52 protein-coding genes, 1 tRNA gene and 5 pseudogenes (2 of these 58 only partly in view) are annotated in these 57,671 nt (G+C 66.3%); 39 read left to right on the top strand and 19 right to left on the bottom strand.

Going from position 1 to position 57,671, the window contains the following annotated elements:
* Together H4Q84_RS07440 and H4Q84_RS07435 are read right to left on the bottom strand one after the other, a co-directional pair.
* Positions 1-475, bottom strand: partial view of an NUDIX domain-containing protein gene (locus H4Q84_RS07440; protein ID WP_248582754.1) — the 5' portion only. The gene continues 80 nt to the left of window position 1, outside the view; only the first 475 of its 555 coding nucleotides appear in the window; it begins with the start codon at positions 473-475; the stop codon falls past the left edge of the window.
* Positions 472-1,794: a zinc-dependent metalloprotease gene (locus H4Q84_RS07435; protein ID WP_248582753.1), complete on the bottom strand. Its 1,323-nt coding sequence runs from the start codon at positions 1,792-1,794 to the stop codon at positions 472-474. Before H4Q84_RS07435 ends, H4Q84_RS07440 begins: the two co-directional genes overlap by 4 nt.
* Positions 1,795-1,831: 37 nt before the next feature.
* Between H4Q84_RS07435 and H4Q84_RS07430 the strand changes: the two genes are divergently transcribed.
* The 6 genes from H4Q84_RS07430 (at position 1,832) to H4Q84_RS07405 (ending at position 7,393) form a co-directional block, all read left to right on the top strand.
* Positions 1,832-2,257 carry a molybdenum cofactor biosynthesis protein MoaE gene (locus H4Q84_RS07430; protein WP_248582752.1) on the top strand — a complete coding sequence of 142 codons (426 nt, stop codon included), beginning with the start codon at positions 1,832-1,834 and terminating at the stop codon, positions 2,255-2,257.
* A gap of 45 nt (positions 2,258-2,302) precedes the next feature.
* Complete coding sequence (locus tag H4Q84_RS07425; RefSeq protein ID WP_248582751.1) at positions 2,303-2,527, top strand: hypothetical protein; 225 nt, start codon at positions 2,303-2,305, stop codon at positions 2,525-2,527.
* A gap of 26 nt (positions 2,528-2,553) precedes the next feature.
* On the top strand, positions 2,554-3,609 hold the full coding sequence (locus H4Q84_RS07420; protein WP_248582750.1) for a S16 family serine protease: 1,056 nt from the start codon (positions 2,554-2,556) through the stop codon (positions 3,607-3,609).
* A complete protein-coding gene (locus H4Q84_RS07415) occupies positions 3,606-4,187 on the top strand; it encodes a PPA1309 family protein (protein WP_248582749.1) in 582 nt (193 codons plus the stop codon). Before H4Q84_RS07420 ends, H4Q84_RS07415 begins: the two co-directional genes overlap by 4 nt.
* A gap of 5 nt (positions 4,188-4,192) precedes the next feature.
* Positions 4,193-7,171 (top strand): UPF0182 family protein, encoded by a 2,979-nt coding sequence (locus tag H4Q84_RS07410; RefSeq protein WP_248583625.1) that lies wholly within the window; start codon positions 4,193-4,195, stop codon positions 7,169-7,171.
* Between the two features lie 148 nt (positions 7,172-7,319).
* A tRNA-Met gene (locus H4Q84_RS07405) sits at positions 7,320-7,393 on the top strand.
* Between the two features lie 593 nt (positions 7,394-7,986).
* Here the strand turns inward: H4Q84_RS07405 and H4Q84_RS07400 are convergent.
* Entirely contained in the window at positions 7,987-9,216 is a 1,230-nt protein-coding gene (locus tag H4Q84_RS07400; RefSeq protein ID WP_248582748.1) for a GNAT family N-acetyltransferase, read from the bottom strand.
* A gap of 528 nt (positions 9,217-9,744) precedes the next feature.
* Between H4Q84_RS07400 and H4Q84_RS07395 the strand changes: the two genes are divergently transcribed.
* The gene (locus tag H4Q84_RS07395; RefSeq protein ID WP_248582747.1) at positions 9,745-10,095 is read left to right on the top strand and encodes a DUF1232 domain-containing protein; all 351 of its coding nucleotides are present in this window, start codon (positions 9,745-9,747) and stop codon (positions 10,093-10,095) included.
* 411 nt (positions 10,096-10,506) lie between these two features.
* On the opposite strand, the gene H4Q84_RS07390 is transcribed toward H4Q84_RS07395, so the two are convergent.
* Together H4Q84_RS07390 and H4Q84_RS07385 are read right to left on the bottom strand one after the other, a co-directional pair.
* Positions 10,507-10,983, bottom strand: coding sequence for a hypothetical protein (locus H4Q84_RS07390; protein ID WP_248582746.1), 477 nt, complete (start codon positions 10,981-10,983; stop codon positions 10,507-10,509).
* Positions 10,984-11,085: 102 nt separating this feature from the next.
* Positions 11,086-11,391, bottom strand: coding sequence for a hypothetical protein (locus H4Q84_RS07385; protein ID WP_248582745.1), 306 nt, complete (start codon positions 11,389-11,391; stop codon positions 11,086-11,088).
* A 388-nt stretch (positions 11,392-11,779) separates the two neighbouring features.
* On the opposite strand from H4Q84_RS07385, the gene H4Q84_RS07380 reads away from it, so the two are divergent.
* Complete coding sequence (locus H4Q84_RS07380) at positions 11,780-12,469, top strand: DUF4396 domain-containing protein (RefSeq protein WP_248582744.1); 690 nt, start codon at positions 11,780-11,782, stop codon at positions 12,467-12,469.
* A gap of 680 nt (positions 12,470-13,149) precedes the next feature.
* On the opposite strand, the gene H4Q84_RS07375 is transcribed toward H4Q84_RS07380, so the two are convergent.
* Positions 13,150-14,361, bottom strand: coding sequence for an FAD-dependent oxidoreductase (locus H4Q84_RS07375; RefSeq protein ID WP_282580323.1), 1,212 nt, complete (start codon positions 14,359-14,361; stop codon positions 13,150-13,152).
* Between the two features lie 152 nt (positions 14,362-14,513).
* Between H4Q84_RS07375 and H4Q84_RS07370 the strand changes: the two genes are divergently transcribed.
* The gene (locus tag H4Q84_RS07370) at positions 14,514-15,434 is read left to right on the top strand and encodes an RNA polymerase sigma-70 factor (RefSeq protein WP_248582742.1); all 921 of its coding nucleotides are present in this window, start codon (positions 14,514-14,516) and stop codon (positions 15,432-15,434) included.
* Positions 15,435-15,476: 42 nt separating this feature from the next.
* Positions 15,477-16,067, top strand: coding sequence for a cyclophilin-like fold protein (locus H4Q84_RS07365; RefSeq protein ID WP_248582741.1), 591 nt, complete (start codon positions 15,477-15,479; stop codon positions 16,065-16,067).
* Positions 16,068-17,209: 1,142 nt separating this feature from the next.
* Here H4Q84_RS07365 and H4Q84_RS07360 read toward each other — a convergent pair.
* Entirely contained in the window at positions 17,210-18,406 is a 1,197-nt protein-coding gene (locus H4Q84_RS07360) for a hypothetical protein (RefSeq protein WP_248582740.1), read from the bottom strand.
* A gap of 532 nt (positions 18,407-18,938) precedes the next feature.
* Here H4Q84_RS07360 and H4Q84_RS07355 point away from each other — a divergent pair.
* A complete protein-coding gene (locus H4Q84_RS07355; protein ID WP_248582739.1) occupies positions 18,939-19,316 on the top strand; it encodes a hypothetical protein in 378 nt (125 codons plus the stop codon).
* Here the strand turns inward: H4Q84_RS07355 and H4Q84_RS07350 are convergent.
* Both H4Q84_RS07350 and H4Q84_RS07345 read right to left on the bottom strand, forming a co-directional pair.
* The gene (locus tag H4Q84_RS07350; RefSeq protein WP_248582738.1) at positions 19,309-19,521 is read right to left on the bottom strand and encodes a hypothetical protein; all 213 of its coding nucleotides are present in this window, start codon (positions 19,519-19,521) and stop codon (positions 19,309-19,311) included. The genes H4Q84_RS07355 and H4Q84_RS07350 overlap by 8 nt on opposite strands.
* A 344-nt stretch (positions 19,522-19,865) precedes the next feature.
* The gene (locus H4Q84_RS07345; protein WP_248582737.1) at positions 19,866-20,189 is read right to left on the bottom strand and encodes an Lsr2 family protein; all 324 of its coding nucleotides are present in this window, start codon (positions 20,187-20,189) and stop codon (positions 19,866-19,868) included.
* Between the two features lie 646 nt (positions 20,190-20,835).
* Between H4Q84_RS07345 and H4Q84_RS07340 the strand changes: the two genes are divergently transcribed.
* Positions 20,836-21,216: a ClpX C4-type zinc finger protein gene (locus tag H4Q84_RS07340; RefSeq protein ID WP_248582736.1), complete on the top strand. Its 381-nt coding sequence runs from the start codon at positions 20,836-20,838 to the stop codon at positions 21,214-21,216.
* A gap of 138 nt (positions 21,217-21,354) precedes the next feature.
* Here the strand turns inward: H4Q84_RS07340 and H4Q84_RS07335 are convergent.
* A pseudogene (locus H4Q84_RS07335) lies at positions 21,355-22,056 on the bottom strand (transposase); the annotation flags it as partial.
* Between the two features lie 1,371 nt (positions 22,057-23,427).
* On the opposite strand from H4Q84_RS07335, the gene H4Q84_RS07330 reads away from it, so the two are divergent.
* A complete protein-coding gene (locus H4Q84_RS07330) occupies positions 23,428-24,525 on the top strand; it encodes an IS630 family transposase (RefSeq protein ID WP_248580407.1) in 1,098 nt (365 codons plus the stop codon).
* Between the two features lie 1,116 nt (positions 24,526-25,641).
* On the opposite strand, the pseudogene H4Q84_RS07320 reads toward H4Q84_RS07330, so the two are convergent.
* Positions 25,642-26,210: pseudogene (locus tag H4Q84_RS07320) on the bottom strand (ISL3 family transposase); the annotation flags it as partial.
* A gap of 461 nt (positions 26,211-26,671) precedes the next feature.
* Positions 26,672-26,821, bottom strand: coding sequence for a hypothetical protein (locus tag H4Q84_RS07315; RefSeq protein WP_248582735.1), 150 nt, complete (start codon positions 26,819-26,821; stop codon positions 26,672-26,674).
* Positions 26,822-28,510: 1,689 nt separating this feature from the next.
* Here H4Q84_RS07315 and H4Q84_RS07310 point away from each other — a divergent pair.
* Positions 28,511-29,197 (top strand): ATP-binding cassette domain-containing protein, encoded by a 687-nt coding sequence (locus H4Q84_RS07310; RefSeq protein WP_248582734.1) that lies wholly within the window; start codon positions 28,511-28,513, stop codon positions 29,195-29,197.
* Positions 29,194-30,342: an FtsX-like permease family protein gene (locus H4Q84_RS07305; RefSeq protein ID WP_248582733.1), complete on the top strand. Its 1,149-nt coding sequence runs from the start codon at positions 29,194-29,196 to the stop codon at positions 30,340-30,342. Before H4Q84_RS07310 ends, H4Q84_RS07305 begins: the two co-directional genes overlap by 4 nt.
* A gap of 134 nt (positions 30,343-30,476) precedes the next feature.
* On the opposite strand, the pseudogene H4Q84_RS07300 reads toward H4Q84_RS07305, so the two are convergent.
* The 5 genes and pseudogenes from H4Q84_RS07300 to H4Q84_RS07280 form a co-directional block, all read right to left on the bottom strand.
* A pseudogene (locus tag H4Q84_RS07300) lies at positions 30,477-30,635 on the bottom strand (ISL3 family transposase); the annotation flags it as partial.
* Between the two features lie 221 nt (positions 30,636-30,856).
* Positions 30,857-31,401 (bottom strand): annotated as a pseudogene (locus H4Q84_RS07295) (ISL3 family transposase); the annotation flags it as partial.
* 819 nt (positions 31,402-32,220) lie between these two features.
* A complete protein-coding gene (locus H4Q84_RS07290) occupies positions 32,221-33,360 on the bottom strand; it encodes a hypothetical protein (RefSeq protein ID WP_248582732.1) in 1,140 nt (379 codons plus the stop codon).
* Positions 33,361-33,446: 86 nt separating this feature from the next.
* On the bottom strand, positions 33,447-34,184 hold the full coding sequence (locus tag H4Q84_RS07285) for an ATP-binding cassette domain-containing protein (RefSeq protein WP_248582731.1): 738 nt from the start codon (positions 34,182-34,184) through the stop codon (positions 33,447-33,449).
* 26 nt (positions 34,185-34,210) lie between these two features.
* Positions 34,211-34,699 (bottom strand): hypothetical protein, encoded by a 489-nt coding sequence (locus H4Q84_RS07280; protein WP_248582730.1) that lies wholly within the window; start codon positions 34,697-34,699, stop codon positions 34,211-34,213.
* Positions 34,700-34,830: 131 nt separating this feature from the next.
* On the opposite strand from H4Q84_RS07280, the gene H4Q84_RS07275 reads away from it, so the two are divergent.
* From H4Q84_RS07275 to H4Q84_RS07230, 10 genes and pseudogenes are all read left to right on the top strand, one after another.
* Positions 34,831-35,259 (top strand): hypothetical protein, encoded by a 429-nt coding sequence (locus H4Q84_RS07275; protein WP_248582729.1) that lies wholly within the window; start codon positions 34,831-34,833, stop codon positions 35,257-35,259.
* A gap of 548 nt (positions 35,260-35,807) precedes the next feature.
* Positions 35,808-35,966, top strand: a complete 159-nt coding sequence (locus tag H4Q84_RS07270; protein WP_248582728.1) for a hypothetical protein — start codon at positions 35,808-35,810, stop codon at positions 35,964-35,966.
* A 459-nt stretch (positions 35,967-36,425) separates the two neighbouring features.
* Positions 36,426-37,130 (top strand): hypothetical protein, encoded by a 705-nt coding sequence (locus tag H4Q84_RS07265; protein WP_248582727.1) that lies wholly within the window; start codon positions 36,426-36,428, stop codon positions 37,128-37,130.
* A 283-nt stretch (positions 37,131-37,413) separates the two neighbouring features.
* Complete coding sequence (locus H4Q84_RS07260; protein ID WP_248582726.1) at positions 37,414-38,712, top strand: RHS repeat-associated core domain-containing protein; 1,299 nt, start codon at positions 37,414-37,416, stop codon at positions 38,710-38,712.
* 326 nt (positions 38,713-39,038) lie between these two features.
* Positions 39,039-39,617 carry an SMI1/KNR4 family protein gene (locus H4Q84_RS07255; protein ID WP_248582725.1) on the top strand — a complete coding sequence of 193 codons (579 nt, stop codon included), beginning with the start codon at positions 39,039-39,041 and terminating at the stop codon, positions 39,615-39,617.
* A 282-nt stretch (positions 39,618-39,899) separates the two neighbouring features.
* Positions 39,900-40,289, top strand: coding sequence for a hypothetical protein (locus H4Q84_RS07250; protein WP_248582724.1), 390 nt, complete (start codon positions 39,900-39,902; stop codon positions 40,287-40,289).
* A 31-nt stretch (positions 40,290-40,320) separates the two neighbouring features.
* Positions 40,321-40,641 carry a hypothetical protein gene (locus H4Q84_RS07245; protein WP_248582723.1) on the top strand — a complete coding sequence of 107 codons (321 nt, stop codon included), beginning with the start codon at positions 40,321-40,323 and terminating at the stop codon, positions 40,639-40,641.
* A gap of 72 nt (positions 40,642-40,713) precedes the next feature.
* Positions 40,714-42,132, top strand: a complete 1,419-nt coding sequence (locus H4Q84_RS07240) for an IS1380 family transposase (protein ID WP_248583584.1) — start codon at positions 40,714-40,716, stop codon at positions 42,130-42,132.
* A 163-nt stretch (positions 42,133-42,295) separates the two neighbouring features.
* A pseudogene (locus H4Q84_RS07235) lies at positions 42,296-42,946 on the top strand (DUF4393 domain-containing protein); the annotation flags it as partial.
* 346 nt (positions 42,947-43,292) lie between these two features.
* Positions 43,293-44,702 (top strand): IS1380 family transposase, encoded by a 1,410-nt coding sequence (locus tag H4Q84_RS07230; protein WP_248582721.1) that lies wholly within the window; start codon positions 43,293-43,295, stop codon positions 44,700-44,702.
* Between the two features lie 688 nt (positions 44,703-45,390).
* Here the strand turns inward: H4Q84_RS07230 and H4Q84_RS07225 are convergent.
* Positions 45,391-46,800: an IS1380 family transposase gene (locus tag H4Q84_RS07225; RefSeq protein ID WP_248579429.1), complete on the bottom strand. Its 1,410-nt coding sequence runs from the start codon at positions 46,798-46,800 to the stop codon at positions 45,391-45,393.
* Positions 46,801-47,380: 580 nt separating this feature from the next.
* Between H4Q84_RS07225 and H4Q84_RS07220 the strand changes: the two genes are divergently transcribed.
* The 13 genes from H4Q84_RS07220 (at position 47,381) to H4Q84_RS07160 (ending at position 55,525) form a co-directional block, all read left to right on the top strand.
* Complete coding sequence (locus tag H4Q84_RS07220; RefSeq protein WP_248582720.1) at positions 47,381-47,626, top strand: hypothetical protein; 246 nt, start codon at positions 47,381-47,383, stop codon at positions 47,624-47,626.
* A 5-nt stretch (positions 47,627-47,631) separates the two neighbouring features.
* On the top strand, positions 47,632-47,898 hold the full coding sequence (locus tag H4Q84_RS07215; RefSeq protein WP_248582719.1) for a hypothetical protein: 267 nt from the start codon (positions 47,632-47,634) through the stop codon (positions 47,896-47,898).
* Positions 47,899-48,060: 162 nt separating this feature from the next.
* Positions 48,061-48,327: a hypothetical protein gene (locus H4Q84_RS07210; protein ID WP_248582718.1), complete on the top strand. Its 267-nt coding sequence runs from the start codon at positions 48,061-48,063 to the stop codon at positions 48,325-48,327.
* Complete coding sequence (locus tag H4Q84_RS07205) at positions 48,324-48,485, top strand: hypothetical protein (protein WP_248582717.1); 162 nt, start codon at positions 48,324-48,326, stop codon at positions 48,483-48,485. The genes H4Q84_RS07210 and H4Q84_RS07205 overlap by 4 nt, the downstream gene beginning before the upstream one ends.
* Before the next feature lie 80 nt (positions 48,486-48,565).
* Positions 48,566-49,258, top strand: coding sequence for a hypothetical protein (locus H4Q84_RS07200; protein ID WP_248582716.1), 693 nt, complete (start codon positions 48,566-48,568; stop codon positions 49,256-49,258).
* 604 nt (positions 49,259-49,862) lie between these two features.
* Positions 49,863-50,276: a hypothetical protein gene (locus H4Q84_RS07195; RefSeq protein WP_248582715.1), complete on the top strand. Its 414-nt coding sequence runs from the start codon at positions 49,863-49,865 to the stop codon at positions 50,274-50,276.
* Positions 50,277-50,852: 576 nt separating this feature from the next.
* Positions 50,853-52,118, top strand: a complete 1,266-nt coding sequence (locus H4Q84_RS07190) for an ATPase, T2SS/T4P/T4SS family (protein WP_248582714.1) — start codon at positions 50,853-50,855, stop codon at positions 52,116-52,118.
* Entirely contained in the window at positions 52,118-52,975 is an 858-nt protein-coding gene (locus H4Q84_RS07185) for a type II secretion system F family protein (RefSeq protein WP_248582713.1), read from the top strand. Before H4Q84_RS07190 ends, H4Q84_RS07185 begins: the two co-directional genes overlap by 1 nt.
* Positions 52,972-53,913, top strand: a complete 942-nt coding sequence (locus H4Q84_RS07180) for a type II secretion system F family protein (protein WP_248582712.1) — start codon at positions 52,972-52,974, stop codon at positions 53,911-53,913. Before H4Q84_RS07185 ends, H4Q84_RS07180 begins: the two co-directional genes overlap by 4 nt.
* Positions 53,914-53,942: 29 nt before the next feature.
* Positions 53,943-54,155 carry a hypothetical protein gene (locus tag H4Q84_RS07175; RefSeq protein WP_248582711.1) on the top strand — a complete coding sequence of 71 codons (213 nt, stop codon included), beginning with the start codon at positions 53,943-53,945 and terminating at the stop codon, positions 54,153-54,155.
* A 2-nt stretch (positions 54,156-54,157) separates the two neighbouring features.
* Positions 54,158-54,559 (top strand): TadE/TadG family type IV pilus assembly protein, encoded by a 402-nt coding sequence (locus tag H4Q84_RS07170; protein WP_248582710.1) that lies wholly within the window; start codon positions 54,158-54,160, stop codon positions 54,557-54,559.
* Positions 54,556-55,101 carry a hypothetical protein gene (locus tag H4Q84_RS07165; RefSeq protein WP_248582709.1) on the top strand — a complete coding sequence of 182 codons (546 nt, stop codon included), beginning with the start codon at positions 54,556-54,558 and terminating at the stop codon, positions 55,099-55,101. The genes H4Q84_RS07170 and H4Q84_RS07165 overlap by 4 nt, the downstream gene beginning before the upstream one ends.
* A gap of 16 nt (positions 55,102-55,117) precedes the next feature.
* Positions 55,118-55,525, top strand: coding sequence for a Tad domain-containing protein (locus H4Q84_RS07160; RefSeq protein ID WP_282580344.1), 408 nt, complete (start codon positions 55,118-55,120; stop codon positions 55,523-55,525).
* On the opposite strand, the gene H4Q84_RS07155 is transcribed toward H4Q84_RS07160, so the two are convergent.
* Complete coding sequence (locus H4Q84_RS07155; RefSeq protein WP_248582707.1) at positions 55,509-56,912, bottom strand: mycothione reductase; 1,404 nt, start codon at positions 56,910-56,912, stop codon at positions 55,509-55,511. The genes H4Q84_RS07160 and H4Q84_RS07155 overlap by 17 nt on opposite strands.
* Before the next feature lie 137 nt (positions 56,913-57,049).
* On the opposite strand from H4Q84_RS07155, the gene H4Q84_RS07150 reads away from it, so the two are divergent.
* A protein-coding gene (locus H4Q84_RS07150) for an IS1380 family transposase (RefSeq protein ID WP_248579608.1) crosses the window boundary here: on the top strand, positions 57,050-57,671 show its 5' end (the start). 788 nt of this gene lie beyond the right edge of the window; only the first 622 of its 1,410 coding nucleotides appear in the window; the start codon lies at positions 57,050-57,052; its stop codon lies beyond the right edge, outside the window.

The raw sequence follows: 57,671 nt of genomic DNA, 5'->3' as shown, positions 1-57,671 counted from the left end.
TGACGGGCCACCAGCCCACGTCGAGCGACTCCTCACTCACCCCGTGTACGGCGTCCGCAGCAGCACGCGCGGTGTAGCGCACGTCGAGATGGGCGACCGGCCCGCGCGGGTCGCAGAACCCGACCGTGTGCTCGTCGAGATGCACCGGCACCGGGTCGACGTCGAGCCCGGCGATCCCGGACTCCTCGGCGGCCTCGCGCGTTGCCGCGGAGAGGAGCGTCAGGTCATCGGGTTCACAGTGGCCGCCGAACGCGAACCAGCGCCGCGCCTTGCGGTGCAGGTTGAGCAGCACGTGGTCGAGGTCCGCTGACAGCACCAGCGTGCCGGCGGTGATGTGGTCGGGGAACGACGCCCGGGTCATCCCGTCGGGCTGGGCGCGCAGGTGGGCGACGAAACGGTTGCGGTGGGCGATCTGATCGGTCGACGGCGGGGTCCAGCGCTCGAGCGCCCCGAGCGCGTCGGCGTGGAGCGTCACTCCTTGGGACGGTCGTCGCCGGTGCCGTCGAGGAGATCCCGCAGACCTGCCTCGAAGTCCTCGTCGGTGAGCGAGTCGGGCGCGGCGGCATCCTCACGGAAGCCGAGCGGGTCGTCGAGGTCGGCCGCCGTCGGCAGCAGGTCGGGGTGCATCCACACTCCGTCGCGTGCCTCGGTGCCCTGGCGCGTGCGCAGCGAGCTCCACAACGTGGAGGCGTCACGCAGCCGGCGTGGGCGCAGCTCGAGACCGACGAGCGAGGCGAAGGTCTGCTCGGCCGGACCGCCAGCCGCACGGCGTCGGCGTACTGCTTCCTGCAGCTTGCCGGCCGTCGGCATCCGCTCGGCGGTGGCCTGGCCCACCACCTCGTCGACCCAGCCCTCGACGAGAGCGAGGGTGATCTCGAGGCGTTGCAGCGCGGCCTGCTGGGCGGGCGACTGGGCGAGGTCGAACATGCCGCCCTCGAAGGCGTCCTGCAGGGCCGCGGGATTGCTGAGGTCGAGCCCGCGGACCTGTTCTTCCATCCCCGCGGTGTTGATCTGGATGCCACGGGCGTAGTCGGTGACGGCACCGATCAGGTGCTCGCGCAGCCACGGCACAGCGGCGAAGAGGCGCTGGTGCGCCGCCTCGCGCAGGGCGAGGTAGAGGAGCACGTCGTCATCGCCGACGTCGAGCCCGCCCGCGAACGCAGCGACGTTGGTCGGCACCAGGGCGGCCACACCGGGCGCGGAGAGCGGCAGCCCGATGTCGGTGGCGCCGAGCACCTCGCCGGCGAGGGCGCCGAGCCCGGAGCCGACCTGGCTGGCCACCATCGCGCCGGTGGCCTGCGACAGCATGCCGATCAGTGGACCGGCCATCGCGCGGGCCTCTTCGGGCAGCGCGTTGCCGAGCGACTCGACGGCCTGGCTGGCGATCGGCTCGACCAGCACCTTCCACGCGTCGGTTGTGTTGACGATCCACTCGGCGCGGCTCCAGGCCGCAGTGGTGGTGACGCCGGACGGGAAGTCGGTCGCGGAGTCCAGCCAGTGGTCGGCCAGCCGCATGGCATCGGCGATGGCGTCCTTGTCGCGGGACGTGGGGGAGGGGTCGGGCTGCTGGGCCGCGGCCTTCCGCGCCATGTCGATGGCGACGTTCCAGTTGATGGGGCCGTCGTGTGGCTGCATCATCGCCTGCATCTGGCCCATCAGGGCAGAGAGGTCCATGCCGCCGAACCCGGCGCCGCCGCCCGCACCGGAGAAGAGCTGCTCGAACGGGGTGCCCTTGAAGGGATTCTGCTCAGGCTCTTCGGGCGGGGGACTGGTCGGATCATTCGTGAAACCCATGTCCCTACGGTACTCACCGGCTCATAGAGTGGAGCCCGTGACTGACGCCGTACGACTGGTCGACCTCCGCGACACCCCGCTCGACGTGGCCGAGGTGATTGCCGCCCTCGACGACGCGGAGTCCGGCGGGCTCACCCTGTTCGTCGGCCGGGTCCGCGACCACGACCACGGCAAGGGCGTCGACGGACTCGACTACTCCGCCCACCCGACCGCGCTCGACAAGCTGCGCGAGGTCGCCGAGAAGATCGCCGTCGAGTACGACGTGCAGGGCGTGGCCGCCGTACACCGCATCGGCACTCTCGCCGTCGGTGACATCGCGGTCATCGTTGCCACCACCGCTGCCCACCGCGGCGACGCCTTCGAGGCGTCCCGGGCACTGATCGACACCCTCAAGGCCGAGGTGCCGGTGTGGAAGCACCAGCGCTTCGACGACGGCTCAGACGAATGGGTCGGCACGCCCTAGGAGCGCCTCACGCATGGGATGGCGACGAGTCCCTAGCCTGAGCCTGTGGACATCCTCCTGTGGCTCGTGCCGCCCCTCGTCGTCACGTTCGGCGCGATGCTGTGGGTGACGTGGCTGGGCCGCGCGCGTCGTGGTGAGGTCGACCGCGACGTCGCCGTACGCCGCCTCGGGCACGCCCTCGAGAAAGACCTCCCGCGCGCCGACCCGGTGGTGCGGCTCCGTGAGCGCAGCACCGGCATCGCCGTCCGGCCCACCCGCGACGCGTCGTAGTTGCCCTCGTTTGAGAGGGTTGGCGCATGACGCAGCGCACCCTGGCGGGGATCCTTGCGGTCCCGCTCCTCGTGGTGCTCTGGGTGGTGGCCCTCACCTCGGGTCTGCCGTACGTCACCTACCAGCCCGGAGTGACCGTCGACGTACTCGGTGCTGAGGACGGCAAGGAGATCGTGCAGGTCTCCGGCCACAAGACCTACCGGGACGAGGGCCAGCTGCGGATGACCACCGTCTACGTCACCCGGCCGCAGTCCACGGTCAACCTCTTCGAGGCGACCAGCGCCTGGGTCAGCCGTGACGACGCGGTCGTCCCGTACGACGCGGTCTATGCGCCGGACGAGACGCAGGAGGACTCGAAGACCGAGTCGGCCGTCGAGATGGTGTCGTCGCAGGACTCCGCGGTCGCCTCCGCGCTCACGGAGCTGGGCTACGACATCACGCCGGTCATCGAGGTGCTCAACGTCGGCGAAGGGCTGCCCGCCGCCGGCAAGCTCGAGGTCCGCGACGTGCTGCTGAAGATTGGTGAGACCACCATCAAGTCGGGCGAGGACGTCGTCACCGCCGTCCGTGCGGCACCGGTCAACCAGCCCCTGCCCTTCGTCGTACGCCGCGGCGACGAGGAACGCACGATCGACATCACCCCCAAGAAGATCGAGGGTGAGACACGGGTGGGCATCACACCCGGTCCGGGCTTCGACTTCCCGTTCCAGGTCAGCGTCAACATCGACCCGACCATCGGCGGCCCCAGCGCCGGCCTGCTGTTCTCGCTCGGCATCTACGACACCCTCACTCCCGGATCGCTGACCGACGACGAGATCGTGGCCGGCACCGGCACCATCGACGAGACCGGCAAGGTCGGCCCGATCGGCGGCATCCCGCAGAAGATCGCGGCCTCCCGCGAGGCCGGCGCCAAGCTCTTCCTGGTGCCGATCGACAACTGCAAGGAGGCCGACAAGGCTCCGCGCGGTGACATGCGGCTGGCCGTGGTGGCGACGATGCACGAGGCTGTGCAGGCCATCGACACCTGGACCGCCGGGCACGACGCCCCGCTCCCGACGTGCCCTAAGGAGGCTGCGCAGTGACTGATCTGCCCGAGGGGTTGAACATCGAACTGCCGAGCGACCCGGCCCTCGCGACCGCCGTACTCGAGATCGAGGTGCACGCCGCGACGTCCGGCTGGGACCAGAAGTCGCGTCTCTACGCCCTGGTCGACACCAGGCGTCTGGTCGACTCCGAGCCCGGCCTGGCCGCGTCGATGGGGCTCGACGACAGCGCCCAAGACGGCTCGTTCACCGCCATCGAGCAGGACGACCTACCGCCCGGCCAGCAGCTCGAGCGGGTGCTCGAGGAGATCGTCTGGCCGCCCACGGTGGTCGGCTGTGCCGCGGTCGTGGAGCGGCTGGTGCTGCCGCCCGACGTCGACGCCGAGATCCCCGACGACCCCGGTGAGGCCGCCAGGTTCGCGGCCGAGCACCCGCTGCGTCAAGAGGTGCGGATCGTCGCCGGTGCCACGCGCGCCGGGGCGACGTACTCCGCCCTGCGCCTGCGTGCCCATGACGACGACCAGTCCGTGGTCGACGGCACCGAGCTGGTGCCGGGACTTCTGCAACTTCTGTTGAGTACCTTCGATGACATCACCCTCGATGAGGAGCTTTCGTGAGCGACATGTTCGGCGACGACCCGAAACCCGGTCGGCCGCAGCCTGCCGCCACCGCGCCCCGGCGCTCGCGCAGCCTGGTGATCACCGCGGGAGTGCTGCTCGCCGCGTTCCTGATCTTCACCGGCTTCGCGTCGTTCTGGACCGAGCGCCTGTGGTTCAGCTCCGTCGGTTACGCCGGCGTGTTCAGCAAGCTCGTCTGGACGCGCATCGGCCTGTTCCTGGTCTCCGGCACGCTGATGGCGGGCGTGGTCGCGCTCAACATGTACCTCGCGTACCGCTTCCGGCCGTTCTACCGGCCGACCTCGATGGAGCAGGACAGTCTCGAGCGCTACCGCGGCGCCGTCGCGCCGATCAAGCGCTGGCTGCTGCTCGGCATCGCGGTGCTGATGGGCGTCTTCGCCGGTACGTCGGCCGCGGGGCAGTGGCGCCAGTTCTCGCTCTGGCGCAACGGGGTGCCGTTCGGCCAGAAGGACCCCTACTTCAACCGAGATGTCGGCTTCTACGTCTTCGAGCTGCCCTGGTGGCACTACGTCGTCGACTTCACGATGGCGCTCGCGATCATCGGCCTGATGGCCGCCGCGGTCGTGCACTACCTCTACGGCGGCATCCGGCTCCAGGTCCCGCGCGACCGGCTGAGCCCGGCCGCGCAGGCCCAGTTCTCCGCGCTGGTGGGAGTGTTCGTGCTCGCGAAGGCGGCCGACTACTGGCTTGACCGCTTCGACCTGCTCAACGGCTCCGGCAGCCTGATCACCGGCATGACCTACACCGACGACCGCGCCGTGCTACCCGCCAAGAACATCCTGATGGGCATCGCCGTCATCTGCGCCGTGCTGTTCTTCCTCAACGTCTGGCGCCGCACCTGGATGCTGCCGACGCTGGGCGTCGGGCTCCTTGCCCTGTCCGCGATCCTCCTCGGCCTGATCTGGCCGGGTGTGGTTCAGCGCTTCCAGGTCTCGCCGAGCGAGGCCGACAAGGAGGCGCCGTACATCGAGAAGAACATCGACGCCACCCGCACGGCGTACGACGTCGAACGCGTGGAGGAGAGCTCCTTCAGCAGCAGCACGGCAGCACTCAGCGAGGACCTCGACCAGCTGAGCGAGACGACCAAGTCCGTGCCGCTGGTCGACCCGCAGCAGGTGCGCGCGACCTTCGAGGCACTTCAGCAGGTGCGTGCCTACTACTCCGTGGCCCCAGTGCTCGACGTCGACCGCTACGGCACCGGCGCCGACCAGCGTGCCCTGGTGCTCGGCGTCCGCGAGCTCGACCAGGACGGCATTCCCGATGCCGGCAAGAACTGGTCCAACCTGCACACCGTCTACACCCACGGCAACGGTGTCATCGCCGCCTACGCCAACCAGCGCGGCGCCGACGACTCGAGCGAGCGCACGGAGGTGCAGTGGGCCGAGGGTGGCGAGGCCAAACAGACGGCGCTGACCGACCTGCCCCCGCAGCCCTACGAGACCCGGGTCTACTACGGCGAGCAGAGCCCGGCGTACTCCATCGTGGGCAAGAACCCCGGCGGCAACGCGGTCGAGCTCGATCTGCCGCGCGGTGACCGCAGCGACGAGAACCAGACCACGTCGTACGACGGCGACGGTGGTGTGCAGGTCGGCGGGCTGCTCAACAAGCTGCTCTACGCGACGAAGTTCGGCGAGCCCAACATCGTGCTCAGCTCGCGCGTGCACGAGGACAGCAAGATCCTCTACGACCGCAACCCGCGCCGGATGGTCGAGAAGGTGGCGCCGTGGCTGACGGTCGACGCCGACCCCTACCCGGCCGTGATCGACGGGCGCATCCAGTGGATCCTCGACGGCTACACCACGACCGACCAGTACCCGCTCTCGCAGCGCGAGTCGTTCGACACGATGACCGATGACTCCCTGCAGGGCGCACCCGGCTTCCAGACGCTGCCGACCGACGAGATCAACTACATGCGCAACGCCGTGAAGGCGACGGTCGACGCGTACGACGGCACCGTGACCCTCTACGCGTGGGACGAGGCAGATCCGATCCTGAAGGCCTGGCGCGCGATCTTCCCGGGCGTGGTCAAGGACAAGACCGAGATGTCCGAGGGCCTGATGGCGCACGTGCGCTACCCCGAGGACCTCTTCAAGGTGCAGCGCTACCAGTACGGCCGCTACCACGTGACCGACGCGAAGGACTGGTACGAGGAGAACAACCGGTGGGAGGTGCCGACCGACCCCAACGACAACACCAACAGCACCTTCCAGCCGCCCTACCGGCTCTTCGTGAACGCGCCTGACGCCGTGGACGCCTCCGACCAGACCTACTCGCTGACCTCGGTCTACGTGCCGCGCGGCAAGAACAACCTGGCGGCGTTCGTGTCGGTCAACAGCGATGCGACGAGTCCCGAGTACGGCGTGATGAAGGCTCTCGAGCTGCCCAACGAGGCCACCAGCGGGCCGCGTCAGATCGCCAACGAGTTCGCCGCCGACGACAAGGTGCGTGCCGAGCTCTTCAAGTTCGAGCAGGGCAACCAGAAGCCGATCTACGGCAACATGCTGACGCTGCCGGTAGGCAACGGGCTGATGTACGTCCAGCCGCTGTACGCCGCCCAGTCGGGCTCGAGCGCGTCGTACCCGATCCTGCAGTTCGTCCTCGTGTCGTACGGCGGCGAGGTCGGCATTGCTGCCAGCCTGGCCGATGCGATTGCTGACTCGCTGGAGCAGGGCGGCGGCACCACGCCGACCGAGCCGCCGACCGGCGAGCCCAGTGGCGAGCCGACCACGACGCCGTCCGGCGAGCCCACGACGACGCCGAGCGAGGAGCCCACCGAGGCCCCGACCGGCACCCTCAACAAGCGGGTGCGTGACCTGCTCGACCAGGCGGAGGCCAAGTTCACCGAGGCCGACCGGCTGCAGGCGCAGGGCGACACCGTTGGCTGGGCCGAAGCGCTCGACGAGGCCCGCGACCTGGTGGCCCAGGCCGTCAAGATCGCGGACCGCAACAACAACCCGCAGTAGCGAGTCGGTGGTTCCTCGTCGGTCGAGTGCCGGCGAGGAACGAGCCGGGCGTATCGAGACCAAGTGCGCAGACAATCAGGGGTGCCCGGCATCACCCCCACCCGATTTGGGATCCCGTCCCGGCATCACGTAAGGTTCTGTTTACCGACGCGGGGTGGAGCAGTTCGGTAGCTCGCTGGGCTCATAACCCAGAGGTCGCAGGTTCAAATCCTGCCCCCGCTACAAAGTTCAGGCTCGGAATCTACGGATTCCGAGCCTGAAAGCATTTAGAGATTTGATCCAGTGTCCAGAAACTGCTTAAGGACTCGGTCCAGGAACCCCTGGGGGGTCCGATCGGCAGGCAGGGTGCGGACCGGCTCCGTTTGCTTCGGAGTCGTGCGGGAGCACCTGCCTACCTATCGGGCCTGGAGACCAACACCAGCACGCTGAGCGGTCTGGAGCCGCTCCTGAGCATCGAGGAACTCTCCGAGTACCTCAACGTGCCGATCAGGACGCTGTACGACCGGCGCCTTGCCGGCAAGGGACCGTGCGCGGTTCATGTCGGACGACAGCTCCGGTACTTCGTCAGCGACGTTCACGACTGGCTGATGGATCAGCGCGAGCTAGGGCCGGGGCGTTCGCCCGACGCCAAACCGGACTTGCGCAGAAGGTGAGCACACGATTGCCTGACTATGGCTCGTGACCCGCGGAACGCGGAGTCAGCGCGTTGGGGTCGTGTTACTACAAGCCCGATAGAGGCCTCCGCTAAGGTCTCGTTCGAGAGTTGAACAGCGCTCAAGTCCGAGCGAACTGGGAGATGTCTTCCGTGAACTCGCTCACCATCTCTCCAGACAGTGTGGGCCGCAAGGCGGAAATGGCGTCGAGGTAGTCCTCGGCGGTGGCCATGTGCCACGCTCGCCTTCGTCGATGCTGCGCTCGAACATCTGCTGCGAGACGGTCCGCGCGGCGTGCGCGATGTCGGCGGGGGTGAGGTTCGCACTCGCATCGACGAGGACGGCCGCCGCAACCTCCTCTCCAGAGGCTTCCAGGTGGCGCTCCCACATCGCCGATCGGGCGGCCTCGTCCGGCGGCCCGATCGGCAGGACGTAGTCGAAGCGACCGTGGCGCAGGAACGCCGGGTCGAGTAGCCGTACCGAGTTGGTGGCGCAGACCAGGAGCCGACCGTCCTGCTCTCGGAAGGTCACTAGTGCCTTGAGAAGCTCGTTCACCACGGCGACCGAGGCGAGCCCACCGTCGCGGTGCGCGGCGATCTCCTCTACCTCGTCGATGAAGACCAGAACCCGACCCAGCTCGGAGATGCGCTGGAACGCCACGCTGATCCCAGCTGCGAGCCCACCCTCTGCGGCAGCCATGCGCGAGGGGAAGAGTTCCACGAAAGGCCACGCCAGACGGCTCGCCACCGCGCGGGCGAACGTCGTCTTTCCAGTGCCGGGAGGCCCGAACAGCACGACTGCACGGAGCGGCTCGACTCCATGCGCGTGCGCCTCCGCCGGATGCGACAGCGGCAGCACGATGCGGCGCTCAATCAGCCGCTTCTCTTCCACCATTCCGGCAACCTTCTGCCACAGTCCCGCGGCCGGGACCGAGCCGCCCAGCTCTCGCAGCAAGGTCGCCGCGTGCGGGTCCACGCTCTCGCTTTTCTCGAACAGCGTCATCGCAGGGCGGGCTGTGAACCCGCTGTTCGCGAACGCTTGGGTGCCGGTTTCGTCGGCCGGCAGCAGCGCCCGGATACGTCGTACGCCGGCCGCGACCAGCCGGTGCTCAAGTTCGGAGATCAGCGTGCTGCCGAGGCCACGGCCTCGCCAGGCCGGGTCCAAGGCCAGCCGCAGCAGCCATGCCTGGTCGCCCTCCACGCGGCCGACGGCCGCTCCGACGATCCGGCCGGAGGCGACCGCCACGACAGCCGGGTTGCGAGCGGAGACGGCGGAAACGACGTCGGAGAGGGCAAACACCGGAGACTGGTGCGCGGTCGACGACGCGTCGTCCAGCCGAACGAGATCCTCGAGGTCGGAGGGCACGAAGTCCCTGAGCTGCCATTCGGTCACGGGGAGTCGCCCTTCGCATCGTCGGTGGCGAGCGGAATGCCGAGCACCCGGGTCAGCAGCCTTGCCGCATGCGCCCGGGCGCCGCAGGTCTGGAACTCCCATCCGCCCGCCACAGGTAGACGGCAAGCGCGGGGGCCACGCCTAACAGGACGCCCCGGTCCACCCGGGTCAAGCGACATGGTGGAGAAAACCGTGACGCTGCCGACGAAGAACTGCGGTCGCGACCACCCCGAGTAAAGCAGTGGAGACCGAACGTCCACAAGCGGGGACGACCGCACCGATCGCCAGGCCCGCGAGCACCGACAACGGCAGCGATGCGAGCCTGGCGGACCCTAGGGATCGGGACCGCCACTGAATCGAGCGATCCCCATGAGGATCGTCGATCCCCCGGGCTCTGCCCTCGGCGCTCCTGAGATTTCCTTGCCGTGTGACAGGCTCGGGTCCCCGAACCCAACGACAGGAATCCACATGGGATGGCAGATCGCAGGAGCGGCTGTGGGGAGCCTCCTACTGATCTGGGTTGCGCTCGTGGCCACCCTCTACATGATCGGCCGCAGGGAACAAGATCCGATGCGGCTAAAGGACCTGCTTCGCCTGGTCCCCGACGTCATCCGGTTGTTTCGACGCTTGGCCGCCGACCCCACCCTGCCGAGGGGCCTACGCATCAAGCTGGCCCTGCTCGTGGGCTACCTGATCAGTCCCATTGATCTCGTTCCCGACTTCATCCCAATCGTCGGTTACGCCGACGACGCGATCATCGTCGCGCTCGCATTGAGGTCTGTCGCAAGGTCCGCCGGCGCTGACGCCCTCGATCGGCATTGGCCGGGTACTCCGGAGGGGCTGCGTGCACTGAAACGGCTTTCTGGTGTCCGCGAATGACGACCCTGGCGCAGACCCTGCCGTGAACGACATCACCCAACCCCGACCGGATCCTGCAGCCGCGTCAAGCGACCATGGAACCGACGCTGAGGATCAGGATGAGGCCTCCAGGGAGGCACCCTGGTTGACCCCAGGCCTGGCCGGTGGGGGCCGCCTCACTGGGCAGCGATGCGGGACACGAGATGACCACCAGCCTCCTCCCGACGTTCCTCACCTCCACACTCCGTGCAGGACCGGGACCTCGGCGACGCGGCGATGGCTAGCACCCGTGCGCACACCAGCGACGTCAGGCTCTCACCAGCGATACCTACGCCGCAGTCGCCGTGCAGGCGAGTGCCGCCGGCGCCGGCGCCGGCGCAACGGGGTGACCGGGACGAACGAGCGCTGCTTCGGTGAGGGTCCCCGGTAGGCCTACCCCGTGGCGGTCTGGATCACCTGGGAACGGTAGTTTTCGATGATGTCGTTGAACTCGGTGCGCTCACGTTCGGGCACGCCCAGGAACATCAGTGTGGCCGCGATCTCCATCGCCACGGCGTCGAAGCCGGCCGTGTCGATGGACAGGCCGTCGTGGGCCGCGACCATGTCGCGGCCGAGGTAGCACTTCGGCCCGCCGGCGGCCTCGATGGACCAGGCAGTGACGAGGAACTTGTAGCCGGGTCCGTTGGCGGCGTTACTGTGGTGTGCGTGCACCTCGGTCGAGGGTTGACCAAGCGCGTCAGGATCCGCCGACCAGCCCTCCTGACGGCCCTGCACGATCGCGGGGGAGCTGCCTGCTCTAAGCCCGATGAGGCAACGGGACATGCCGACACCGGCCGTGCGGGCCGCCAACGCCACGTCACTGCGGGCGCCCGGCATCGGATTGCTGGGGGACGCGCCCGAGGCGTTCATCGCCCTGGTCTTGCTCCTGAATGTTGAGGAGCCGCCGTCGGGACCCAGGGACTGCCCGGGCTCGGGGCTGACCTCGGCGCTGGAGCAGCGTGGTCCCTCCGGCTATCGTTCCCGCGTGTCCACGCCCATCGCCGTCCAGGTCGCCCGCTCGTCGCGGCGCGCTCTGTGCGCGGCGGTCGCTCTGGCGTTGAGCTTGGCGTGCGTTGTGTTCGCGGTTGCCGCATCGACGACGCCCATGGCGGGCATGGTTGACATGGCCGATGCCTCGAAGACGGCGGCAACGACTGCCGCACCCGCGGCCGCCGTCGGGTCTTTCACCAGGGGCCTGACCGATGGTGGTGTCGACGACGTGTTCCGTGAGGCGGTTTCACCGGGTGCCTCGGTGATGTCGCTACCCATGAGCTCCATGTGCGACAGCGTGTGCGTCACCGACGTGAGCGAGATGTGCACGGTTGCCGGTGGTCTGACAGTGACCACGCTGCTGGCGCTGCTGGTGGCCTCTCGCCGTGACACCTTCGTGGGACTGCTCCCGCGCACACGCCCCCGCGCTCTTCCACGTCGACGGCGATTCCAGACACCATGGACAGTCCTCTCACCGATCTCTTTGTGTGTCTTGAGGGTGTGACAGGCCGCTCAGAGATCTCTCTGAGCCGAGCCTTCCGGCGTGCGCCCGCCAGCGTGTGCCGCTGCTGAGCGTGCGTCAATCGAGCGCCGGTCCGCAGCCTCCGACCGGTCCGCCCGTTCGACTGGTCGACCACACCACTCCCATCACGAAGGATCCGACACCCTCATGGACATGACCATGCAATCCGCCGTCCCCGACTGGCTCACTCCGGTCGCTTGGACGTACATCACGTTGTCATTGCTCAGCGCCGCCGTCATCGCCTTCGACATCTACCTGCTCCGTCGCCGTCATCTCAGTGTCGCCACAGAGCTGGTGTGGATCACCTCTGCGCTCTACCTCGGCCCGTTCGCCGTCGCGGCCTACCTGCGAAAGGGGCGTGCAAACCCCACCTCCACGACCGTGGCGGCCGGCGGGGTCGCAGAGCCCGCAGGCACGGCGGTCGCCGTGCTCCCTGGTGGAGGCGCCTCCGCAGTGGCACACCTAGTCGCGGTGCCGCTCGTCGTCGCGGTCGGCTGGACCATCGCGGGTCTGGCGATGTGGCCCATGATCCTCGTCATAGCCGTCCTTGCCGTCGTCATGTTGGCCGTCTACGAGCGGGTGGCCAGCCGCGAGCCGCGGACCGGGCGGACTCGTGGCATCTCGATGGGGTCTGCCCTCGCTGCCGCCTTCATCACCGTCGCCGCGTTCGACATCGGGATGGTCGGCTGGATGCTCCTGCTGCACTTCAACGACCTGATGCCGCCGGTCACCGACAGCACCTTCTGGTTCCTCATGCAGATGGGAGTCATCCTCGGCCTCCTGACCGGCTACCCGGCAGTCAGCTGGCTCCTTCGCCGCAACCAATCCGTCGTCGTGGCCTGAATCCTGCAGGATCAGCAGCATCCTGATCCCCGTCCGCCGTCGTCTCCTCGCGACGGCAGCACGGCGGGCACTGAACGGTCGTAGGTGCGCACGAGGTAGCCCCTTCTCGACAGCTCGACGGATCTCGGTCGGCGCGCCGCTCGGACTCAACGGATTCCGAGCCTGAAAGCCTTAAGCGATTGATCAAGTGTCCACTTACTTCGCCTTTACCGCCCACGGATCTGAGATCCCGACGGATCTCGGTCGGCGCGCCGCTCGGACTCAACGGATTCCGAGCCTGAAAGCCTTAAGCGATTGATCAAGTGTCCACTTACTTCGCCTTTACCGCCCACGGATCTGAGATCCCGACGGAGCCGCGGGCGCGCTGACGGACTCGTCGACCGGTGGCGCTACAACCGGCGGATGACCACCAGCCTCAGTTCCATCGCGTCCTCGCCCGTCGACCCATTCGCTGGCCTCACCGCCACTGATGCAGCCCGGATCGCCACCGCGATGGGCGCCTCGCTCGCGAAGTCCATCAGGACCGTCTACGCCCACGCCTGGCGCGGATGGGAGCGGTGGTGCACCGCCCGCGCCGTCAACCCGCTGCCCGGTTCGCCAGCTGCGGTCTGCGCCTACCTGGTCGAACGCGCCGAACAGGGTGCCTCGGTCGGCACTGACGTCGGCTGCGTGCCCGAGTGCTATTGCGGCCCCGAGATCGCGGGCCGGCGGGGGACTCGTCGGGGCCCCTTCCGGGCGAGGAGCGCCATAGGGATGACGAACCGGCGCGAGAGGCCGTAGGTGGTCGACGGGCTACCGGTGACGGTCTCCTTGTAACGCACGGCGGACCTGCCGGTGAGGTACCACCGGCTGGGTGAGTCATCGACCTTGGTGAACTGCACGACGGCGTCGTTTCGGCCGAGGCTCACGGGTTGGTGGAGGTAGCCGAACCCGAAGGGCTTCGGTGTTTTGCCGCGCAGGAGCCGTCCGATGTTGTCGGCCGCGTGAGCGCCCGACGGCATGCCGCTCTGGCACGTCCCGTGAATCACTCCCCAGGGCTGTTGGATCGCGGCGGCGTCACCGATCGCGAAGATGGAGGGGTGCGACACCGACCGAAGCTCCGAGTCCACGACGATGCGCCGATGGGGGTCGACGGTGATGCCCGAGTCCGCGGCCAGGGGAGACGCCCAGAACCCCGTGGTCCACAAGGTGGCGTCCGAAGCGATCAGCTCGCCGCCGGCCAGCTCGACCGCGTCAGGGAGCACCTTGGTGATCTCGACCCCGGTTCGGCTCTCGATCCCCAGCCGTTCGAGGACGTCGAGCAGGTAGCTCCTTGCCTTGGTGTTCATCTGGGGTGCCGGCACATCGCGTCCCACTAGGACGACCCGCACAGACGGGAAGGACTCGGCGATCTCGGTGGCTGCCTCGACACCGGTCAAACCGTTTCCGCACACCACGACCGTGCCGGTGTCGACCTCCGCGAGTCGGCCTGCGAATCTCTTGGCCGAGGCTGGGGAGTTCAGGGTGTAGGCGTGCACGTCGACGCCCGGCATCTGGGTTGTGGGCGTGGCGCTACCGATGGCATAGATGAGGGTTTCGTAATGAACGGTTGTGCTTCCCTGCTCCGTGGCCACTGAGACTCCCTGTCGGACGGGGTCCAGGTCGGTCGCGAATCCCTCCACGAACTCGATGTCCATCCCCTTCAGGAGATCCGGGATCTCGAGGTGTTCCATCTCTTGAGCAGTTGCCTGCTGGTGCATCCGCAGGCGCTCGTTGAATCGGCTCGAAGGGTTGACGAGGGTCACCCGTCCACCGTGTCGTCGGGTCCGTTTTGCTGCTCGGATGGCGGCCATGATCCCTGTGTAGCCGCCGCCAAGGACCACGATTCTGTGACTCGTTGCCTCGATTGTCATCTGCTTCTCCTAGTCTCGATGGGTTGCACCAATGACGAGACGGCGGCGGCAGGTGTGACACTTCGGTTGTTAGCGTACGAGCCCGACGTCGGTGCCGTGGCCGGTGTCACAGGCAGCGGCGTTGCCTCGTCAACAGGGGTATGGAGCATGAGATGAACGATGAGTCCGAGCCGGACGCCGAACAGATCTCGCGTCAGTTGTTCTCGATCGCCTATCGGATGCTCGGGAGCGCCAGCGATGCGGAGGACCTTGTCCAGGAGGCCCATGAGCGCTTGCTCCGAGCGTCGGCGGCCGGGACCGTCATCGAGTCGAAGCCGGCGTTCCTGACCACGATCACGACCAGGCTCGCGATCGATTACCTCCGGTCCGCACGGGTGCGGCGCGAGTCTTACGTGGGCACCTGGCTCCCAGAACCGGTACTGACCGATCCCGATCCATCGGAGCGTGCCGCCATGTCAGACTCACTGTCCCTGTCGTTCCTGGTGCTTCTCGAGACGCTGAGTCCGGTCGAACGCGCTGTGTTCCTGCTTCGTGAGGTCTTCGCCTACCCCTACGACGAGATCGCGGAGATCGTCGACAAGAGCGAGGAGAACTGTCGGCAGGTCCTCTCTCGTGCACGCAACCGAATCAGCGACGGTCGCCCTCGCTTCGAGGTGTCCTCCCAGGAGCGGGACCTGCTCACGGCGCGGTTCCAGGCCGCAGCCGAGGACGGCGAGGTCGACGCCTTGGTGGAGCTCCTCGCAGCTGACGCCGTGTTCCAGGGCGACGGCGGCGGCAAGGCCCGAGCGGTCGCGGCACCAGTTTTCGGCGGCCAGCAAGTCGCCCGTCTGCTCGTGGGGTTCTTCAGACGTTACGCCTCGTTGGGAGCGCGGATGGAGCCCACCCAAGTGAACGGTCAGCCAGGGCTCCTTGCCTTCGACGCCGATGGCCACCTCATCAACGTGCTTGCCTTCGACATCAGCGAGGGCGTCATTCAAACGGTCCGATCGATCATCAACCCCGACAAGCTCGCGCATCTCGGCTACCCGCTCTCCGACATCGCCCGCATCGATCGGCCCGATAGCCAAGCCTGAGCACGGGGGTCGACCCACCGCCGCCCCGGGGGTGGCGAAACTATGGGCGGCTCGCAACGAGAGCCGGACCCCGACCACCTCAACCGCACGGCGCTTGGCTGGACGCCACTCGACGCGAGAACGGGCTCGCGATGCCCGCGCTGGCTGCGTCACTGTTACACGTCACTGCTGATCCACCACGCGAGCTGGCGTCAAGACCGTCCTAGCCATGGCTCCACCAGCGCATGTCCTGCGTCGCTCCCAGAGGACGCCGGGTCGGCGAACGGGGCTGGGCCTGTCAAGCTGGAGATCATCGCGGGCGACCTCGAGCTCGTCGCGACACTGCGCGACACGGCGGCGGCGCGTGATCTGCTCGACCAGTTTCCACTGACCCTGTCCATGAGAGACCACGGCGGGGTGGCGAAGACCGGCTCGCTTCCCGATGCTTTCTCCCTCGCCGACGATCCTGACGGTGCGGCCCCCGACGTGGCAGACCTCGGCTACTACGCCCCGTCGAACGACCTGGTCCTCTACTACGGCGACCAGTCCTACTACGACGGGATCGTGATCCTGGGTCGCCTTCAGGGGGACGCCGGCGCACTCGCTGAGATGGACGGCGAGCTGAATGTTCAGGTACGCCGCCTGGTGCCGTAGCGGACGGTCTTTCGTCCCGAACTGCGCGCCTGGCTCCTCTGATCAATGGATTCGACCTGTGGCCAAGAACTGGCCACAAACGATCGCCAGCGACCCCAGAATGTTCCGATAGAGTTGGCCCTGTCCGTGAAGTTCCCCCCTCAACAAACCGAGGAAGCCCACGTTCGCCCAAGCTGAACGGCAGTGGCGGACAAGACGCCGATCTTGTCCAGAGGTCGCACGTTCAAATCCTGCCCCCGCTACAAAATTCAGGCTCGGATTCCCTTGAGGATCCGAGCCTGAAAGCATTTGAACTTGACTCGGTCATCACAAAGTGACCGCTTCCGCCGGGCCGCGTACTGCCTGCCCACCGCCGCCGACCTGATGCGGCCCGGCGGTGACTACGTGCTCGGCCCCCCGGCGCTGCCGGTGCCGGTATGGGGCGAGGGTGAGCACGTCGTGATGGCAGAGGGCGAGTCGCTGATGCTGCTCGGGCGTGCGGGCTCGGGCAAGACGACCCTTGCCCAACACTGGGCGATGGGCCGGTGCAGACTCCCCGGATTCTCGACGTTGCTCGGGCTCCCGGTCGCCCCCGGTGAGAGGCGCACGCTCTATCTGGCGATGGACCGGCTCCGGCAGGCGGTCCGTTCGATCCGCCGCATGGTCACTCCTGAGATGAGGGAGGGCGCTAACGAGCGCCTGACGTTCTGGCCCAGTCCGTCGCCGGTCGATCTGACCCGCAACCCCGACGCGCTGGGGGAGATGTGCGCCACCGCCGACGCTGATTCCGTCGTGGTGGACTCGCTCAAGGATGCCGGGAGCGTCGTGGACGACGAGGGCGGCACCGGGTGGAACGCTGCCGGGCAGCGGGCTCTGGTGGCCGGGATCGCGGTCCTTGAGTTGCACCACCCGCGCAAGAGCGACGGAGATACCCCGACCCTTGAGACCGCCTACGGCTCGACGTGGCTCACGGCGGGTGCGGGGTCGGTGCTGGCGATCACCGGCAAGCCGGGCGACGCGCTGGTGCGGGTGGACCACCTCAAGCAGCCCGCCGAGCCGGGCCGAGGTCAGCGTCTCCTAGGCAGAAGACCGAGCGCCCAAGGATCGCTGGTCGAGAGATCCCGGCTGGACCGCATGCCGTACGTCCCCGCTGATGGCACTCCTCAACCAGCGGGGCTTGCAGGCGGGGAGGCGGTGACCGCGTCGGCAACGAGCTGCTGGGCAGCCGCGTCCGAGGCGACTCCGGTCAGCTTGCGGATCGTGCTCCACGGCGTCGCGAGCCAGGTCAGATCGAGATCCTGGTCGCTTGGCCACGGGCGCCCAGGGTCGACCCCGCGAGACTCGCTTCGAGTCTGCGCAATCGCTTCCTTCACGTTCTCGTCCATCTGCGCGAAGGCCGCCAATCGGGCCGCGCCGAGGTCCGCCACGACCCGGTCGATCTCCTCGGCGCTGCGGCGTCGCCGGCGCGGGGCGAGGCGCTGGGCGGCCTCGAGGTCCACCGAGGACCAGGGGCTGTGGGCCAGCAGGTCTTCGGCGGGCCAGGTGCCGGGCGGAAGAGCCGCATGCTCACGGCGCCACCGGCGCGCCCCCCGCTGCCACCAGGGGAGAGTCGAGACGCTGCGGTGGAGCCCGTGCATCCGCCGCCCGACTTCCTCCAGGCCGATCCGGATCCGGTGCCGAGCCTCCGCGGGCCCGATCCTCCACGGGCTCGCCACAGACGGCTGGAACTCGTCGTCGCCCAGTGCGGCGAGAGTCTCGGCCACTGCCGTCAGCGCGCTCACCAGGCTCTCCTCGATGTGACCGCGGAAGGCCGCGAGGAGGGGGGCGAGGATCGGTTGCCACAGGCCGGCGCCCTTGACCTCGAGCTCCCCTGTCAGCAGGTCCCCTCCTCCGGCAGCCCGGACTATGCGGCAGCGGACCTCCAGCCACGGCAGGCGCCCGTCGACATGGAACAGCGCTTCGGGGCGCGGCGTCACGACCACTTCGCCGGTCAACTCGGCCAGCGAGCTACGCATCCGCACCTCGACCAGGTCGGCGAGTCCCCGCAGCCACAGGTCCGCGCGCCCGGCTCCGTCGTACCGCATCCAGCTCAGGCGTACGTCGCGCTGCCAGCCCTCCACGGCGGCACTCAGCTCACCACTGCAGAGCCGGTCGGCCGCGATCCGGTAGCCGGCGCCGGGGGCGAGGTGACTGCCGGACGTCAGCACAACGGGCGGCGTGCCGGTGCCCGAGTGGGGAAGCTGGACCGTGCCGTCGGCAGCCACGGTGAGCTGCTCGATCTCGCTGGTCAACAGGTCCCAGGCTCGCTGCCAGGCGTGGTCGGGTGGCCAGTTGAGCGCTGTCTCGCCTCGCCAGTGCACGTGCCCACCGTAGGCGCTGACTGAAGGTCCGACGCCGGACAGGGGGTGCCGAGATTCGACACGTCATCGAAATGTCATCGGAAATGACGGGCAACCGTTCCGAGACGTTCCGATAAAGTTGGAGCCGTCCACGGGGAACCTCCTCGATATAATCCGAGGTCGTCCAAGGGGATCCAAGTCCTCACGTAGTCCGGGACTAAGTATGTCAACCTGAGCTGGCCCCATCGTGACGGTCTGAAGTGGACCCAGGGCACGCGTGTGTGCCCGGTGCCGATAGAGCCGGATCCCCTGCTCCGGTAAACGTCCCTTCCCCGGACGAGGTGTGTGGCACTTGGGGTTTGGCGTTCGTGATGGGGGTACGTGGTTCGCGGTTGGTTGGCAGCGAGGGGGTCGGGCCGGCAGTCGTCTGGTGCGCTGCGGTCGGTCACGAAGGAAGGGTCGGTGCGGAACTCGCGGCTTGTGATCGCAGGGGCCGGGAGAACTGTCCTAGGTGATGTCAGAGTGCCCAGGGGACACGAGTGAGGGATGACCGATGAGTCAGCAGACGATCAAGCAACGGGCGCGCCGGGCGGCGCGGGGGATGGCCGAGCGGCGGCGCCGGGAGAGGGCTGAGCGTGAGCGAGGGATCGAAGACCTGGCGGTACAGGTCATGACCGCGATCGGTGAACGGGATGCGGCAGTGGCCGAGGCCGAGCGACGTGCTGGAGGCGCGCTGTGGGAAATGACTGAGGTCGCGGGGCTGTCGTTGAGCGAGGCGGTCGCGTGGTGTGGTGAGCAGATCAGTGTGCGAGAGGCGACCCGGCTGCGGCGCCTGGTAGACCGCGCAGCCAAGGACGTGGAGCCGGCTGCCGGGAAGGGTGTACCGGCTACCGGGAGTGGGGGAGCGGGTGCCGTCGCGGCGGCTAGATGAGGCGGTGCTGGCTGCGGTCGCGGGCGCGCTTGCCGACCTCGCCGTGCTGGGCCGGTACCGGGCCCCGCAGGTCCGCCACGTCGCTCGGCTCGTCGACCAGCTCGCCGTCGCGCCAGACGGGGTGCCGCGGCAGGTCCGTGCGCACGTCGGCGCCGGGGTCGAGCACCGTGCGGTACGACGAGTTCGAACGCAACCGCATCATCACCGTCGCATGAGAATCCAACGAATCTCGACTCCAAGGAACCCGGGACACACCAGAGTCTCCGGACTCGCCGGGGCGGTTCATGAAGACCTCCTGTCGTGGAGCGGTTCCTAGATAGCTCCACTCCACATCGGGAGGTCTTCACCCGTCTACGGCCTCAGATCGTGTCGTCACACAATCTCGACCAACGTGCCTGGGTATCACAGCTAGCACTCACCGTCAGATCCTGTGGCCTTGCAATGGCACGCCTCACTGAGGACACATGCATCGACATCAGGTGCCAATTGACACTACGTGCCGCACAGTTCCACCGTTTGGGTCAGTTGGGCCGGCCGTCGGCCGTTGGCTCAGTGAGCTGCCTCGTACTTGTCGATAGTCGACTGCGCCACCCGGCCCCGGTCTGAGACGTTCAGTCCCTGGTTCTTCGCCCACTCACGGATAACTGACAGGTCTCGGCGGGCGTCGTTGGCGGTCGATACCTTCTTGGGGTTGCGCCGCGGGGCCTTCGCTGCAGCTTCCAAATAGGTCGCCATTGCCTTCTCGAAAGCGGCCTTGTTCTTCTTGCCGAGATCTATCGTGTAGTCGATTCCGTCGAACGAGAAAAAGACCTCCTGCGCATCCTTCGAGCCATCGACGTCATCTGTGATTTGGGTGATCGTTTTGCGTGCCATGAGCCATATGGTGACCGCGTAAAGGGTGGCGTGTCAATTGTGGGGCAGTTTGTCAGGGAAGACTTTACGAATCCGCCAGAAGTCAGTCGACAATGTAGATACGTTCACACCCAGCATGCAGGGGTGTGTTCAGGATTGTTCATCGCAGTAGTAGCTCGGGGATCCCTGCTCACCGCTCCCATCCGCAAGGTTCAGGCATCCGACACTTGACTCAACGAATCACAGGCCGAGCGCGTGGCAGGGAGCTCGCTGAGCCCATGCAACGGCCCACCGCACCATGGTGACGGCGAGGCTGTGAGGTCGTCGCGTATGCCCGGTGCCCGGTGCCCGGTGCCCGGTGCCCGGTGCCCGGTGCCCGGTGCCCGGTGCCCGGTGCCCAGTGCGCATCGCCGAAGCGCTGCAGTCGGAGGGCGCTAGCTGGGTATGAGTAGGTCGTGGCGTATTTCGAGCGCCGTCGACAGCGTGAGCCGCAAGGTGTCGCGTCGGCCGTCACTGTGGCCCTGAGTCTGCCGAGGAACCGGATTGAGCAGTTCGCGTGTTGCTCTGAGTTTCATCATGGAACTTCCTTGTCGACACAGCAGACCATGTATGTAGGTAGCATGCGAGGTCACGGCTCTCGAAGGTTTCAATCGCAACAGGAGGCGGCGTGGACTTCACGCGTGCAAGCAAGATGTGTTCGTTCTGCGCCAAACCTGGAGGCCCCGAAACCAAGCTCGCTGGCGGTCTGGGGGCGATGATCTGTGACGAGTGCGTTAAGGACCTCCACGAGAACAACCGCTCGCCTGAGACGATTGAGGCCAGGTCCACGCCACCATGGGACGCCATGTCTGACCCGGACCTCTTGGCCATGCTTCCTCTCATCTTGAGGTCCGCAGATCAGAACATGGCGTTTGCGCAAGAGTGGGTCGACCTTTTGCGCCAGCGAAAAATCTCCTGGGCGGAGATCGGCAAGGTACTGGGCGTTTCCCGTCAATCAGTGTGGGAGCGTTTTGCCCACAGGGGCGCCCGGAAGAGCGCCTCGGCTTAGCCTCGATCCACCGATGAGCTGGGGTTGAGCGTCCGCGGTCGCTGACGTGTGGTCTTTGGGTGCGTGGGCGTGGCTGTTCGTCTGGCCTCGCTGCCAGGTCGTTCCAGGTTTGGTCGTCGTGCCGGTGTCGGCGGGGGGTCAGGTCGTCGGTGCCGGTGGTGGTCCGCAGGCCCGGGTGAACAGGTCGCTCCAGGCGGTCTCCCAGGGCCATCCGGTCGGGAGGTGCAGAGTCACTCTTCGTGCCGAGGAGGCGACCCGGGCGGGCACGGCGATCAGCTTGCGGCGGATGGTCGCGGTGGTGGCTTTGGCGAGTCCCGGGCCGGTGATGGTTGCGGCGGCGCGGGTGAGGTTGAACGCCATCACGGCCAGCACGAGCCAGGCCGCGTTGGCGGCGAACTTGCCGGAGGGCAGGTGCGCGAGTGCGGAGTTCTTGAGGTCGGCGTGGACCTGTTCGATGATCGCGTGGCCGCGGTGGGTCCTATCCGCGGACACCGTGTCGGCCTGGCCGATGGGGGTGGTGGTGAAGAACGCGTGGAAGCGCCAGGTGTCGAACAGCGTGTCCTGACCATTCTTGGCGCCCGGGTTGAGGTCCGGGATCCGGCGGACCACGAGCCGCCCGGGGACCTGCTCGGCCGTCTTCTTCGAGGTGAACGCGGTGAACGGAATCTCGGAGACCTCGGCGCGCGAGACCCACGTGCTGGTGGTTTCGTCGAAGACGGCGTCGGTGTACTCGATGGGGGTCCAGGCATCGTCACCGATCGAAGAGATGGCGGCTTTGACACGCTTGTCCAGTCGCACAGCGACCGAGACGTCGGCGCCTCCACGCAGCACGGCGTTGACCATCTCAGCGGGCGCAGACCGGAGGGTCGTAGCGTGACTCGCGGATCCGGGCGAACGCAGCCCACGCGTCGAATCTCGTGCCGGTGAACGACAGTCAACAGGAGCGCTACCAAATAGTTGTTCGCCAGGTCTGCCCCGGGACACCGGTGTCGTCCGCGGCCGAAAGCAAGATACGCGCTCGGTGGCACGGCGGAACTCAGCCATCGCTCTGGCTCGAATGCCTCAGCGCGATCAAAGACCTTGTTGTCGCGATGCAGGACGTAGGGGCTCACCAAGAAGGTGTGACCGGGCGAGAACCGGTAGCTGCCCAACTCGACCTCTTGGGTCGCAGTGCGGGCAAGTAGCCATGTCGGTGGATAGAGGCGAAGCGCTTCCATCACCGTCGCTAAAGCAAGTGGATAGCCTGTGATCGGTTTCCCAGCGTCACAGAGCTGGTCCTGATCGAACGATGCCGCCTCGGTCCGAAGCCGCAAGTGGAGACTCGGATGGTCGGCCACGAGCATGAGTACCCAGCCGGCCGCCGCGACTGGAACCCGCTGTGCCGCGAGCAGCGAGCCGATTAGTAGGTCCGCAAGCCTGCTCACACTGTGCGCGCGAGCCGCCCTGCTCATAACCAGGGAGGCCAAGTCAGTTCCACCATCGTCTCGTCGTCGCTGCAGCAGAGCGCACACCTCACGATGGAGCGGGAGATACAGGGCTTCGATGCGTCGTTGTGCCGGCGAGCGCCAAGCAGCGGGCAGCGCGAACACGTTGCCGATAACGACCTCCAATGCGTCGAGAAGCGCGGCGATCCGAGGAACGAGCGCCTGCCCTTCATCTCCGAAGTAGTGGGATGTCACAACACTTGAGACGACTTCCTCGGCTGGCCCCAAAGGGTCGATGGGCTGTCTGTGGCACGAGCGGCTAAAACGCTCGATTGTCAGCGCCCTGGTCGCACTCTGCAATGGGGTCACTGCCGCCGGCCGCAAACCAGGATTCAGTAGTGGACGAATGTCCAGAACCCGGGCGACCTCAGCCGAAGACAGACGTTGCCCAAGGAAGTTCTGATTGATCTCGAAATTCTTGGAAGCATCTCGCAGGACTACGTCCGCCAAGTCGAAGTCGTTCACCACTGTGGTGCGTGAGTCAAACGAGACCAAAGGTCCGTACGCGCGGCGCAGTTCCGTTAGGAACCCAAGACGATCGTCCTCATAGTCCTGCAGGTTGCCGACCAACCACCTACCTGCAGGACCGGGAGGTCGACGAGTTGGCCGAGCTGTCTTGGAAGACCGGCGTTGACGCATAGGCGCAGGTGGTCGGAGCAGTCGTCTGCCTGTCTAGTGGTCCGCGTGGGAAATAGTCATCGGGTTGATGAAGTGAAATCATGGGCGCATGGCGAATCGACCTGCTCCGGCCCTGGTGCTGCGTGATGGTGACCGGGACAAGCTCGAGCGACTGACTCGCTCCTCGACGGTCTCGGCTGGTGCGGCTCAACGGGCTCGGATCGTGTTGCTGGCAGCCGACGGGGTGCCGAACGACCAGATCTGCGAGCTCGTCGGGTGCGGCCGTCAGAAGGTGCTGCAGTGGCGGGGCCGCTACCAGGGCAAGGGCATGGCCGGGCTCCTCGACCGGCAGCGTCCGGGCCGTCCGCGCACGATCGACCATCGCAAAATCGTGGCCGAGACACTGAAGCCCCCGCCGAAGAAGCTCGGCGTGACGCACTGGTCCACGCGGCTGTTGGCGGCTCGGTTGAAGGTCAGCGCCTACACCGTCGCGGAGGCTTGGCGTTCCTACGGGGTCAAGCCGTGGCGCTCGGAGTCGTTCCGGTTCTCCACCGATCCCGAACTCGAGGCCAAGGTCATCGACATCGTCGGGCTGTACCTGAACCCGCCAGAGAACGCGATCGTGCTGTGCGTGGACGAGAAGTCCCAGATCCAGGCACTGGACCGCACCATGCCGGTCCTTCCGATGCAACCCGGGCTCGTCGAACGCCGCTCTCACGACTACGTCCGCCACGGCACCACCACCTTGTTCGCCGCGCTGGAGATCGCCACCGGGAAGGTCACCGCCGCTCTCAAGCCGCGGCACCGCAACCAAGAGTTCCTCGCGTTCCTCAAGCAGGTCGAACGCGCCTACCGCGACGTCGTCGACGAGACCGGCCAGCCCGTCGATCTGCACCTGGTGATGGACAACTACGCCGCCCACAAACACACCAACGTGAAGAACTGGCTCATCGAGAACCCGCGCTTCAAGATCCACTTCACCCCGACCCACGCCTCCTGGATGAACCTCGTCGAGGTCTGGTTCTCCCTCATCGAACGCCAAGCCATCCGCCGCGGCGTGTTCACCTCGGTCAAGGACCTCAACACCAAGATCCGCACCTACATCGACTGCTGGAACGAACGCTCCCACCCCTTCGTCTGGACCAGGACCGCCGACGAGATCCTCACCAAAGCCAACCGGATGAAGACTTCAAATCCGGACCACTAGATCCAGTAGTAGCTAGCCGGGGTACCCCGACCATTGAGGCGTTGGATGGTTCGAGCGATGACGTACTTGAATCGCGGCACCGGGGCTCCTTCGATAGATTGTCAGGGAATAGTTGACAAGTGACAAGGAGAACCTGACGGACGCCAGGGCTGCTAGCAAGGCGCCACGCCGCACACACGATGCTGGCCGGGCCGTCGTGGTCGTGGTCTACATGCACTGGGGCATCCAGGGCCAACGGTGCCCCTCCGACGGCCAACGCTCGCTTGCGGCACGCCTCGTCGGGGCAGGCGCGGACATCATTTGTCGGCAGCCACGCTCACCTCTTGCAGGGTGACGGGCGTCTTGGTTCGGGTAACGTTGCCTACGGCCTCGGGAACTACGTCTGATATCGGAATCAGCCCCGGAAAGAGCGGCCACCGGGGTGCTGACAATCGACGTGGAGGTGCCTGACAGCCGAGCTGACCGCGCGACTGTCAGACCGCGCGACGTGGAAGCCCAACCGCCTCCGGGCGGACGGCCTTCCCGAGCGAGTGACGGGTTCCGACGCGGCCCGATTCCGCTCCGACGTGGCGAGCCTGCGCGAATGCGCGAGTCTACCGTCTCGATCGAAACCTTCGGGTGACGTGCCGAAGTGGGGGCTCTGCCAGACGTGACCTGATCCCCATGTAGTGGTCCGGCGGTTGTGAGAGTCCGATCCCCGATGATGGGGGCAGGAGGATTCACGACCATGACGAAGCGACGTAGGCACACCAACCGGGACCCAGTCACCCTCCGCTCTCCAGTAGTGATCTGGCGATGTAGTTGGTGAGGTTGCGGAACCCGAGGGCGGAGCCGCGGAGGTGTTCGAGTCGGCCGCGTTGATGGCCCTCGGTCGGTCCGTTGGATGTGCCGGGGCGCAGGTCCGTGATGAGTCACGATCCCGAATTCGACGGGGGCGGACAGCCTTCTGATCAAGTCACCGAGGTGGGCCGAGAACGGCGCCGGTCACCCCATCAGGCGCACAGATCACAGTGAAGGCACCCGGTTCAGGGGCCACACGTACTTCGAGTCACGTCCGATGGAGGGCCGGAGCCATTCTCACCAGCCGGTCCCGGACCAGCCACTCAGAGACTCACAGACGTACTTGTCCCCGCGGCGCGTGTGGCGCCACACGTGCTCATCGACGCCCAGCACCCTGACGCCGTCGAACCGAGCCTCGTCGTCGATGAGAACACGGCGCCCTTCGGCCAGGACCGCGTCGTTGGCGGTGTTCCATGCGACACCGAGACCTTGGCGACACGGTGTCGACGGTGAGGTGCTGCACGACGACACCCTTCCAGCGCCCAGCGCAGACCGCGTCGCGACAGCTTCGCCCGCGGCTCGGCAGCCTGGGTGGTGTCTTGGCGCCACACATGCGCACACTCGCGGCACCGGTAGCGACGGATGGTGACCACCAGCGTCGTGGGTCGCCACCCGAGCGGCTCGTGGGCAAGGCGTCTGATCACGGTGTCACGCACAGCGCCCTCGCAGCCGCACCGACGGCACCACTGGTCCGGCTCGAGGACCCGGCAGGCGAGCACGGCCCGCTCGGGCTCGAGGCGTTGGCCGGTCACCTCGAGTCCAAACTCATCGAGACGGCAGAAGGTGGTCAGATCTGCGCGTGCGAACCCAGCATCAGGGCTCGCCGCGACGGTAGCGTCGGGCATGTCGAGGTCTTCCAGATGAGCGTGTAGGAGCCTTCATCCTCGGGAGGCCTCGACACCTACCCGGTCAACGACGCGCCGACACCGCCACCGCGGGCCCACACCCTCATCTGTGAAGAGCCGGTATGGCTACTCCCCAAACCTGCCGATACCCGGTCACATGACCGTCCGGCTCCCTCCGTTGCTCACGACGGCGTCACCTTGTACTTGGGTGATGCTCTCGCTGTCCTTGCTGCTCTGCCAGCCTCGTGGGTCGATGCGATCTTCACTGATCCTCCGTATGCGATTAAAGGATCGCTTCCGATCGTCGAGGCGTCAGGCTCGTCTTGACACGCCGCTGCGGGGTCTGGTTTGCTCGCCTCTGGCAAGTAAAGAGACGCCAGCCTTCTGCCAACTGCAAACCCGTACTCGGGTGCGCGCACTCGGCGGATTTGTCATGCCCAAGTCGGGAACCAATGAGTTGATCACAGATTGTGAGAGTTGATGACAAGAAACATCAGGCGCAGTGCGGTCGCAATTGCGATGGCGGCCGCTGCCACAGTGGGGCTGGCATCAAGCGCGAATGCCGCCATCACGAAGGTCGGGGTCTCCGGTACCGTGAACTGCACTGGCACGATCACCACATACAGCGCGGTCCGTTACATGGATGGGTACAACAACATCCAGATTTATGTCACGGGTGCCGCATATTCGGATCGAGGCGGGACGGGTATGACGCTAGGGGCTTACATCCCGGCCGTGGACCAGGCCTACCGGGATTACGTGGTCTCAGCCAACAGGTACGCGACTTTCGCTACAAGTGCCTACAAGCCGAACACGGGCTTTAGAGTGCAGGCCGCCATGGATTCGTCGAGCGGGAATTGTCACAACAACTGGTCGGGCAACCTTTACTACTGACGGCTAGATTGACCACGTGGGGCGCAGTCGTGCCCCACGTGGTCTTTCTCGATTTTATGAGGAGCAACGTGAGAGTCATACCCAGTGTCGCCGTCATGGCGATTCTACTGATTACATCAGGATGCGGAGAAGGTCCGCCCCCAGGTGCAGGAGACCACTCCACACCCGTCTCCGACACTCAAGTCGTGTCGTGGGATGGCTACGCCACGGAGTACCGCACGACCGGCGCAGGCCTTGTCATGCCGCCGTCAGCCTCCTTCCCATCCGACCCGCCCATGAGCCGCGGTTCGAGTACCAACTGGCAGACGGGTGCTGGCGCCTCTGACGCCTACATTGTCTGGAATTGCGCGTGGGGCAAGACTTTCTTGGAGGCCGAGACTGGTTCGAGGGCCAAGAGTCGCGCTCTGGACATGTACGCCGAGATCAAGACGAGCCCGGCGTGGCAATCGACGTGGGACGATGACGGTAGGACCACGATCTCGGACGGAATAGAGGCCGCTCGACTCGGCGACGACACTACGGTTGCGAGCCTTGTCAGCGGCTTGTGCAGGGCATGACGAATCGGCTGTCGTCTTGAGTGGGAGGAGCCCGCGCAGCGCTGCTCTGGCAGTTGCCATGGCTTTGATGGCGGGGTGTTCATCAACTGGTCCCGATGTCGAGCAAGGGCCCGGTGAGACTGCGAGCCAGACCGTGGCTGTGCAACGGCGAGACATTCACTCGGTCGTCGTGATTCAAGCTGGTGCTGTTGCCTCCCCGACGTACTCCATCGAGGCCTCGGTTATCGGAGAATTCGTAGCTCGGACCCGGGTCGGTGAGAGCGTCAAGCAAGGCGCGGTTATCGGACGCTTAGGCGGGCAACTCGTTCGCGCTCGCTCCAAAGGTTCGGTCGTCCGGGTGTCCCGTGATGGCAAAGTCCCTAAGGGGCTGCCCCTCATCGATGTCCAGTACTCGGGTTTCGGGATATCGGCCGAGGTGCCTGATCCGGTGACAGTGCGCTTGCATGGACGTCAGACGAGTGCGCGGGCGTCGCTAACGGGTGGAGCCAGCGGGTTTCTGTGCGATCTCGTAGACGCGGCCGCGACTACACCCGGTGCAGTCCCCGATGCAGAGGGAACTACGGGGGCGGGCAGCACGCAGACCGAACTCTGCCTCGTGCCCTACAAGTTTCGTGCCTACGCGGGTATGCCGGCTCACCTCGGGATTAACACAGGCACAAGTTCAAATGTCTTGGCCCTTCCTCTCTCGGCAGTTTCAGGGAGTGCGCAGGAAGGCAGCGTGTCGGTGGTACGGAACGGCACGACTACCGATGTCCCAGTTTCGCTCGGCATCAACGACGGGAACTACGTTGAGATCACTCAGGGGCTGAGCGAGGGCGACAGTGTTCTTCTGAAAGCTCCGCTGTTCTGATGACTGTCATCGACGTTGCGGACCTCACCCTCACCGTCGGGACCAGTCCTGATGGACTGACGATTCTTGATGGCGTGAACATGCGCGTCAAGACGCGTGAGTCGGTCGCCGTCCTCGGCAGATCGGGTTCCGGCAAAAGCTCCTTGCTCAGCGTCCTTGGTCTGATGCAACATCAGACCTCTGGTACATATCGACTGGCAGGGAATGAGGTGACCTCCCTGACCGAGGCAGAGCGGTCAACTGCTCGAAGCGAACTGATCGGCTTCGTTTTCCAAGGGTATTCGCTCATTCCACAATTGACCGCCTGGCAGAACGTTGCACTGCCCTTCGCCTACGGATCTTACGTATCACGACGAGACGTCCGGCGACGGGTGGATGAGATGCTCAGCCAAGTGGGGCTTACCGCGCGTCGAGACCACCGTCCGCGCCAACTCTCAGGTGGCGAGCAACAGCGTGTCGCGATTGCACGATCGCTAGTCAGACGACCCCGCCTCCTTTTAGCCGACGAGCCAACCGGTGCACTAGACGTGACAACTGGAGCACAAGTTATGGACCTCCTGTGTAAGGTCGTTCAAGAACAAAGCGTCAGTCTCGTTCTCGTGACCCACGATGGACAAAACGCAAGACGCATGGATCGGACACTTGATTTGGACGCGGGCCGCCTACATATCGTGTCACCGGCATGAGGATGCTCTCGTCGGTCCTACAAGACCTCAACGCAAACCGTCTCCGATCAGCAATAACGGTCGCGAGCGTCATCATCGGTGTAGTCGCACTCGTCAGCACCGCACTGATCGGTTTGATATCTCAAGACGTCTTCGTGGCACGAGAAGAACAGCAAACGGCCCGAGCTGCGACGGTGCGCGCCGACTTCGACTCCTCGGACAACCCGACGCGTGATGCCGTCACCCTGTGGCAGGCGCTCGGGGATCGCCTGTCGCCCGGCGATGGAAATGCAGTCGTCACATGGGAAGGATCAGGTGACATCGTTGACGGGCCCCAGCAGGTAAGCGTCGTGTCCGTCCTAGGTCGTTACTCCGCAAGCCGACGTCTGCCGATGACCTCCACCTCCGACAACGAACCGGACGGACGCAGGATCGCCTTCGTCAACACCCGGGCCGGCGTGCGTCTTGGCTCAACATCCCTGCTCACTCCTGGGTCTCGCCCCGCCTGGGATCTGGACGTCAGGGGCATCGTCGCTGACGCTGAGTCCGGGTCACGCATCTACCTGCCAGTCACGGCAAGCGAAGCCGAGGATGCGGCATTCCAGTTGCAAGCAGGCGCCCCAGCCCTGCTGCTGACGGTCGGCGAAGGACAAGATGGCGCCGCTGAGGCACTGATCAACGATCTATCTGACCGGCTCGGTCTCTCTGCGGCACCGACGGTCGCCCGTTTCGACAGCGTCCCCGCCGTGCGGGCCCAGATCGACACACTACGCACGCTATTTACCGTGGTCGCTGTGGTCGCCCTGTCGCTGTCGTCGCTCGGCATCCTCAACATCGGACTCGCATCGGTCACATTCCGAACTCGCGAGCTCGCGATACGGCGTTCCCTGGGTGCCAATCGTCGGGACTTGTTCTCTCTAGTCCTTGGGAGCGCCGTGGCAGGAGGTCTGCTTGCTGCTTTGCTAGGAATCGCCGCCACCGCCCTCATACTTCGCTTCGTACTGCCCGTTTTGCTTCCCGGAGGCTCCGCCGTCACCATCCCCGGCATGCCTGCAACCGCTGTGCTGCAAGCCATCGTCGCAGCGGTAGGTACGGCCGCCGCGGGCGCCGCGATACCCGCCTGGCGTGCGTCGCGAGTGGAGATCGCGAGCGTGCTTCGCGACTGATCGTGCATCTCGTCGGCCGGGCAGGAAATTCTCAACCACACAGCAATGGTCGGAATGGGCGCGACGGTGACCCGGGCGTAGGTAACACAACCCCCCGCCCTGTTGTCGCCGTCCTCAGCTCCTTACGCGGCTCTTCACAATCCACGGTGTAGTCGGGGTCTGAAGCCGCCAGACTCGAGTAGTGATCTGGCGATGTAGTTGGTGAGGTTGCGGAACCCGAGGGCGGAGCCGCGGAGGTGTTCGAGTCGGCCGCGTTGATGGCCCTCGGTCGGTCCGTTGGATGTGCCGGGGCGCAGGTCCGTGATGAGTCACGATCCCGAATTCGACGGGGGACGGACAGCCTTCTGATCAAGTCACCGAGGTGGGCCGAGAACGGCGCCGGTCACCCCATCAGGCGCACAGATCACAGTGAAGGCACCCGGTTCAGGGGCCACACGTACTTCGAGTCACGTCCGATGGAGGGCCGGAGCCATTCTCACCAGCCGGTCCCGGACCAGCCACTCAGAGACTCACAGACGTACTTGTCCCCGCGGCGCGTGTGGCGCCACACGTGCTCATCGACGCCCAGCACCCTGACGCCGTCGAACCGAGCCTCGTCGTCGATGAGAACACGGCGCCCTTCGGCCAGGACCGCGTCGTTGGCGGTGTTCCATGCGACACCGAGACCTTGGCGACACGGTGTCGACGGTGAGGTGCTGCACGACGACACCCTTCCAGCGCCCAGCGCAGACCGCGTCGCGACAGCTTCGCCCGCGGCTCGGCAGCCTGGGTGGTGTCTTGGCGCCACACATGCGCACACTCGCGGCACCGGTAGCGACGGATGGTGACCACCAGCGTCGTGGGTCGCCACCCGAGCGGCTCGTGGGCAAGGCGTCTGATCACGGTGTCACGCACAGCGCCCTCGCAGCCGCACCGACGGCACCACTGGTCCGGCTCGAGGACCCGGCAGGCCAGTACAGCCCGGTCTGGATCGAGGCGTTGCCCTACGACTTCGAGGCCGAGGTCGTTGATCCGGGCGAACGTGGTCAGGTCAGGGCGGGCGAAGGTAGCGTCAGACAAGTCGAGGTCTTCCAGGTGGCTGGCGTAGGAACCGCCATTCTCGGAAGACCTCGACGTCTACCCGGCCACTGGGTCCTGGCTCACCGCTACACCATCAACTATGAAGAGCCAGTAAAGGCCGGCGCGGGGCGTATGTCGCCGTGCCGTGGAGCCGCAGGACCCGCCTTCCTCGTCTGCTGCGGGGCTCCCCGGACTCGCCCGCCGCGAGGTCGTGCAGGGCATGTCACTCCGCGCCGCGGCGCAAATTGCTTACCGCGATTTGAGGCGCCACCAGCAGGCCGAGCGCGCCCAAGAGTGTAGCCATCCCGAGCGCCCACGCGCTGGCTCCGTCTGCGAGGACCCAGGCCCACCACGACGGGGAAGGATGGCCCGGCACGCGACCGAACAGGAAGGAGGCAAGGAGGAACGAAACAGGGAGCAAGACCGCACCGCGTTCGCCTAGAATCCTGGCTCCGATCAACACAAGTCCAAGGAGCCCAAGCGAGTTCCGGCCGTTCTCGAGGAAAGAACCAAACCCTCCAAAGACCGCGGCGCCGAGCGAGTACGCGCCGAGGCTGCCGACGAGTACCGGCGTAGCCAAGAGTCGTGGAGCTCGGGTCGCGTTCGCGATCGCATGCCATCCAATATTCGACCAACCTCCGAAAGCCCCGATTACTGGGACCATGGCTATGACCGAGACCACCGGGACGGGCGCCAATGTCCCGAGGCTGAGGCTAGGCATCGCTGCGGATTCGCCTCGCATCGCACCGGCCACGAGACCGGCGAGGGCACTAGTAAGCGACGCCGTTGCGACAAATGTCACTCGCATGAGCAGGGCCATCACACTGGATCGCACGATCGCATCGCCGACAAGGCGCTCTCGTACCATTGCGCCTGAGATTCAAGATCCTCTTCGAGCAAACGACGCAAATCAGGGAGAGAGGCTCCGCTTACCTCTGCTGCCTCGGTCACGGGAGTCCCTGTAACTGCGAGCAACCACGCCCCCGCGAGTTCAAAATTGACCCCCGCTGGCCAAACACCCTGAGTTTGATCTGTACAGGGAGGGGGAAGTTCGTCCAACTGAGAAAGGATAAGAGTTTTAGCGCGGAAGTCTACATTCCCGCTATTCAGGCTGAACGACCACCGGTCCTTGCTCTTGGCATTTTCGCGTAGGGTTGAAGGCACGTCCAGTCCGGCCGACGACAGCGCGTCAGCGGCGTTCCCCAAGTTCTTGGCCGTCTGTCGCAGCTCGGCGGCGTGCTCGGGCCACGCACAGAACTTTCGGCCAGCGTTCTCCACGCATTGCTGACTGCCCGTTCGCCCCTGTACCGGATCTGCACCGATATCCGACATCATCGTGGCAGAAAGGGCGACGGCTGCGCCGACAATTCCGACTGAAAATGCCCAAACCAATGGCCGCATCGGCCACGCCAGCACGGCCATTACGGCAACTAACAGCGATGCGGCCACCACCGCTGGGGCAAGTAGGGCGAGCGGGACGAGTTGAAAATCGACCGAGCAACAAGAACTCCCGATGTTGCCAGTTATGTTGCGCAGCCAGAAGGGCTGAACTGCGGGAGTGTAGGCCACCCAGCCCCATATGACGACGAACGCGAGTGGTGCCGCGACCAACCCTGGAAGAAACCGTCCAAGGAGGAATCCGAAAGCGGTATAGGCGCAGGTCACCGCAACGCCGAGGGCAAGAACATCGAGGCGAGGGAACCCGACGCTCGGCGTCACTTGGGCCATTAGCGCAAGGAGAGTTAGCAGAAACGTGGCCATCGTCGCTGCCGCGACATAAAGAATAATGAGACTGAAAACAGAGATCCATGACCTGGCGGCGTTGATCATAAGGTTGCGCCACTTGGCAGCATCCCAGGCGGCTAGCGCGGAGAAACCCGGCGCCAAGAACAATACTGAGACCGTCGACTTAGAGGACAGATCCAGCCAGTAAGGGTCGACGAAATCGGCGTTGCTCATCGAGACAAGCACGCCTACGATGCAGAGCGGTGGACTTAACAGGACAGTGGTAGACGAAAATGCCAGCCACAGACGATCGCGCATTTCTACTTAGTCACCAACGCCCGGCGATAGGCCTCGACTGCCGTCAAATCGGATCCGTCGGCGTCGAGGAACTCCGCCGTTGTACCGTCGAAGCGCACCCGACCGTCCGCGAGGACGACGACCCGGTCGTAGCTAGTCGCCAGATCGCTGACGTCGTGGCTCGAGACCACCACGACCTTCTCCTTGGCGATTGCGTTGAGAAGTAGCGCAAATTGGTCCTTCTGATCCGGGTCTAGAGCGGCCGTCGGCTCGTCCAGTAGGAAAACGTCTGCGGAGTGCACGAGCGCTTGCGCCAGACCCATCCTGGCTCGCTGCCCGCCGGAAAGCTTAGTCGCCGGGCGGTCTGCCATGTCCTGCAGATCGACGCCAGCCAGCGCCGTCAAGGACTCGTCCCAGGCTTGGGACTTCGTGAGTCCAGCCAGCCAACCGTGCAATGCAACGTGCTTGCGCACCGACAGCCCCGACGACGCCCGCACGGATTGCGGCATCCAAGCAACCCGTCGCCGATACGCCGACCGCTCTCGGCGCGATCGCGGAGTCAGTTCCCCCGCAGCGACGCCGCCTCGGTCCCGCTTCAGAGGGAGGACCGAGGCAGCGATCGCCAACAATGTGGACTTTCCGGCACCGTTTGGCCCGAGAAGGATCGTCCGTCCAGCAGGAATGCGCAGGGTGAGTTCGGTCAACACTTCGGCATCGCGAGAGCGGTAGCCGAAGCTGACATTGTTGAATCGCAAATCCACCGGAGTCTCCTGCTGCTGTCGATCGTTCAGTACTTGATGCGAGTCTGGGTGACGTCCAGCTTGCCGTTGTAGGACGTGACCTGACCGTCGATCTTCTTCAGCGTCATGTCGAAGTTTCCCTTGCCCGGGTTGCCCCATGCCACCGTCGTGAGCGTCGAGTTGTTGCACGACAGCGTCTTCTCCCCGTAGTGCTCGTCAGGAGTGTAAGTGTCGTTCCGGTTGAGCTCCATCGCGATGCTGGCGACGTCCCGCCCGGTCTGGTACGAGCAGGCTCTTGCGGCGAAACTGGTGCTCGCGGCATCGGTGTTGTTGTCGTTCCAGTTTCGGGTCTTGATACCGGTCAGCCAGCCGCTCATGTAGCTGTCGAAACCGCCCTCGGCGAAAGCGGGTGCAGCGACGGAAGAGACGACGACAGTAAGAGCCATGCTTGCGATGGCCCGTTTGCGAGAGAACATGTTCGACCGATCTTTCTGGTGGTGGGTGCCCGAACCGAGTGCCCGAACGGGACGCACCATAGCAGCCCGCCATCCATTTCGCGCGAGCTGTGGTGGCTTCGCAATCCAGGGTGTAGTCGCGGCCTGAAGCCGCCGGTCTCGATCGATGACATCCTGCAATCCACCTACTCCGTCGGAAGTGACCGGCTGCGATGACGCCCCGCGAGATCGTCGACACCTTCGCGCAACTAACGGCGCTGTGCTTGGACGCCCTCATCATTAACTATGAGGGGACCGAACGGCCAACGGTCTGGACTGGTCTATTCCTACGGCCTCGTGACGGAGGCGATCCGGTTCGGTTCGGGGTACTTGAAGGATTGGGGACCTTCAAACTTCACGGCCGTGGTTGCCAGTTCGAGCTGGAGTCGGGGGCGGACCTCGACGTCGACTGGGACAGCGAGGGACAGGCCGTCTTCGATTCTTGGCACATCTTGATGTACGCGCGGTCGGTCGGCGATGAGGGCGTCGACCAAGAGGCGCTGCGCGTTGCGGCCAGCGGAGATCCCGCCATCACACAACTCGCCGAGGATTTATTCACTTGGCCTGGCGGCCGCTACAACATCACCCGCGATGAGACATGAGGAGCCCTGCTTGCGTGACGATTCTCCGGCCGTGCTTTGCTCGGCTTGCGGGTTCACTGCTATGGCTGCCGGGTCGATGATCGCGCCGACAGAGGCGAATCGACTCATCGCTGAATCGCCGCATCCATCGCGCTCGCCCCCATCCTTCGCAGCGCGGATAGGTTCTCCAACCTGTCGGGTGCCGGGTCTGATGGAGGCTCTCATTCCACGGAAGGATGAGAGTCATGGCAGCACCGAGAAAGATCTCGACGACCTTCGGGAGCGGGCGATCCGGATGGCGGTCGATCTGCGGCGTGACCCTGCGACGAGGAGTGGCGCGTTGCGTCAGTCGGTGAGCAGTTGGGGATCAACCCCGAGACGTTGCGCAACTGGGTCGGTCAGGTCGAGATCGATGAGGGCCATCGGCCCAGGGGTCACGACCGTCGCAGCGCAGCGCAGCGCGTCGCTGAGCTCGAGCGAGAGGTCCGCGAGCTTCGGCGGGCGAACGAGATCTTGCGGACGGCGTCGGCGCTTTTCGCCGCCGCGGAGCTCAACTCCATGATGCGCCGATGAGAGCCGTCTGCGTCTCCAATGACCCGAAGGTGCTGGCCGACCACCAGCGGGGTCGCGCCGCGAAGTTCGAGAGCGAGCCGCTGACGGTCGGCAAGACCTACGTCGTGCTGGGCATGAGCATCTGGGGAACGTCTTCGAATTTTTCTCGTTCGTGACGACTGGGGTGGCCCGTGCTTCGCTCCGGCAGGATTCTTCGAGCCGCTCACTACTCCAATCCCAGCCGGCTGGATGTTCGGTCTCAGAGCGGGTTCCGTGCGTCGGGGCGGGACCTATGGTTGTCGTCTGGGGTCGCAGTGTGGGGCTATCCAGAGCTTGTAGCTGAGTAGGTTGTCCCGGGAAGGCGAGGTCATGTATCGCGTCTGGGGTGGAGGGGCTGAGAAGGCTGGCTCATGGCTGACGCCGATCAATCCGATCTCGTCTGCCGCAGCACGCCAGGGGCTGGCTTTCCCTGCCGAGAATGGCGCCCTGTAGGCGTCGAGGGTGACGCTGCCAGCCGGAGTCCGAATGCAGGTGGGCACAGCCGACGGGGCCTTTGGTCAACCGGGCGGATGGGCACAGGCTCAACTGCTTGAGCGCATTCCGCTCTCGCGTTTCGGCAAGGGGGTGCCGCTCCAGTGACGGGCGCTGTCTTCTACTCGCTCGACGGCGGGGATCTGCGCATCGCGCGCGATGATCCGCCCTTCGAATGGCGGGGGCGCATCGATGAGTTGCCTGTCATCGAGGTGCAACCTGTTCTGGATGGAGCATTTGCCATCGTCCTGTTGGAGCCGCCCGCGGGAGCGGTGCAGGTTTGCAACCTCGTGAAGGTGAGCAGCGAGGCGGAGGTCCTGTGGAGGGGCGAACTGCCAGGAGACGAGGCAGCCGACTGCTTCGTGGGCTTCTCAGTGCACGCAGACGGGAACGTGTCGGCGTCAACATGGAGCGGCTATCGAGTGTTGCTTGCCAGAGGCTCGGGGGCGGGTTCTAAAGCGGGAGTTCACGAAGTGATCGTGATCCTGCGGATCGTTGTCCACGTCGCCGTGGCCATCGGCATGCTCCTGGCTCAACCCCATACTGCGGCGACCGCATCGGAGCAGATCCCAGCCTGGACCTATGACTACCCCGTGGACCGTGTCGCGACCAGCTACACCGTGTCCGATCGCGGACGGCCGGCGTCCATCGCGAAGGTGTTGCAGGTCATCGAGCCGTCGGCGTTGAGCCGGACGGGACTGTGGGGCGCCGGGGCTCGGCGGAGTGCGGTCGCGGCGACGCCTACGACGACCACACGCGGGACCGTTTCGTCAGTTCAGCGTTTGAACGTTGAACCGCCCCAGGTTTGATGCCCTTCCTGTTTGAGTCCCGGAGGATGTGCACCATGGCGAAGAAGATCGATGATGAGCTCAAAGCCGGCGCTGTGCGACGGGTCAATGATCACCAGGGCGAGTACTCCTCGCTCACGGCCGCTGCGGCACGGTACCGGCATTGAGGTGATCGTCCGTGACGGGATGATCCAGACCGCCTATCCTGTGAGTCCCTTGATGACGACGCCACCTCTCCGAGTTCCTCGCCTACCAGGTCGATGGCTGCGTTCGCGCGCAGTGCCTGGTAGCCATCACCGAACTGATGGCTGGTCAGCGTTACTTCACCGACAGCGCGTGCAACGTGTTCTTCGATCGCGACACCGCGACGGCCAGGGTCGAAGATGAGCTTGACGTGACGCGTGAGAGCACGGTCGCCTTGGTGGAGGTGGCCTTGGCCCGTGATGCGTCGGCTCCTGACGATTCTGGCCAGCCTCGTCCTCGCGATGGCGGGGTGCTTGCTCTGAGCTCCGACGACGAACGCAGCGGAGACTGTTGGGACTGTCACCCGTTCGTGCAGCAGTCCCGACGAAGCCGTCAGATTCTGGTCGGTGATGTCCCGGACACCGCGACCACCCGCACCTACGACGCGTTCGACCGCACCACCCGCCGCACCGCCACGGTCCGGGCCAACCCGGCCGTTTCGACCCGGTACGTCTACCTCGGCACCAGCGACCAGGTCGCGTTCGAGGAACAGCAGGACACCACCCAGGCATGGCAGCTGGCCAAGACCTACACCTACGGCCCCGGTGGCGAACAGCTCGCGATGCGAGACACCGGTGTCGACGTCCCCGGCCCGGACGCCACCGAGTCCACCATCCCCGACAAGCAGCTCGACCCAGGCGAGACCCGGGAGCTGTTCTTCGGCGCGAACCCGCACGGTGACATCGAGACCCTGACCAACAACGCGGGTGAGGTCGTCTCCTCCTACCGCTACACCGCGTACGGGTCCGCAGACCAGTCCGGCACCCTGGGCCTGGACGCACCCGACACCGAGACCCCCGACGATGGCGAACCGGGCGACGAACCGGCCGACGCCCCGCAGGCGAACGTCGTGAATCCGTACCGGTTCAACGCCAAGCGGTACGACGGCGCCACGGGCTCTTACGACATGGGGTTCCGCGACTACGACCCGGGCCTGAACAGGTACACCAGCCGCGACATGTACAACGCGCCCTCACCGACGTCGCGTTGGGCATGGACCCCTGGAACACCAACCGGTACGCCTTCGCCGGCGGCAACCCCGTCACAGGCGTCGAGCTCGACGGCCACTACGCGCAGCCAGCCTCCGATGGCGGTTCGTCATGTGACGAGGAATGCCAAGAGAGCCTGCCGGACGCCTCCTACGGAGACACCACCTGGCACCACGGCCATGAGGTCGAGCCGGAGGAAAGCAACGATGAGGCCGCTGACTGCGGGTTGGGCTGCAAGGTGTCCAACTACTTGGGTGGCAGCGTGGCAGGGGCCGCCGATATGCACCCGCTCAACTTCTCACTGGCGGGCAAGGGACTGTGTGGCTACCGGTGCCAAGCCGTGCCCGTTGTCAGCAACTCCGAGCTCATAGAACAGAGCGATGGGTTCAGCGACAGGTTCGACACGAATGCCCGGTCATACAAAGTAGGGTACTGGGTAGGAGTTCCCCTGCCCGCGGGGATAGCGGCCTCGGGAAGCAGAGTCGCCACTCGTGGGATTACGAGGTCACTCACACGTGTTGCCACAAAGTCGGTACCGACGGTCACATTCAGTCGGAGTCGGGCGCCGGGGATCGCGGCGAACTTCGACAACGCGGTGGCGAACGGCGCACCGACCAGTCTGACGCGGGTGAGCCGCGCGGCGCGTGATGCGATCTGGCGTGCAGCCCGGCGACCCATTCGACGTTATGTTTGGCCCGTGATGGGTGACGACGTTTCCGTGCCCCTCGCCAGGATCGAGAAGAGTCTAGAGCGCCTGGACCGAAACAGTCTGCGGACGTTGTTGCGGACTGGCGTGCCGGCTTCGACGGTGAAGGCAGCGCTCCGTGGGGTTCGTCTGACCGCCCTACCTGAGCTGGAAGCGCTCTACGGCTGGCGAGACGGGACCGCCACGGAGGGTGCCGTCCTCGATGACATACACCTGTTCCCGGGTTTCTACCTGCTGTCCGTCGAGGACGCGGTCACGAACTACCGAGCCTTCGTCGCCGACTCCCGATGGACAACGGGATGGTTGCCGATTTTCGCCAACGGGGGCGGAGACTTTTACGTCCTCGACCTCAGTTCGTCAGTCGCGAGCCCGGTGCGTCACTTCCGACTCGAGGAGTCTGAGCATCCGATTGAGTTCGACTCCCTCGGCGCCCTGCTGACGACGCTTGCAGAAGCCTTCGAGCGAAGAATCTTCTTCGTTGACCCGAGCGGCTACCTGGAGATGGATGACCGGGTGTTCGGCGAGCTCGCGGCCGAACTGAACCCCGACGCGGCCTGGTGGCGCGAGTAGGACCAGCCTCAGCTGTCGGTGTGGAGGGCTGCTCAGATGCGGGTGTTGGCGAGTAGGCCGTCGCGGATGTAAGGAGGGCGACGCGGGCGGCGCCTCTGAGCCTCCTCCCGGGACCTCGATCGACGAGGTCTCTGGTCGTTAGCACGCTTGCGGAGGGCTGCTTCAAGCGCGGGAGGTGGGCAACATCTCGATGCCGTCGACCGTGGATCGGTCGGCTTGTCGGTGCGGCCTTAGCACATACTCACTGCCGACCCCGCACTGTGCGACCCCACCGCGCAAATCGTGTCGAGCGCGAACACGGCCACCAGCGACGGGGCCTTTGATGCCGTAGGGAATGTGCGGCGTCACGGCGAAGACGCAGCAGCTGCCGCGAACGAGACGGCGATCGGTCCGACGACCGGGGCGAGCGGTGTGGCTGTAAGGACCGTCGCGACTTCAGCGACGATATGGGCGACGGCGTTGACGTCTGGCATGGGTGGTTCCCCCGTGGTGGTTATCTTGCATGCCGTCAACATCCGTAAGTTCCGGATCCAGGCCGCGCAGCTCAGCCAGCTCGTCGAGCTCGGCAGCCTCTCCCCGTCGGCCGCTGCGTTCCTCGACGCGTGCGTGCGCGCGGGCCTCAACATCCTGGTCGCGGGCGGGACGCAGGCAGGCAATCCGAACAATCCGTAAGACACCCTCTATACCCCGTTACGATCATGCGGTGACTGGCGGGGAGATCATCGGCGGTGCCGCTGCGGCTGGGAAGGCTGCAGGCAAGGCGCTCAGTTCTAGCGCCGCGGAGAAGGAGCGCCTGGCTGAGATTGCGCGCGACACTCCCGCGATGGCGGCGGCAGCCGACGCGTACTCCAAGCGACTCGCGATAAAGCAGACCGTACTCCTGAAGATCTTCTCTCCGCTCGCGCGGCTTGTAGGCATCCAGCGCGAGTACTTCGAAACCAGTTTCGGCGAGGATCTTGCGCGAAAGACGGATCACATCCCGGATGAGGCGCTAGCCCGGATCATTCACGGGTCGGCGGCTTGATCGGCGCGTAGAAACACAGAAGTGCCTGCCCAGCAGGGGAAACTTGGTCTTGCGACGGAACAAGTTCTCCAACTGGAAGGCACTCTGCAGGTGAAGCGTAGTTCGTGGTCGAGGGGTCTGTCAGTAACTGGGGGCGGTGTCGGCGTGGTGGCCCACGCGGGAAGCGTCGGGCTGCGTCTCGTAGGTGATCGGACCGGGCTGACTGGACAGCTCTCGAAGGCCCTGGCACGACGTTCGTTCACCCCTGCCCATGACCGCGGCCGGGTCCTGGTCGATGTCGCGGTGATGATCGCCGACGGCGGTGAAGCGATCGCTGACATCGAGGTCCTGCGCCACCAGGAACCCGTGCTCGGTGCGGTGGCCTCGCAGGCCACGGTCTGGCGGGCTTTGGATGAGATCAGCCCCGGGCAGGTCAAGAAAATCGCCGTGGCCAGAGCCAGGACACGGCGCCACGTCTGGGCACTCATGAACGCCTCACCCGAAGGGTTCCCTGCCTCGAAGGTCGCCGGCACCGACCTCGGTGAGGTGGTCGTGCTCGATGTCGATGCCACGGTCGTGATCACCCACTCCGAGAAAGAGTTGGCATCGGCGACGTTCAAGCGGACGTTCGGGTACCACCCGATCGGGGTGTGGTGCGACAACACAGGCGAGTTCCTCGCCGCCACGTTGCGGACCGGGAAGGCGGGGTCGAACACCGCGACCGATCACATCGAAGTCCTCACCGCGGCAATCGCCCAGGTCCCCGCCGCACAACGCAAGAACCTGCTGATCCGCAGCGATGGCGCGGGTGCCTCCCACAAGCTCCTGGCCTGGCTCACCGAACAAGGCCGCGTGCGGGGACGTCGCTTGGAGTACAGCGTCGGCTACGCAGTCACCGAGAAGATCCGCGAAGCCATCAAGGTCGTCCCCAAGCACGTGTGGACACCCGCGTCCGATGCTGATGGTGGGGTCCGCGAAGGTGGTGACGTCGCCGAGCTCACCGACCTCCTTGACCTGACGGCATGGCCGCCCGGGATGCGGCTCATCGTGCGCCGCGAACGACCCCACCCCGGTGCGCAGCTGTCGCTGTTCGAAGAAGCCGACGGGTGGCGCTACCAAGTGATCGCGACCAACACCACCACCGGACAGCTGGCGTTCCTCGAAGCCCGTCACCGTGCTCACGCCCGCGTCGAGGACCGGATCCGGATCGCCAAGGACACCGGCCTGGGCAGATTCCCCTCACGTGAGTTCGCGATCAACCAGGCCTGGCTGACAGCGACCATGATCGCTGCCGACCTCACCGCCTGGACCAGACTTCTGGCCTTCACCGGCGAGGCTGCTGTGCTCGCCGGCTGTGAGCCGAAAGCGTTGCGCTACCGACTCCTGCACGCACCAGCACGCCTGGTCCACACCGGGCGCCGGCGACAACTCCGGATCCCCGACACCTGGCCCTGGGCGGCAGCGATCGTCGCGACATTCGCCAACATCGCAGCGATCCCACCACCAGCCTGAACATCCCCGCCCACCCACAACCCGAGGACCCGGAGAACCGCACCCGACAGCGACAGTCGGCCTACAGGTCAACCCCGGAACCAGCCCAGGCAACGCACACGTCGTCAACCTCGACGCGCAGCCGTCCGACTACCTCCATGAAAGACCGGGGCTAGCGCCCCCTCGTGCCTCGGTCGCCGTTCCGGCCATGCAGGGGTTGGGGTACAGCCTGGACGAACCCGACCTCAAGGACATGTACCTAAGTCTCCTGGCGACCGCCGCTGACGGCAGGCGGGATGGCGAGGCTCATCCCTCGTTTGCCGAGATCATCAAACAGTTGTCGGCCCAAGAAGCCGCCGTGCTGATGGACATCCTGACGCTGCGGAACGTTCCGGCCATGCAAGTCCGGACGAGCGAGGACGGTGAGTCGTCGTACTCAATTGCTGCGCCGCCGTACGTGCTGGGTCTCCTCCAGAACGGCGACGACGAGCCGTACTTGGAGCCGGATCTCGCGGTGTGGATCGACAACTGGGTGCGGCTCGGCCTAGTCGGGATCGATTTCGATGTGTGGATTTCTGAAGACAACGTCTACGACTGGTGTGAGGAGCATCCGGCGTATACGGGATGGCGTGAAAGTGCGCCGGTTGGCACGACGGTGACCATCACGCGAGGGGTCCTCCGAACTTCAGACTTCGGCGTCCGATTCAGGTCGGCAGTGTCGTCCCGGAGCGTTGGAACGACGGTCGTTCACTCCGCCTACCGACCCGTCGCAGTCATGCGGCCACCCACGCCCGAAGCACCTGATCCAGCAGCGCCGGAGAAAGGCGGCGCGTAGCGCCGCCCTTGACTTGAAATAGCAACACAACTCGTTCGTCGCATCCGTGGCTGGGGCGGCGGCTCTCTCGGGTCCGCAGGGGCCCCACGCGGCGCGCTTCTTGCCGCGTTGGGGAGCGGCAAGCCGCAGCACCGTTGGGCAGGGCCTTATGGGGCCAGCCAAGAACCTGCGTGTCGTGCTTGGTGTCGGTTGGCACGGTGGTGCATGATGTCGGCGGTTCTAAGCCTCGATCCACCGATGAGCTTGAGGTTGTGAGCGCGTCGTGAAGTGAGAATGCCCTTACGTGCTGGGAAAATCGGACTTCTTCAGGGTCCCAATTCTCACCAAGACGAAGGGCATCTCGTAGATGCAACTTTGCCACACGCCCCGTGCCACGTCGGCAGTGTTCGATGATCCCAATCTCGTGTCGTCGGCCGGGCTGGTCCCGGTCCTCGCGCTGGCCCGATCCGCGGGACTCCAGGAACTGGCCCAAGCCCACCTCACTGTGCCGACCGACAAGGGCGCGAACGCGGGGTTGAAGGTGTCCTCGCTGGTCGCCGGGATGGTCGCCGGCGCGGACAGCATCGATGACATGGCGCTGCTCCGTCACGGCGGGATGGGCCGGGTGTTCACGAACGCCTACGCGCCCTCGACGCTGGGTTCGTTCCTGCGCACGTTCAGCTTCGGCCACGTCCGCCAGCTCGACGCTGTCGCCTCGAGGTTCTTGGCCGGGCTGGCCGAGCAGGCACCGCTGATCGTGACCTCACCTGACACCAGCGAGCGGGTGATGATCGACATCGACGACACCATCGTCGAGGTCCACGGGCACGCCAAGCAGGGCTCTGGCTACGGCTACTCCGGCGTGCGTGGGCTCAACGCGCTGCTCGCTGTCGTGTCCACGAGCCAGTCCGCGCCGGTGATCGTGGCCCACCGGCTCCGGAAGGGATCATGTGGTTCACCGCGGGGCGCGAAACGCCTGGTCGCCGACGCGTTGAAGACCACCAGCAAACTGCCCGCCAAGTCCGATCTGCGCCCGATGCTGCGAGCCGACTCCGCGTTCTACGGCGCCGAGGTGGTCAACGCGGCGTTGCGCGGTGGCGCCGACATCTCGGTCACCGTGCGAATGGATCCCAAGGTCAAGGCGGCGATCGCCACCATCGGTGACGATGCCTGGACCACCATCGAGTACACCGACGCCGTCTTCGATGAACCCACCAACACGTGGGTCTCCCGCGCCGAGGTCGCCGAGATTCCGTTCACCGCGTTCACTTCCAAGAAGAAAGCCGACCAAGTCACCGGACGGCTCGTGGTCCGCCGGATCCCCGACCTCAACACGTCCGCCAAGAATGGTCAGGAGACGTTGTTCGACACCTGGCGCTTCCACGCCTTCTTCACCACCACAGACCCGGCCGTGGCCGGCACGGTGGCCGCGGACAAGACCCACCGCGGCCACGCGATCATCGAACAGGTCCACTCCGACCTCAAGGGCTCCGCCCTCGCGCATCTGCCATCGGGAAAGTTCGCAGCGAACGCCGCCTGGCTCGTGCTGGCCGTCATAGCGTTCAACCTGACCAGAGCAGCCGCGACCATCACCGGCCCGGGACTCGCCAAGGCCACCACCGCGACCATCCGCCGCAAGCTGATCGCCGTGCCCGCCCGGGTCGCGTCCTCGGCACGAAGAGTGACGCTGCACCTCCCGACCGGATGGCCCTGGGAGACAGCCTGGAGCGAACTGTTCAACCGGGCCTGCGGACCAACACCGGCACCGACGACCTGACCACCCCCAGCCGACACCGGCACAACGACCAACCCGGAACAACCTGGCAGCGAGGCCAGACGGTCGGCCACGCCCACACACTCGAAGACCCCGCCTCAGCGACCGCGGACGCTCAGCCCCTGCCCATCGGTGGATCGAGGCTAAGAGTTCGGGGAAAGCCCGTTCCATGACAGAGATATAGCCAGACCGGGCTAGAGCCCCGGGCCAGGTGACCGGCAGACGGCTGCGCGGTCGCGACGTGGTGGCAACAAAACACGCAGGCAGCCGTGCGGGACCAGCCTTCTGTCGCTGCGTCCCGAAAGCCTCTGTCATGGTTGATCCGTCTCGCCATTTCCGTCCCCTGCTCGCCCCGCAGGCTGGATGGAGTCTCAACCTCTACCTCAGTGCCTTCGAGGCCGGAGGATCCTTCCAGCCGTCCAATCGCGCACCCTCGACGTACGTCCCAGGCACACCCGCTGCCGATCCGGTCCGCTCCGCCCGGGAAGCGGGGCGTCGCGCCCGTACGCGGCTGCGGCGCTACTGCGTGCACAACCGCCTCGACCGTTTAGCCTCGATCCACCGATGGGCAGGGGCTGAGCGTCCGCGGTCGCTGAGGCGGGGTCTTCGAGTGTGTGGGCGTGGCCGACCGTCTGGCCTCGCTGCCAGGTTGTTCCGGGTTGGTCGTTGTGCCGGTGTCGGCTGGGGGTGGTCAGGTCGTCGGTGCCGGTGTTGGTCCGCAGGCCCGGTTGAACAGTTCGCTCCAGGCTGTCTCACAGGGCCATCCGGTCGGGAGGTGCAGCGTCACTCTTCGTGCCGAGGACGCGACCCGGGCGGGCACGGCGATCAGCTTGCGGCGGATGGTCGCGGTGGTGGCCTTGGCGAGTCCCGGGCCGGTGATGGTCGCGGCTGCTCTGGTCAGGTTGAACGCTATGACGGCCAGCACGAGCCAGGCGGCGTTCGCTGCGAACTTTCCCGATGGCAGATGCGCGAGGGCGGAGCCCTTGAGGTCGGAGTGGACCTGTTCGATGATCGCGTGGCCGCGGTGGGTCTTGTCCGCGGCCACCGTGCCGGCCACGGCCGGGTCTGTGGTGGTGAAGAAGGCGTGGAAGCGCCAGGTGTCGAACAACGTCTCCTGACCATTCTTGGCGGACGTGTTGAGGTCGGGGATCCGGCGGACCACGAGCCGTCCGGTGACTTGGTCGGCTTTCTTCTTGGAAGTGAACGCGGTGAACGGAATCTCGGCGACCTCGGCGCGGGAGACCCACGTGTTGGTGGGTTCATCGAAGACGGCGTCGGTGTACTCGATGGTGGTCCAGGCATCGTCACCGATGGTGGCGATCGCCGCCTTGACCTTGGGATCCATTCGCACGGTGACCGAGATGTCGGCGCCACCGCGCAACGCCGCGTTGACCACCTCGGCGCCGTAGAACGCGGAGTCGGCTCGCAGCATCGGGCGCAGATCGGACTTGGCGGGCAGTTTGCTGGTGGTCTTCAACGCGTCGGCGACCAGGCGTTTCGCGCCCCGCGGTGAACCACATGATCCCTTCCGGAGCCGGTGGGCCACGATCACCGGCGCGGACTGGCTCGTGGACACGACAGCGAGCAGCGCGTTGAGCCCACGCACGCCGGAGTAGCCGTAGCCAGAGCCCTGCTTGGCGTGCCCGTGGACCTCGACGATGGTGTCGTCGATGTCGATCATCACCCGCTCGCTGGTGTCAGGTGAGGTCACGATCAGCGGTGCCTGCTCGGCCAGCCCGGCCAAGAACCTCGAGGCGACAGCGTCGAGCTGGCGGACGTGGCCGAAGCTGAACGTGCGCAGGAACGAACCCAGCGTCGAGGGCGCGTAGGCGTTCGTGAACACCCGGCCCATCCCGCCGTGACGGAGCAGCGCCATGTCATCGATGCTGTCCGCGCCGGCGACCATCCCGGCGACCAGCGAGGACACCTTCAACCCCGCGTTCGCGCCCTTGTCGGTCGGCACAGTGAGGTGGGCTTGGGCCAGTTCCTGGAGTCCCGCGGATCGGGCCAGCGCGAGGACCGGGACCAGCCCGGCCGACGACACGAGATTGGGATCATCGAACACTGCCGACGTGGCACGGGGCGTGTGGCAAAGTTGCATCTACGAGATGCCCTTCGTCTTGGTGAGAATTGGGACCCTGAAGAAGTCCGATTTTCCCAGCACGTAAGGGCATTCTCACTTCACGACGCGCTCACAACCTCAAGCTCATCGGTGGATCGAGGCTTAGTCACGCTGACCTACGAGGGGCAGGGTTGCCACGATCAGCGGCAGGTGCGCCAAGACGTAGGCGGGTTCGTGAGGTCGTTGCGGCGGAGCCTGGGAGACAAGCCACTGCCCTACGTCTGGGTGCCGGAATGGCACAAGACCGACCACGGCTTACACATGCATTTGGCGCTAGGTCGAGTTTGAGATGATCTACACGGCCGCGGACGCGGCGTAGGAACCATCAACCCGGAGTGTCAACCAAAGCGGGGGCAGCCCCTCGAGGCGACCACCAGGGCGACCCGGTTGCGGCGGCCGCAATCGCGGGGCACCTGTTGGCGGCCGCGAGCGGACCTGCGGGAGAACTCGCGGACCGAATCGCCCACGCCCAACAAGCCCTCACCTTGGCCGCCCGACCCGATCCTGTTGGCAAGTAACCTTGCGGCAAGTAACCTTGTGACATGGAAGGTGGATCAACGTGGCCGACGAGCCGGAAGGGCCGATCATCTTGGAATCGGCCCACCGTCACGGGGTCACCGAGGCGGACATGCTCCACGCGTTGCGGTTCGCGATCCACCACGTCAGTCAAGCCGACGACATGGTCATGTTCATCGGCCCCGATGCAGCAGGAACGCTCATCGAGGTTGGGGTCGTGATCTGGTGGGGTGGAGAACTCGCCATCGCCCACGCCCTGCGCCCAGCCCGAACCAAGTACCTCAGGTGATCCCTATGCGACGCTCACTGACTGACCTAATCGCCCACGCCGACGAGCTCGCCGACGCGTTCGAGAGCTATAGCCCCATGTCCGAGGACTTCGATGCGGCACTGCCGCCGCTGATGGCGGTCAAGCTCGCCGCGTTCCGCCGCGCCGCCGCGGAGAAGGAACTCGCCGAGGCCATCGCCGAAGCCCGCGAAGCTCACCTGTCCTGGCGCGAACTGGGCGAGGCCATCGGCACCACCGGCGAAGCCGCCCGCCAACGCTACGCCGCATCCTGACCCGCGCCCGTCCTCTTCCTAGCCGCCACTTCCGGCGGTCGAAACCGCAGCGCTCGTCCCCGATGTCGTCCGCCCGTCCTATCCGGCATACACGTCTTGCAGATCGAGGACACCTCAGTTGCGTCGGTGACATAACCACGTTGACGGCCCACCATCGAAGACATGGACGGCTCGGGTGAGATCTTCGGTGCAGAGTTCGGTGGGGACCGGCGTCGCATCCCCGCGAGCATGCGCCGGCGGCGCCGGAAGAGGCCGCCACCGAAACCCACAGTCACCGAACGCGTGGTCCAGGAGCGCAAGGAGCCGTTGGCTCAGAGCGTCGGCTGCGGCACCCCGCTGCCGGTCGCGGCGTCGACCGGACGACCGCGGGTCTACTGCACCCAGGCCAGCCACCACGAACACTTACAGGCGCTTCATTGCCCGGGGTGATCGGATCACCGGCCGCATGCCGGCGGGTGCTGCACGCCCTGGTCAACCTGTCCCTGGACGGGCCCCTACGTCACGACCCGAAATGGGACTCCACCCTGACCGCCGCCCGCAGCCTGGGCGACGCGCTCACCGTTCCACACCGGATGAAGCGGTACTGATCTGCGTTGGTCGGGGTTGTCGGTGCTCACCACTACGGTCAAGCGCGCCGATAGTTCATCCGGGGAAAGGATCTTGGGCAATGGATGAGAAGGACTCCGAGCGGGCGCGTTCCTGGCTGGAAGCAGCCCAACAGGCGTTGGGGGTGACCTGTGGCCAGGCCGTGTCCTGGCTCGGGCCAGGAGTAGCCAGCCTATGGTTCTGGACTGGCATCCGCAGCCAGAGCAAAGCGTTCCCAGACGAGCCGCCGCTGGCGTGGGCCTCGCGAATCACAGGCACGTGGGGCATCTCCCCGGACTGGGCGAACTCGGCCGGACAATGGCTTCACGCCCACGACCTGCACCGGTGGTGGCTGACCGCCGCGGTCCTGCTCGCCTGCTATGCAGCGGGGACTCCTCGCACCGGAGGTGCGCTGGTGAGCATGTCGACCCTGGCCATGATGGGCGCGTTCGAGACCACCGACCCCCAAACCACGCTGATCTGGTTCACCGCATCGACCGCAGTCTTCTGCCTGATCGCTGTCGTCCTCGACGCGGTCGACGAACGGCAACCTGACAGCAACTACATCTCGATTCCGCAGATCTCGACCACCCGATGGATCAGCGGGCCAGGATGGGTCATCGCTGCGATGTTCTTCCTGCCGCTCCTGCTACTGGTCGGCGCAGTCCAGGCGTTCCGGGTGACAGCCACGCCGCCGGTCCGCTCACAACCTACCGGGGCAATCCCTCGAAGGGCACACCACGTGTCAGAGCACGACCACGAGCTGACCGGCTGACCGGCTCACCCCATGACCACGGTGCCCGGAGAGGGCACCACCGGGCGCTGGGTGCTTGTCTTCCTAGCCGCCACCGTCGCGGTCCTGGCCACTGTCTTCGGCGCCGCTTCGTCGTCGGCCGCAACCACCACCGGCACCGAAAACCGCGTCCGGGCTTCCAGTTCCGTGGTCGACGTATCCCGTCGAGCCCCCGGAACACATTCGTGCAGGTCAGCGGCTAGGGAAGGCCGTCGCGGAGTTCCGGATCGTGGTGGCTACCGGTGTTGTCGCAAACGCAGGAGCACGTGCCCTACCCGCGAGCGTTAAGGTGCCGCTGGGCAACTCGAAGGTACGGCCCGGAGCACATTCTGCGGCGGCACTCGTTCAACTCCCTCACGACCAAGCCAGCCTCGAAGTTCTCCCGCGGAATGGGCCACATTGTGATTCGACAAGCGATCAACGGCGCGGTAGCCAGAGGTGGGACGTGGCGAGTCGAGGGTTCGTCCCGCGTCCTTGACACGAGTGTCGGTCGAACCATTGGCACCGACCTCGCAGGAAACACAACGAGCGGCATCCGTGTCGTCACCGATGAGACCGGATCCGTTACTACCTCTTACCTGATTCCATGGCCATGATCGAGCTTTCGATGCGTCCGGACCTTGACTACGACGTGGAAGCCGATGAGGTTCCGGAGTCGGCTCCAGCGGCCGCCATCGAGCACACCTACTTCGTAGTTCCCGTCCGGCTGACCGTCGACGGCCAGGCACTGCTGGCATACCGGGGCGTTTACGCCGATTGGCGGCCACTTCCAGTGCTGGGCTTCGCGATTCAAATGCGCGGCATCGTCACAGGACTCAAAGACGGGCAGTCCGGAACGGTCACCTTGGAGGATGGAGGGTTCCTCTCGATCACCAGACATGGCGACAACCTGGTATTTGCCACGTCTCTCGAATCCATCACGGTCACCGCTCTCCGCGACGACTTGGTCATCGCCGCCGAAAGGCTTGCACAGCAAGCCTGTGAATACGTCCGGTCCTAGTCACCTGCGATGTCGATGCATCCCGGGTGGACCCGGTGGTGTTCGGAGTCGGAATGAAGCGAATGTTCGGAGTCTCGGAGTCCTGCGGCCCTCTTGGTCGCCTGGCTCGGCCTCACGCCACCCGCCGATGCGATCGCTGCGCCCGACGCTCCGACAATCACTTACAACCACGACCGCGGGTATGTCTCAGCGCTTGTGCCCAACACCGTCAACGAGCGTGGACCGCCGGCGACCTTCTGCAGTCGCGAACGCCTACACCACGCCGTTGACCACGGGTCGTACAGCCTTTCGGCGCGCCCCGGGGATACCAGAACCGTCGTTGGTTACGACTACCGCGACGCCCCACGGTCAGTGCACGGCAGCGGTGCCACGCGTACGACCAGCGCGCGCTGCGGTGCTGTACGCGGAACTCACGTCGCTCCGGCCGACCGGTGTTGCCGCAAAGAGTGCGGACGCTCGACCTGAGCGGCGTCTCGCCAAGGTAAAAGTTATCCACAGGCGGCCGTCGCCCGGTGTCGCCGAGCGCGACATTCGCGTAATTTGACGGAGGAACCTCACTCGGGACAGGGGCCCTCAATGACTTTGACGCACGCCGGTGCGGGGCATGGCGCGCACGTCGACCTGATCGAACAGCTCGACGGCGAAGTGCGTTCGATCGTCCGCAGCGACGGGGTCGACCCACAGCGCGACGCCCAGCTCGTACGCCGCATTGCCGAGCGCGTGGTCCGCGACCACGACGAGCGGTCACTGACCGGCGCGGTCGCCCCGGTGCCCGATGCCGACGCGGTCGTCGGCGAGCTGGTCGCCCGGGTCGCCGGGTTCGGTCCGCTGCAGCCGTTCCTCGACGACCCGAGTGTCGAGGAGGTGTGGATCAACGACCCGAGCCGGGTCTTCGTCGCGCGCAACGGCCGGCACGAGCTCACCAACCTGGTGCTGGCCCCGGCGATGGTCCGCGAGCTCGTCGAGCGGATGCTCAAGACGAGCGGACGACGCATCGACATCAGCCAGCCGTTCGTCGACGCGATGCTGCCCGAAGGGCACCGGCTCCACGTCGTACTCGAAGGCATCAGTCGTGGCTTCTCGGCCGTCAACATCCGCAAGTTCCGGATCCAGGCCGCGCAGCTCAGCCAGCTCGTCGAGCTCGGCAGCCTCACCCCGTCGGCCGCTGCGTTCCTCGACGCGTGCGTGCGCGCGGGCCTCAACATCCTGGTCGCGGGTGGGACGCAGGCAGGCAAGACGACAATGCTTAACTGCCTGGCCGCGGCCATCCCGGGCGGTGACCGGGTGATCAGCGCCGAGGAGGTCTTCGAGCTCCGGTTCCCGCACCCCGACTGGGTGCCCATGCAAACCCGCCAAGCCGGCCTCGAGGGCACCGGCGAGGTCGTGCTGCGTGACCTGATCAAGGAAGCCCTGCGGATGCGACCGAGTCGCGTGATCGTCGGCGAGGTTCGGGCCGAGGAGTGCCTCGACCTCCTGCTCGCGCTCAACGCCGGCCTGCCCGGCATGTGCACCCTGCACGCCAACAGCGCCCGCGAGGCGCTGGTCAAGATGTGCACGCTGCCGCTGCTGGCCGGCGAGAACATCTCGGCCCGGTTCGTGGTGCCCACGGTGGCGGCGTCGGTCGACATCGTCGTGCACCTCGGCATCGACACCACCGGCGTACGCCGCACCAACGAGATCGTCGCGGTGCCCGGCCGGGTCGAGAACGACACCATCGAGGTCGAGTCGATCTTCAACCGCGCACACGGCGAGCTGCGGTGGGCCGGGGGCATGCCGCACCGGCTCGAGCGCTTCGAGCGGCTGGGCATCGACGTGCACCGCATCCTCGAGGGCGGTCGCTGATGGGTGCGCTCGTCGGCCTGGGCTTCGGCATCGGGGCGCTGCTGATCTGGTCGGCGTTCTTCCTGCCACGCCAGCCGAAGGTGCCCGATCCGCGCGGCAGTCGCGCCGAGCAGCTCCTGGCCCGCGCCGGCCTGGGCGACGTGTCGCCGACGAGCCTCACGGCGCTGTGCGGGGTGCTCGCCGTGGTCGCCTTCGTCGTCGTACAGGCCGTCACCGGCGGGGCCGCCCCGGTGGGCCTGTGCTTCGCGCTGATGGCCGGCTACCTGCCCATCGGCGTACTCAAGTCGCGCGTGCGCAAGCGCCAGGCCGAGTTCGCAGAGGTGTGGCCCGACGCGGTCGACAACCTCGCTTCCGGCGTACGCGCCGGGCTGTCGCTGCCCGAGGCGGTGTCGTCGCTGGCGACCAATGGTCCCGAGCCGCTGCGACCCGACTTCGACCAGTTCGCGCTGGACTACCAGGTGACCGGCCGGTTCGACGAGTCCCTCGAGCGGCTCAAGCAACGTCTCGCGGACCCGGTCGGCGACCGGGTCATCGAAGGGCTGCGCATCGCCCGCGAGGTCGGCGGTGGCGAGCTGGGACGACTGCTGCGCAACCTGTCCGGCTACCTTCGCGACGAGGCCCGCACCCGTTCCGAGCTCGAGTCGCGGCAGGCCTGGACCGTCAACGGCGCCCGGCTCGCGGTCGCGGCGCCCTGGGTGGTGCTGCTCTTCATGTCGTTCCAGGGTGAGGTGATCCGGCGCTACGCCACGGTCGGTGGCGCGATCGTGCTCGGCATCGGTGGCGCGGTCTGCGTGTTCGCCTACGCGGTGATGATGCGCATCGGGCGGTTGCCGGTCGAGCAGAGGATCCTTCGATGACGCCGGGCATGCTGGGCGTGGTGCTCGGCGGGTTTTTCGCAGGCGGGCTGTTGCTGGTCGTGGCGCGCATGCTGGTCATCCGCCGCACCCAGCTGGCCTTGCGGGTGCTGCCCTACGTCCGCGACCTGCCGCAGGTCGGCCGGGTGCCGGCGCTGCGCGTCGTGTCGTCCTCTCCCGCCGCAGCCGCCGCCGGTGTCTTCGGGCCGCCGATGCGCTCGGCCGCCGACCTGGTCGAGAAGGTGCTCGGCGGCGCGCGGTCGATCGAGCGTCGCCTTCAGCGAGCCCGCATCCACAAGACCGTCCACGAGTTCCGCCTCGAGCAGGTCGTATGGGGGCTCATCGGCTTCGGCATCGGCGCCGCTTACGGACTGTTGAAGGCGCTCGGCGGTGGCATCAACCCGGCGCTGGCGCTGATCATCTGCGCGCTGGGGTTTGCGGCCGGCGTCATCGCCCGCGACAACCGGTTGTCTGCGCAGGCCACCAACCGGGAGCGCCAGATCGTCGCCGAGTTCCCCACCATCGCCGAGTTGCTCGCGCTGGCGGTCGCGGCCGGCGAGAGCCCGGTAGCCGCCCTCGACCGCGTCGTACGACGCAGCAGGGGCGAGCTGTCAGCCGATCTCGCCGACGTGCTCGCCAGAGTGCGCACCGGCGAGCCGGTGAGCGTCGCTTTCGACGGGATGGCCGCTTCGACCGGCCTGCCGCTGGTGGCCCGGTTTGCGACGGGCGTCGCTGTGGCCGTCGAGCGCGGCACCCCGCTGGCCGACGTGCTGCACGCTCAGGCCGCCGACGTACGCGAGGCCGGCCGCCGCGAGCTGATCGAGAGCGCAGCCCGGAAGGAAGTGTTCATGATGGCGCCGGTCGTATTCCTGGTGCTCCCGATCACCATCGTCTTCGCCTTCTATCCCGGGGCCATCGGCCTCAACCTGACCACGCCATGAACCACCGCACCGAACACCTAGGGGGAACCATGAACGAGCTCACGGCAGCCTTGCTGCGCGGCTACATCTGCGTCCGTGCCGCGGTCACAGCGCCGCACGAGCGCGACGAGCGCGGCGACGTGCCGGGCTGGGTGATGATCACCGTGATGACCGCAGCCCTCGTTGCCGTCATCTGGGGCGTGGCCGACGAGCAGCTGACCAACCTGCTCACCCAGGCCCTGCAGAGCGTGGGCATGAAGTAGTGATGCGCTTCCCGCGCCGAGACCAGCGCGGGGCAGCAGTCGTCGACTTCGTCTTCGTCCTGATCCTCCTGCTGCCGCTCTTCCTCGGCATCCTCCAGCTCGCGCTGGTGCTGCACGTGCGCAACACCCTGGCCTCCGCCGCCGCCGAGGGCGCGCGCTACGCCGCGACCCTGGGTGCCACGCCGGAGGGCGGGCAGCAAAAGGCCAGGGAACAGATCGACGGTGCCCTTTCCGAACGGTTCGCCAAGGACATCAAGATCGAGCAGGTCGAGGTCGACGGGGCGCCCGCCTTCAAGGTGACCATCCGGGCAGAGGTGCCGCCCCTGGGGCTCGGCGGGCCGGGGGTACCGCTCGAGGTCAGCGGCAACGCGATCATCGAGCAGGGGCCGGGTGACGTCCCGTGAACCGCCGACGCGACGAACGCGGCAGCGGGCTCGTCGAGTTCGTCTGGCTGGGCATCATCTTGATCATCCCTCTGGTCTGGATCATCCTCTCGGTGTTCGAGGTGCAACGCGGATCCTTCGCCGTCAGCGCTGCCGCCCGTGCGGCTGGTCGCGCCTACGCGCTGGCGCCCGACGACCAGGTCGGCCTCCAACGTGCCAACGCAGTGGCAGCGCTGACTTTGAAAGACCAGGGCTCTCCCGGCATGACCCCACATCTCGAGGTGACGTGCAACCCGCGTCCGCCGTGCCATCAGGGCACGTCGGTCATCACGGTGACGGTGACGTCCGGGGTGGACCTGCCGCTGCTGCCCGAGATGCTCGGCGGCGACAAGCCGACCTTCGCCCTCTCGGCCACCCACCGGGTTCCGATCGGGCAGTACGTCGAGTCCGGCACCGACGGGGGAGAGGAGGATCCTGATGACGAACCAGACGACGAACCCAGCGGGCCGCCCACCGGTCCACCGACGGTCGGCCCGACCAAGAGCCCGACGACGGTGCCGTGACGAACGCGGCTCCACCATCCCCCTGATCGTCGGCCTCGCGTTCGTCCTGATCATGGGGATCGTGGTCGTCGTAGACGCCTCCGCGGCGTACCTCCAGCGCCAGGGGCTCGACACCCTTGCCGACGGCGCGGCCCTCCGCGGCGCTGACCTCGGCTCGGTAGGCACCTACGAGAAGGGCATCCCCGCCGATCGCCTCGACCAGTTGGAGACCCAGGTCGACCGGGCGGTCGCGGCGTACCTGAAGGACTCCGGCGCCTACGAGAAGTACCCCGGCATCCGAGCCACGTCCGACGTCAACGAGACCGACGCCAAGGTGACCGTGCAGCTGAGTGCGCCACTGAAGCTCCCGCTGACCATCCCTGGCTCTCCCGACGAGCCGGAGATCGCGGCCACCGGCACCGCGGCGGTCACCGTCCTGCGCTGAGCTCCTTCTCCAGGGCGAGCAGGGCCTGCTCCACGACCTCGGTGGGCGCGGGGTGGATCCAGTACTGGCTTCGCGCCAGACCGGCTACGGGTTGCTCGAGGCACATGGCGGTGATCAGCGGCTGCACGAGAGTCGCTGCCAGGGGGCCGATCAGGTGGGCGCCGACCAGGAGTCCGGTCGACCGATCCGCGACGAGCTTGCAGAACCAACCCTCGTCGTCGGCTTCGAGCGCCCAGCCGTAGGCGATGCCGGCGTACGTGCTCGTGGCCACCGCGACATCGATCCCTTGCTCGCGCGCCTCTGCCTCGGTGAGCCCGACGCCTCCGATCTGGGGGGAGGTGAAGACCGCATTGGGGACGTAGCGGTGGTCGGCCTCGACCGGGTCGGCCGGGTGGAGCAGGTTGTGCTGCACCACGCGCGCCTCGTGGTTGGCGACGTGCTTGAGCGGGTGGTGGGAGGAAATGTCACCCAGCGCCCACACGCTCTCGGCGGAGGTGTGCTGGTGCTCGTCGACGACGACCCGGTCGTTGTCGTCGACCTCGATGCCGGCGGCCTCGAGCCCCAGTCCGTCGGAGTTGGGGCGACGACCGACGCAGACCAGCAGGGTGTCGACGGTGACCGGGTCGCCACGGTCGAGGTGCATCATGATCGCGTCGCCGTCCTGGCTGAACCGCTCGACCGTGGTGCCGGTGCGCACGTCCCACTGGAGCGACGCGTGCTCGGTGAAGAGCCGTGCGACGTCGGCGTCCTGGTTGCCCAGGAGCGTGTCCTCGGCCTCGATCTGCACCACCGTCGACCCGAGCGACGCGAAGACGTGGGCGAACTCGCAGCCGACGTACCCACCGCCGAGGATGCCGATGGTCCGCGGCAGCGCCTCGAGGTGCATGACGGTGTCGCTGGTGTGGTGCTCGACGTCGGCGAGCCCGGGCAGGTCGGGCACCACCGGCCGGCTGCCGGTCGCGAGCACGATGCGGTCGGCGGTCAGCTCCTCCTCATCACCGCCTTCGAGTGCCACGCGCAGGGTGTGCGGACCGGTGAAGGTGGCGGTGCCCTTGAAGGTGTCGACGTGGTCGAGCCCCTCGCGGGCGTCGCGGCCAGCGCGCGACGACGCGTCGGTGCGCCCGAAGACCCGGTCGCGCAGTGCCGCCCACCCCACCCCGTCGTACGACGTGCGTACGTCGAGGCGGGCGCCGTCGGCCGCCTCCCGAGCCCGGTCGGCCGGGACCACGAACATCTTCGACGGGATGCAGCCCCGATTGAGGCAGGTGCCGCCGTAGGCGGCGCGCTCGATGATCGCCACCCGCCACGACGAGAAGCGGTCGTCCACGACGGTGTTGCCGGAGCCGGCGCCGATCACAATCAGGTCGTAGCGCTTCGGGTCGCCCATGTGGCAAGACCTTAGCCTCGATCCACCGATGAGCTTGAGGTTGTGAGCGCGTCGTGAAGTGAGAATGCCCTTACGTGCTGGGAAAATCGGACTTCTTCAGGGTCCCAATTCTCACCAAGACGAAGGGCATCTCGTAGATGCAACTTTGCCACACGCCCCGTGCCACGTCGGCAGTGTTCGATGATCCCAATCTCGTGTCGTCGGCCGGGCTGGTCCCGGTCCTCGCGCTGGCCCGATCCGCGGGACTCCAGGAACTGGCCCAAGCCCACCTCACTGTGCCGACCGACAAGGGCGCGAACGCGGGGTTGAAGGTGTCCTCGCTGGTCGCCGGGATGGTCGCCGGCGCGGACAGCATCGATGACATGGCGCTGCTCCGTCACGGCGGGATGGGCCGGGTGTTCACGAACGCCTACGCGCCCTCGACGCTGGGTTCGTTCCTGCGCACGTTCAGCTTCGGCCACGTCCGCCAGCTCGACGCTGTCGCCTCGAGGTTCTTGGCCGGGCTGGCCGAGCAGGCACCGCTGATCGTGACCTCACCTGACACCAGCGAGCGGGTGATGATCGACATCGACGACACCATCGTCGAGGTCCACGGGCACGCCAAGCAGGGCTCTGGCTACGGCTACTCCGGCGTGCGTGGGCTCAACGCGCTGCTCGCTGTCGTGTCCACGAGCCAGTCCGCGCCGGTGATCGTGGCCCACCGGCTCCGGAAGGGATCATGTGGTTCACCGCGGGGCGCGAAACGCCTGGTCGCCGACG

Source organism: Nocardioides sp. InS609-2, from assembly GCF_023208195.1.
GTDB lineage: Bacteria > Actinomycetota > Actinomycetes > Propionibacteriales > Nocardioidaceae > Nocardioides.
Note: the sequence above shows the minus strand (reverse complement) of the source record. Positions and strands in the feature narration are given on the sequence as shown.

Coding starts and splice junctions, on each gene's coding strand:
- H4Q84_RS07385 (WP_248582745.1), bottom strand. CDS start 11,391: ATGGAGCTCATGGGTAGCGACATCACCGAGGCACCCGGTGAAACCGCC.
- H4Q84_RS07155 (WP_248582707.1), bottom strand. CDS start 56,912: ATGGGCGACCCGAAGCGCTACGACCTGATTGTGATCGGCGCCGGCTCC.
- H4Q84_RS07310 (WP_248582734.1), top strand. CDS start 28,511: ATGACTGTCATCGACGTTGCGGACCTCACCCTCACCGTCGGGACCAGT.
- H4Q84_RS07375 (WP_282580323.1), bottom strand. CDS start 14,361: ATGACAATCGAGGCAACGAGTCACAGAATCGTGGTCCTTGGCGGCGGC.
- H4Q84_RS07410 (WP_248583625.1), top strand. CDS start 4,193: ATGTTCGGCGACGACCCGAAACCCGGTCGGCCGCAGCCTGCCGCCACC.
- H4Q84_RS07175 (WP_248582711.1), top strand. CDS start 53,943: ATGAACGAGCTCACGGCAGCCTTGCTGCGCGGCTACATCTGCGTCCGT.
- H4Q84_RS07180 (WP_248582712.1), top strand. CDS start 52,972: ATGACGCCGGGCATGCTGGGCGTGGTGCTCGGCGGGTTTTTCGCAGGC.
- H4Q84_RS07390 (WP_248582746.1), bottom strand. CDS start 10,983: ATGAACGCCTCGGGCGCGTCCCCCAGCAATCCGATGCCGGGCGCCCGC.
- H4Q84_RS07370 (WP_248582742.1), top strand. CDS start 14,514: ATGAACGATGAGTCCGAGCCGGACGCCGAACAGATCTCGCGTCAGTTG.
- H4Q84_RS07280 (WP_248582730.1), bottom strand. CDS start 34,699: ATGGTGCGTCCCGTTCGGGCACTCGGTTCGGGCACCCACCACCAGAAA.
- H4Q84_RS07185 (WP_248582713.1), top strand. CDS start 52,118: ATGGGTGCGCTCGTCGGCCTGGGCTTCGGCATCGGGGCGCTGCTGATC.
- H4Q84_RS07345 (WP_248582737.1), bottom strand. CDS start 20,189: ATGGCACGCAAAACGATCACCCAAATCACAGATGACGTCGATGGCTCG.
- H4Q84_RS07210 (WP_248582718.1), top strand. CDS start 48,061: ATGGACGGCTCGGGTGAGATCTTCGGTGCAGAGTTCGGTGGGGACCGG.
- H4Q84_RS07365 (WP_248582741.1), top strand. CDS start 15,477: ATGGGCGGCTCGCAACGAGAGCCGGACCCCGACCACCTCAACCGCACG.
- H4Q84_RS07215 (WP_248582719.1), top strand. CDS start 47,632: ATGCGACGCTCACTGACTGACCTAATCGCCCACGCCGACGAGCTCGCC.
- H4Q84_RS07195 (WP_248582715.1), top strand. CDS start 49,863: ATGGCCATGATCGAGCTTTCGATGCGTCCGGACCTTGACTACGACGTG.
- H4Q84_RS07170 (WP_248582710.1), top strand. CDS start 54,158: ATGCGCTTCCCGCGCCGAGACCAGCGCGGGGCAGCAGTCGTCGACTTC.
- H4Q84_RS07330 (WP_248580407.1), top strand. CDS start 23,428: ATGGCGAATCGACCTGCTCCGGCCCTGGTGCTGCGTGATGGTGACCGG.
- H4Q84_RS07230 (WP_248582721.1), top strand. CDS start 43,293: ATGCAACTTTGCCACACGCCCCGTGCCACGTCGGCAGTGTTCGATGAT.
- H4Q84_RS07275 (WP_248582729.1), top strand. CDS start 34,831: ATGACGCCCCGCGAGATCGTCGACACCTTCGCGCAACTAACGGCGCTG.
- H4Q84_RS07420 (WP_248582750.1), top strand. CDS start 2,554: ATGACGCAGCGCACCCTGGCGGGGATCCTTGCGGTCCCGCTCCTCGTG.
- H4Q84_RS07200 (WP_248582716.1), top strand. CDS start 48,566: ATGGATGAGAAGGACTCCGAGCGGGCGCGTTCCTGGCTGGAAGCAGCC.
- H4Q84_RS07260 (WP_248582726.1), top strand. CDS start 37,414: ATGGCTGGTCAGCGTTACTTCACCGACAGCGCGTGCAACGTGTTCTTC.
- H4Q84_RS07355 (WP_248582739.1), top strand. CDS start 18,939: ATGAGTCAGCAGACGATCAAGCAACGGGCGCGCCGGGCGGCGCGGGGG.
- H4Q84_RS07290 (WP_248582732.1), bottom strand. CDS start 33,360: ATGAGCAACGCCGATTTCGTCGACCCTTACTGGCTGGATCTGTCCTCT.
- H4Q84_RS07305 (WP_248582733.1), top strand. CDS start 29,194: ATGAGGATGCTCTCGTCGGTCCTACAAGACCTCAACGCAAACCGTCTC.
- H4Q84_RS07270 (WP_248582728.1), top strand. CDS start 35,808: ATGAGAGCCGTCTGCGTCTCCAATGACCCGAAGGTGCTGGCCGACCAC.
- H4Q84_RS07380 (WP_248582744.1), top strand. CDS start 11,780: ATGACCATGCAATCCGCCGTCCCCGACTGGCTCACTCCGGTCGCTTGG.
- H4Q84_RS07190 (WP_248582714.1), top strand. CDS start 50,853: ATGACTTTGACGCACGCCGGTGCGGGGCATGGCGCGCACGTCGACCTG.
- H4Q84_RS07225 (WP_248579429.1), bottom strand. CDS start 46,800: ATGCAACTTTGCCACACGCCCCGTGCCACGTCGGCAGTGTTCGATGAT.
- H4Q84_RS07435 (WP_248582753.1), bottom strand. CDS start 1,794: ATGGGTTTCACGAATGATCCGACCAGTCCCCCGCCCGAAGAGCCTGAG.